Source organism: Providencia sp. PROV116 (assembly GCF_028482485.1).
Classification (GTDB): Bacteria; Pseudomonadota; Gammaproteobacteria; order Enterobacterales; family Enterobacteriaceae; genus Providencia; species Providencia rettgeri.
The window spans coordinates 230,686-288,356 of record NZ_JAMPQO010000005.1 but is presented as its reverse complement, the minus strand read 5'-3'; the positions used below and the strand labels follow the sequence as shown (position 1 = coordinate 288,356).

The window sequence follows — 57,671 nt, the reverse complement described above, 5'->3', positions numbered from 1 at the left end:
GACGTTATTTTTGAAGGAAATATTACGTCTAATGAACAAGTGCATATCTATGGGAAAGTCATTGGAAATATAACAGGAAAAGAAAATACGGTTAAAGTTATGTTAAACGGCCAAGTTACGGGAAATATCACCTGCAAAGAACTGGTGGTGAATGGTCGTATTGAAGGTGAATGCTTATCTGATACTATTTGTATTGAAAATAATGGAGAAATCCACGGTACTATCCATTACAGTAGCTTATCAATTAAAAAAGGGGGAATTTTGTCTGGCCAAGCACAAATTAAAAACCCACCCCATCAATCAGAAAAAGTTACCGTATTAAAAGATAAATTAAAACAAGACCCCTTATACTCAATGAAAGTGTAAATACCGTATCCTTGTAATCAAAAATAAAATAAGGTGAATAAATTCATCTTATTTCTAACCCCTTAATATAAGGGTTTATTCTTGTCTTAATATTCCATTCAATATTAAAAATATATGATAAGTCCTTTGGCTATCAGGGCAAATGACTGCTATGGTTTCTTTATAGCAGTCATTGCTACTAAAAGATTTTACAAATTAGAATACCGTGAATGGCATCATCACCATAAATTTAATATCTTTTTCATCTTGGAAGATATTTCCGTAACCACCGCCATAGCTCGGAATATCTGTATGGTTATCATACTTGGTAAAATGCAGTTTAAATAGCGTATCTTTTGCTCGACCTGATTGTACGGTATATAAAATATCAAAGTTCCATGCACTTTCTTTTAAGCGTACATCCTGAGCATATTGGCTATTAGTACTTGGTTTAGCATCCCATCCATAAATATATGAGGTTCCAACCTTCCATCCAGCTAAGTCCCAATTTTTTAAATCATACATAACACCGGCCATAACAGCTTTTTCATTATTAGCATTCCAATCCGAACGGCCATCCCACCAAATGTCCATACGACCATTTGATGTTGCCCAACCGGGGGTCATCCGCTGTAGGAAATAACCTTGGTTACCTTTGGCTTTTACATAGGTTCCTTCTAATTTAAAATCAAATTCATCGTAAGTGTAGCCTAGTGTCATCGCTTGCAACCAAGCTAAACCGTCATAAACATCGTTAACTCCACCGCCTGAAACCTTATCTTTTGCACCATAAAATTGATAAGACATACGTAAGTCACGGTCAACAACAGGAACTGCATAGGAAACCTTGGCAAAATATTGATCCATATAGCTTTTAGCTTGCCCATACGCCCCTTCTAGGACTAAATTGTTTTTAAAGTCATATTTAAAGCCAATTGAGTGTAAATAGCTGATCCCAGTTTCACCATCCGCTTCACGAAAATCATACATACTGCGATACCAAGGTGCTTTATAGCGGTCAGTCCACATATAGGACATGCTAAGTTCACCATTTTGCTCAAAATCAAACACTCCGCCTACCTCTAATCCGCGATATGTACCCGGCATATAGCTCCAGTGGGATGCGAGTAAAGTTTGACCAGTAGGTTGAATATAGCCACCTCTACCCCAGAAAGGGCCATATTTCAATTTTGCAGCAGCCTTATAAAAAGTCACACCACTGCGATCACCTGTCCATTTTTCATCCCAACGTGATTTTGCATCACTAAAACCGATTTCATTGGGTGCAGCTGGCCCACTATTTGATAACTCAATAGCGGTAAAACCCGCTAAATCTAGCCCGATGATGTCCTGAAAATAGCCGGATGAGAAATCGAGACTGGCATTAAATGTTGAGTGTTTAAGATTATCCGCATACTTTTTATATTTATCGCTATTTGGGTCTAAATCTTTACGTGAACGATCACGTTGCCAGTAGTAAAGGCCTCCTGTAAGTTTTGAATCTTCAATAAATTGCTCCGCATGCATGATTGGTTGGTAACCAATAGGAAGCATTGCTATTGCAATTTTTAAGACGAGCAATTTCCTGCCAGTATTGACATTTTTATTAACCATTCTTGTATTCCTCTAATATTTTTTAATTTTATTTTTCGGCCGAAATACGATTTAACTTTCCATTTAAATCTAAATATTCACAATGAGTTATATCTCTTGCGATGTATTTAGCCTATTTTTTGCAACGCGAATTATCAACACAGATACAGGCTTTGTTGCCAAAATATGATCAACGGCACATTAATTTTAATTAACTGTCATTATCACCGATGATGACCTTGCTAAAAATAAAAAGTAATTGATTGATAAATATAAAAAATATGTATGGGATACGTATAAGTAAGTGTTTAAGAAAAAATCAATAAATTAACCAATTGTTCCTTAATTTCGTCTACTCTGCAGGAATTCGCTAAGTTCTATCACCACATTGACCTAATTGCCTTAAAATAGATCAGATTACTGAGTCAAATAATAAGGATAAATGTTGTTATGCTGAAAAATAACATACATAGCTATAAAATTTCTCAATAAATAATCAAATAAAATGTACAGCATTATTAAGAAAAGCACCGCATTATCATTTGCTATTATGAACTCTCCTTTTCAATATAAAGAGTTCGTAAATGAAAATAGACTTAACAGGCAAACGCACATTAGTCAGTGCATCAACAGTTGGAATTGGTTATGCAATTGCTAAAGGCCTCGCTAATTGTGGCGCAGAAGTTTTGATTAATGGCCGTAACAATATACGTGTTAATGATGCCGTTTCTCGTTTGAAAAAAGAATTACCCAACACCAAAGTGTTTCCTGCTATCGCAGATGTCAGTGATTCTGAAAGCGTTGATAAACTACTTAGCGAAATTGGTGAAATTGATATTTTAGTTAATAACGCAGGTATCTATGGGCCAGAAAATTTCTATACAATGGATGATGCAAACTGGGATAATTACTGGCAAACAAATGTGATGTCCGCTGTACGTTTATCCAGAGCCCTTCTCCCCGCAATGGTGAAAAAAGGTTGGGGTCGAGTGGTCTTTATCTCGTCGGAATCGGCGCGTAATATCCCTGCGGATATGATCCACTATGGCGTGACTAAAACAGCAATGCTCTCCCTTTCTCGGGGACTCGCTAAGTATGTGGCGGGCACAGGTGTTACTGTAAACAGTGTCTTGCCAGGACCAACACTGTCTGACGGTTTTGCCAATATGATGGAGGATGAAGCCGCGAGAACTGGGAAGTCGATCGAAACCCTAGCAAAAGAGTTTGTAATGGCCCACCGTCCAAGCTCTGTAATCCAACGTGCAGCGACTGTCGAAGAAGTCGCGAATATGGTAGTTTATACTTGCTCTAAACAAGCCTCAGCGACTTCCGGTGCAGCCTTACGTGTTGATGGTGGCGTTATCGATGACATTGTGTAATTCGAGCATTCAATAATATTGCCTTATTGTCACAGCAAAACTAACGGGGTACAGGCTACTGCACCCCGCTGTATGAAATAAATACTCGTTTTGATAATTAATATTTTTCGAATAATGCCTGAATTTGCTGAGGATCTTTAGTCTGAGTTAAGGCTAATTGCAGCAATACGCGCGCTTTTTGCGGATTTAACCTTTCTGAAGCAACAAAACCATATAAGTTATCATCCACTTCGGCATTTCTTGTCGTATACCCTGTTGGTACACGGCTTGAGCGAACGACCACAACGTCTTCTTTCGCTGCTTTTGCTAAAGCGTCAAATACTGTTTTATACATATTACCGTTCCCCACACCTGCGCTTACAATTCCTTCAACCCCTTCTTCTTTCAAGGCTTTCACAGGTGCTGCTGATGCATTGGCATAATTATAAACGATACCTACCGCAGGGAGCTTTTCAAGTTTGCTGATGTCAAATGCCGCTTTATCACCACGTGGTTGTGGTGCTTGAAAATAGGTGACTTTGCCATCATGAATAAAGCCTTCTGCCCCACTATTAACGGCATCAAACGCTTGTACTTCAGTGGTGCTCATTTTCATCACATTACGGCCTTGCACGACTTTATCGTTCATTGCCATCAGAACACCGCGCTCTCCAGCAGACTTATCCGTCGCTAAAACGACTGCATTATACAGGTTCAAAGGACCGTCAGCGCCCAAAGCTGTTGAAGGGCGCATTGCACCAACCAAGACAATTGGCTTTTTACATTGCGTGGTTAAATCAAGGAAGAATGCCGTTTCTTCTAAAGTATCAGTACCGTGAGTGATTACAAAACCATCTGTTTTATCACAATCTTGGTTAATTTTTTTCGCCAGTGCCAGCCAAACTTGGTCATTCATATCTTGCGAACCAATATTCACCAATTGCTCACCGCTTAAATTAGCGATTTTTTTGGTTTCTGGCACCGCATTAATTAAAGCATCAATCCCTACTTTACCTGCTTGGTAACTGGAAGATGTGGCTGAATCACCACCACCTGCTATCGTTCCCCCTGTCGCCAATACCGTAATATTCGGTTGAGCGATAGCAGATATGGCAAACAGTGAAACCAATGTCGCCAAAAGCGCTTTATTTCTGTTTTTCATCCTATTTTCCTTTCATTAATAAACTTCGGTTATTATGTGGAATTGTGCTGAATTTTATGTGACCTATACAATTATTTTAGGATAAATAATGAATTTTAAGATGATTTATCTATGAATGAATAAAAAGCGTGAGGCTTGCAGCAAAAATCCGTATCATAGCCCGTTTGAAACACTCTATTCACAAGTGACTGACAATGAGCCAAACTTTTATTCCCGGCAAAGATGCCGCTCTTGAAGATTCCATTGATGCATTTCAAACCAAATTAAAGAAATTAGGGTTTGATATTGAAGAAGCCTCTTGGTTAAACCCTGTACCTAACGTTTGGTCTGTACATATCCGCGATAAAGCGTGCCCACTTTGCTTTACTAATGGTAAAGGGGCGAGCAAGAAAGCTGCATTAGCCTCAGCGCTTGGTGAGTATTTTGAGCGTTTATCAACAAATTACTTCTTTGCGGATTTCTACCTAGGTAAATCTATTGCTGAAGGGGATTTTGTCCACTACCCTAATGAAAAATGGTTCCCATTAACCGAAGATGATAGCTTACCTGAAGGGTTATTAGACAATCGTTTGATTAAGTTTTATGACCCCGACAACGCCTTAGCCGCCAGCCAATTAATTGACTTGCAATCCGGTAATGAAGAACGCGGTATTTGTGCACTGCCATTTACCCGTCAATCAGACAACCAAACCGTATATATTCCAATGAATATTGTTGGAAACCTCTATGTTTCTAACGGAATGTCTGCGGGCAATACAGCCAACGAAGCTCGTGTACAAGGCCTTTCCGAAGTCTTTGAACGCTTTGTAAAAAATAAAATCATTGCTGAAAGTATTAGCCTACCGGCTATCCCAGCAGACGTCATGGCACGCTACCCTGCGGTAGTTGAAGCGGTTGAAACCTTAGAAAAAGAAGGTTTTCCAATTTTCTGTTATGACGCATCACTCGGTGGCCAGTACCCTGTGATTTGTGTGGTGTTATTTAACCCACAAAATGGGACTTGTTTTGCCTCATTTGGTGCTCATCCCGACTTTGGTGTTGCCCTTGAGCGTACCGTCACGGAATTACTGCAAGGCCGTGGCTTAAAAGACCTCGATGTGTTTAATGCACCGACCTTTGATGACGAAGAAGTGGCTGAGCACACGAATCTTGAAACTCACTTTATTGATTCAAGCGGTTTAATTAGCTGGGATCTGTTTAAAGATGATGCCGATTATGCCTTTGCAGATTGGAGCTTTAAAGGTACAACTCAAGAAGAGTTTGCAACACTTATCAGTATTTTCAATACATTAGATGCTGAAGTCTATATTGCAGATTATAACCACTTGGGTGTCTACGCTTGCCGAATCTTAGTCCCTGGTATGTCTGATATTTACCCAGTAGAAGACTTACATATCGCCAATAACGCGATGGGCGCTTATTTACGTGACACCATTATCAACCTACCTGATAGCCAATGGGAAAAACAAGACTATCTTGCCCTTATCGAGCAATTAGATGACGACGGTTTAGATGATTTTACCCGTGTTCGTGAATTACTTGGCTTGGCTGTGGGTAAAGACAATGGGTGGAGTAACCTGCGCATTGGCGAACTAAAATCCATGTTGGCACTAGCGGGTGGTGATCTTGAGCAAGCACTTGCTTGGGTTGAATGGACACAAGACTTCAATAGCTCAGTATTTACTGCCGAGCGTGCAAATTATTATCGTTGCCTGCAAACCCTGCTGCTGTTATCTCAAGAAGAAGAACGTGACCCTGCGCAATACTACAACGCCTTTGTGCGTATGTATGGGCAAGAGGCAGTAGATGCTGCATCAGCCGCTATCGCTGGGGAATCATGCTTCTATGGCTTGTGGTCTATTGACGAAGAACTTAAAGCACTTCCTGCGCATCAAGCCTTGCTGACGGCTTATGAAAAGCTGCAAAAAGCAAAGCGTGATACTGCATAATGTGAATTAAAGCGTTGACGGGGAACTTGCCCCGTCAACATTTTTACATTTTATTGGTTTATATTAATTATAAATCCAATGAACGTTTCCATAATAAGAAATCAAACTGTTCTAGGCGATCCGCTTGGACCTGATAGTCACCGCTTGCCGTATCAATTACCCGTTCAAATAGCCCTTTACTTATTGTTGGTAATGGAACCCCATCAATAATTGGCCCGCAATCATAATCAATTATGTCCGATAGGCGCTCTGCAATGGCACTATTCGTCGATATTTTTAAAACAGGTACAATCGGGTTCCCTGTGGGAGTGCCAAGCCCTGTTGAGAAAATAACCACATTACACCCTGCAGCAACAAGTCCTGTGACTGCATCAACATCATTACCTGGCGTACAAACTAAGGATAACCCACTGTCAGGCATAGGCTCCGCATAGTCACACACCGCACTAATCGGTGATGTTCCGCCCTTTTTAGCCGCTCCGGTCGATTTAATCGCATCGGTTATTAACCCGTCCGCAATATTTCCGGGACTTGGGTTATCGGCAATGGTAGTATTAAAGAAATTCGCTGTTTTTTCATAACGTTCCATCAAATCTAAGAATTTTTTCTTATCCTCAAAAGAGACGCACCGTTTCACCATATCCCCTTCTGCACCACATAATTCCGGAAATTCAGCTAACCCTGATGCGCCCCCCAAAGTCACTAGCCAATCAGAAACTAGCCCCATCGCAGGGTTACCCGAGATCCCAGAAAAACCGTCAGAAGCGCCACATTTCACACCGAGTTTTAAATGAGACAACGGAACGTCCACACGAGATTGCGGTATGAGGGCCTTCATGCACTCATAGGTTTGCTTCAATGCTGTTTGCATCATTTCTTCTTCGCTACTCCACTCTTGCTGGCGAAAGTAAAGTGCAGGTTTAGCAAAATTAGGGTTACGAGCAACAAGTGACTCTTTAAACATTTTACGCTGTGCTTTTTCACAGCCCAAACTGAATACCGTAATACCGATGACATTAGGGTGATCCGCATAAGCAGCAAGCACATCACACATCGTTTTACTGTCAGAGGTCGCTCCACCACAACCACTCGTGACCGTAATACAACGTACACCTTCTATATGTGGGAATAATTTAGGTTTTGCAGTGCCCCCTTGCTCACCAGCTGTTAAATCCAACGCAAAATCTTTCAAACTATTATTGGTATAACCTAATGCTTCATTTAAGGCGTCCGTAAGTTTTGTTACATTGCGGTTTTCACAAAATACCAATGGAAAAATTAACCAGTAGTTTGCGGTTCCTACTCGCCCATCCTCACGTACATAGCCTTTAAATATGCGTCCTTGATATGTAGATACATCAGGTGGATTCCACTCGTACGGCGCATCTTGCTCTAAAGAAACTGGGGCTGCATAGTGCCGAATATTATTGACCGTGATAACTTCACCTTTTGCAATTGGCTTTGTTGCTTTTCCTACTGCTGTGCCATACATAGAAACAATGCCATCAACGGGTATCGCTTCCATGGCAAATTTATGCTTTGCTTTAACATCAGTCACGAGGGTCACATCTTCACTTCCCCAGTGGTAAATATCCCCTGCTTGCAGGTCCTTTAAGGCAACAATTAGGTTATCGCTCTCATCAATTTTGAGAATTTTTTGCATGTCACACCTTCCTAAAAATTGTCATTAGTTAGATGACAATGCGTTGAGATTCTTGTTATGCGTATTTTTTTTAAGTAATGCGATTAAGACGGCACAACCTACGGTGATCACCGCTAATGTCACGATACCTGCGGTATTGCTATTCATCATTTTATCGACTTCCACGCGAATGATTGGCGCGAGGAATGAACAAAATGCCCCCATGGTGGTACAGAAACCAATTCCTGCTGCTAATGCAGGGCCGCTTAATAACTGAGGAGGAAACGTCCAAAACACTGGTTGAACGGATAAAAAACCAACAGCGCTTAAACATAATGCTGCAATAGCAAAAACAGGGCTTGCAAATGCTGACAATGCCAAACCTAATGCTGCGGCTAACATACACAGCACTGAGATTTCGATGCGACGAGTTGGATGGCGGTCAGCAAAACGAGGAATGTAATACACCCCGAATGCAGAACAAGCCCAAGGTATGGCAGCAACTAAGGATTGTTTAAAGCCTAAACTTTCCCCCATTAAGGACGCAACTTGGGAAGGCAGAAAGAACATCAAACCGTATACTGAAATTTGTATCGTGCCGTAAATCAGTGCAAGGTGCCAAACTTTGATATTTTTTAGTGCAGATAATACCGATGTGGTTTCAGTTTTTGCATTTTCTTTGGCTAATTGTTCAGTTAGCGCTTTTTTCTCTTCTTCGGTTAAAAAACGGGCTTTTTCAGGGCTATCATCCAAATAAAAGAAAGCAAAAATACCAATCACAACGGCAGGAAGTCCTTCAATGACAAACATCCAGAACCAACCCGGCCGACCTAACCAACCATGCAATTCCAGTAACGCGCCTGATAATGGCGAACCCAATGTCAATGCCAAAGGTACACCTAGAACAAAGATCCCAATTACAGACCCACGTACATTATTGGGGAAATAAATTGAGGCTAATAATAGAATACCTGGATAAAAGCCAGCTTCCCCAAGTCCCTACAAGAAACGCAAAACAATAAATTGCGTTTCATTGGTGACAAAACCTGTCATTGCCGACAGAATGCCCCAGATTACCGTGGTAATACTCAGCCACTTTTGCGCACCAATTTTGTTTAAAATTAAGTTAGCGGGAATGCCAAATAGCGCATATGCAGCAAAGAAAATACCAGCACCAAAAGCAAACGCTGAATCAGATAAACCAATGTCGACTTGCATTGCATCTTTCGCAAAACCTACGTTGACTCGGTCAATAAATGCAACAAAATACAAAATAAACATCAGGGGTACTAAACGTTTCCACGATTTGGCTATCGCAGAATTTAAAACAGGATTGTTATAAGCTTTAGTTGTCGCCATGATATTTTTCCCTGTTGGTAAGATGTTCTATTGTGTTTGATTCAGGAAAGGTCAGAGCGGTGAATCAGCAAGGGTTAACAACTGCTGAAGTTGCTCAATCTGTATATTGTTCAACCCAATAAATGGTGCTGTACAATAATCTGAATTAACCACACCTTTTAGCTGCAATGCTTTCTTAAAGGTTGGGATGAATGGCGCATTGACGCCATATATAGCCATCAATTGGTCTACTCGTTGCTGGTGTTTTGCCACTAACGCTAAATCACCTTGGGTAAACGCCTGCATCCATGATGCAAAAAATTGCGGCACAATATTTGAAAGCCCACCAATGCACCCATTTCCCCCCGATAACAACACATGAGCAAAGTTATTATCGTAACCTGCGTATACCTCAAAATGAGGCAAGCGTGATTTCACCGTTTCAATCACCTGGGCGGTATGAGTCGTGTCAGGAATGGTATCTTTCAATCCGATGATATTGGGATATTTATCCGCTAAACGTAGGCAAACATCAGGGGAGACAGAATAACCAGTTCGTTCAGGAAAGTTATAAATGAAAATGTTAGCAGATGTTTTTGCTGCTATCGCACTGTAAAAACGAAAAATACCTTCATCATCTAGCGGGAAATAATATGGGCTAATAATCATCACCCCATCGATTCCTTTTTCATATGCATAGTTAGCCAATTCAATCGACTCTTCCACATCAAGGCGGCTTGCCCCTGCATAAACACGCATTTCCTCCTTGGGATAACGACCACATAGGTCGATGAGTTTTTTTGAGCTCTGCATATTGAGCGCAAAAAACTCCCCCGTGCTTCCCATAGTGACAAAACCGGAGACTTTGCCCTTCAATGAGTCATAAACACGTATATTTTGTTCTATATCCACTCGACCTTTGTCATCAAAGATGGTCACTACTGGAGTGATATAACGACTTTCCATACTGATAATCTCCTCATAAACTTTTTGTTCATATATACAAACTTCATTCATAAATAAAAACCAATAACAAGAAATCATGAATCATTGATTGAGTCAAATTCATCCAATTCATATAAAAATTTTATGTAATGATTTGATTAAAAAGGTATTTGAAGGGATTAAATGGCCATAAAGCTAACTAAAGAATACTTTTTTATTACTAAATTTTGAGCAAGGTCACGCCTTTTGGATGGCTTTACCCATTATTAAGAGTGACCAATTTGAGATTAAACGTATTCCTGAGATGATTTACATAGTGGTATTTTAAACCTAGAATAGCGACAAAATTAATCAGGGAGGTGGTTTAATGTCTACGGGGCACATGCCGACAATTCGGGTATTAGAAATACTGCAAGTTTTATCGGCTGAAAATACTGGGCTTTCTTTGACGCAACTTTCTGATAAAACACAAATATTAAAAGGGACGATTTATCCTATCTTAAAAACATTGGTTGAACATCGATATATTAATTACGATGATAATAGCCAGTTATATTATTTAGGTATCGCCTGCTCGCTTCTTTCCCGCTCATTTTTCGAAAAATCCTATTGGCTAAAAATGGTTCATCGGGAAATGGTACATATCGTTGATGAATGCAATGAAGTGTGCCAAATGGGGATTTTAGACGGTGCTAATGTGTTATACATTGATAAAGTTCAATCGGCGCAAAAGGTCCAATTAATCTCTAATATTGGAACTCGTTTGCCTGCGATTTACTCGGCACTGGGTAAGGCTATGATTTTTAACTACAGTGACCAGCAAATTTCCGAACTTTATCCTTCGGGTTTTACTCCGTTAACCCAATACAGCGTGCAAACTTTGGCTGAACTGCGCCTACAGCTTAACGCGGTTCGCGAAAATAGTTATGCCGTTGATAATAAAGAAATTGATGAAGAAACCATTTGTTATGCTGTCTCATTACGACAACGCAATAACATCATTGCGGCAATCAGTGTGTCTATCCCAACCTTCCGCATCGATGAACCCAAAGTGAACCAAGTCATCAAAACGCTCTTAACTAGTCGAGAACGTATTGAGCAAGAACTAAACACTCTTGACAATATTGAATTTTATACCTAGTTACAACGTTAAAAACGGATTGTTTTATTAAGATATATCACTTTAATTTATCGATTAATTTATATTAATCTTTTATTATTTGCATAATTGTTAGATAAATATTGCAAAAATATGGTTTGGCTAAGGAATATATATCGGAATCTCCCCTAATTAACTAGGGCATTATGCAAACATAAGTTAAATTATATGCCAAAGAGATCATATTCATCTTAAATAGTTAACATTTACGCGTATATTTTTACTTATTTTGCTGGCCAAAACTGACTTTATAAAAATTTTATATAAATTTTAAAAAATATTTAAACCTTATTTATCAAATGGATAAGTTGTAATTTAACATTAAATTAACCGTTTTCACCACTCTCTCTAGAGAGTTCATGATCCATATCAAATTTATCAATTCTCCCCTTTGTTACTATTATTGCGTGCTATAATTAATCAACTTTGTAAGAGAGTGTTGGTATGAAAGCTGACAACCCTTTTAATTTATTGCCACCAGCTGTAATGGCGCAAGTCGCAGATGATGCCTCTGTTTATAAGGCAAATAAACATCCTGCAATTACTTACTTGTCAGCATTCACTGCCGGTATTTTTATCTCTATCGCATTTGTATTCTATATCACGGCAACAACCGGGGCAGCTGAAGCGCCTTATGGTTTCACTAAACTTATTGGCGGGATTTGTTTCTCCTTAGGCCTGATGTTAGTGGTTGTATGTGGTGCAGACCTTTTCACCTCCACCGTACTCACTATCGTCTCAAAAGCCACAGGTAGAATCACTTGGGGGCAAATGTTTCTCAACTGGTTTAATGTCTATATTGGTAACTTAATTGGCGCGCTGTTCTTTGTTGCACTGATTTGGTTTGCAGGACAATACACCGCAGCCAATGGCCAATGGGGATTAAATGTATTACAAACCACCAGCCATAAATTGCACCATACCTTTATTGAAGCGGTTGCATTAGGAATTTTAGCAAACTTAATGGTTTGCCTTGCCGTTTGGATGAGTTACTCCGGCCGTAGTTTAACTGATAAACTGGTCGTTCTAGTGTTACCTGTCGCGATGTTTGTGGCGAGTGGTTTTGAGCATAGTATTGCAAACATGTTCATGATCCCATTAGGTATTATGATTAAAGAGTTTGCACCTGCTGAATATTGGTCTCAAATAAATATGTCTCCTGATCAATTTTCACACCTAACAGTCGGTAACTTTATTACAGATAACTTAATTCCAGTTACTATCGGAAATATTATTGGCGGCGCGATTTTAGTCGGCCTCATTTATTGGTTTATGCATTTACGTAGTGGCCAAAAACATTAATAGCCACTGACACACACGAAAAGATTTATTAAGATCCCTAAAAGATCCATTGTTAAAAGGTAAAAGTATCATGTCCGAGTTAAATGAAAAATTCGCTTTAGCATGGCAAGGTTTTAACCAAGGTGACTGGCAGAATAACGTCAACGTACGTGATTTCATCCAGAAAAACTACACTCCATATGAAGGTGATGAATCTTTCTTAGCAGGCTCTACTCCAGCAACTGACACGTTGTGGGATAAAGTCATGGAAGGGATCAAAATCGAAAACCGCACTCATGCGCCAGTTGATTTTGACACAGATGTCGCTTCAACCATCACTTCCCATGATGCAGGTTACATTACTAAAGAATTAGAAAAAATTGTTGGTTTACAAACTGATGCACCTCTGAAACGTGGTCTTATCCCGTTCGGTGGTATCAAAATGGTTGAAGGCTCATGCAAAGCTTACGACCGTACTTTAGACCCTGAAATCAAAAAAATCTTCACTGAATATCGTAAAACTCACAACCAAGGTGTTTTCGACGTTTACACGCCAGACATCTTAAAATGCCGTAAATCAGGTATCTTAACGGGTCTGCCTGATGCGTATGGTCGTGGTCGTATCATCGGTGACTACCGTCGTGTTGCACTGTACGGTATTGATTTCCTGATGAAAGACAAATTTAACCAATTCACCTCTTTGCAAGAAAGATTAGAAAAAGGTGAAGACTTACAAATGACTATCCAACTGCGCGAAGAAATTGCTGAACAGCACCGTGCATTGGGTCAAATGAAAGAAATGGCTGCAAAATACGGTTACGATATTTCTGCACCAGCAACAAACGCACAAGAAGCAGTACAGTGGACTTACTTCGGTTACTTAGCCGCTGTTAAATCACAAAACGGTGCTGCAATGTCATTTGGTCGTGTTTCTACCTTCTTAGACGTGTATATCCAACGTGACTTAGAAGCAGGTAAAATCACCGAACAACAAGCGCAAGAATTAATTGACCACTTAGTCATGAAACTGCGTATGGTACGTTTCTTACGTACTCCTGAATACGATGAGCTGTTCTCTGGTGACCCAATCTGGGCAACTGAATCATTAGCAGGTATGGGCCTTGATGGTCGTACTCTGGTAACAAAAAGCACATTCCGTTTCCTGAACACACTGTATACCATGGGCCCATCTCCTGAGCCAAACATGACTATCCTGTGGTCAGAAAAACTGCCAATGAATTTCAAAAAATTCGCAGCAAAAGTGTCTATCGATACCTCATCAGTTCAGTATGAAAATGATGACCTGATGCGTCCAGACTTCAATAACGATGACTACGCAATCGCATGTTGCGTCAGCCCAATGATTGTTGGTAAACAAATGCAGTTCTTCGGTGCTCGCGCAAACTTAGCGAAAACCATGCTGTATACCATCAACGGTGGTGTTGATGAAAAACTGAAAATGCAAGTAGGTCCTAAACATGCACCAATCATGGACGAAGTCTTAGATTTCGATACTGTGATGAACCAAATGGACCACTTCATGGATTGGTTAGCAACTCAGTACGTCACTGCACTGAACTGCATCCACTTCATGCATGATAAATACAGCTATGAAGCTTCACTGATGGCGTTACATGACCGTGATGTATATCGCACCATGGCTTGTGGTATCGCGGGTCTATCTGTTGCTGCTGACTCACTGTCTGCAATCAAATATGCGAAAGTTAAACCAATTCGTGACGAAGACGGTATCGCTATCGACTTCGAAATCGAAGGTGAATATCCACAATTTGGTAACAACGACTCTCGTGTAGATGATATCGCGTGTGACTTAGTTGAACGTTTCATGAAGAAAATTCAGAAACTGCCTACTTACCGTAACGCAGTGCCAACTCAGTCAATCCTGACCATCACATCTAACGTTGTGTATGGTAAGAAAACAGGTAACACACCAGATGGTCGTCGTGCAGGTGCACCATTCGGACCAGGTGCAAACCCAATGCACGGTCGTGACCAAAAAGGTGCGGTAGCCTCACTGACTTCTGTTGCTAAACTGCCATTTGCTTACGCGAAAGATGGTATTTCTTATACTTTCTCTATCGTACCAAATGCGTTAGGTAAAGATGATGACGTTCGTAAAACTAACTTAGCCGGCCTGATGGATGGTTACTTCCACCACGAAGCGTCTATCGAAGGCGGTCAGCACTTAAACGTTAACGTTATGAACCGTGAAATGCTGTTAGATGCAATGGAAAACCCAGAGAAATATCCACAACTGACTATCCGTGTATCAGGTTATGCTGTACGTTTCAACTCACTGACTAAAGAACAACAGCAAGACGTTATTACTCGTACTTTCACCAGTACAATGTAATAATTAGCTCATTAAAATAAAGTAAATTAAAGACCCCGCTTTACGGGGTCTTTTTATCTATACCAGCAACGATATTTTTCTCTAAAGTTTGCGGTATGACAGATATTTTGGAGTGCCTGCTATGTCTATCGATGATACTAAAACCAAAACAATAGCGATAACTAATATGACAGAAACCCCAACCACACTCGGCCGCATTCATTCATTTGAATCATGCGGAACGGTCGATGGTCCAGGGATCCGTTTTATTGTCTTTTTCCAAGGCTGCTTAATGCGCTGCCTGTATTGCCATAACCGCGATACTTGGGACACTCATGGTGGCAATATTGTCACTGTTGACGAATTAATGAAAGAAGCCGTGACCTATCGCCACTTTATGAATGCGACTGGCGGCGGCGTTACCGCCTCTGGCGGTGAAGCTATCTTACAAGCCGAATTTGTGCGTGACTGGTTCCGTGCATGTAAAAAAGAAAATATTCATACTTGCCTTGATACCAATGGCTTTGTGCGCCGCTACGACCCAGTGATTGATGAACTGATGGATGTCACTGACTTAGTGATGCTTGATTTAAAACAAATCGATGATGCAATTCATCAAAAATTAGTGGGTGTTTCTAATCACCGTACTTTGGAATTTGCCCGTTACCTTGCCAAACGCAACCAAAAAACCTGGGTACGCTATGTTGTCGTGCCGGGTTGGAGCGATGACGACCATTCAGTACATTTACTGGGCGAATTTACCAAAGATATGAACAATATCGAGAAAATCGAATTATTACCTTACCATGAGCTTGGTAAACACAAATGGGAAACTATGGGTGAAGAATACAAGCTAGATGGCGTTAGACCACCATCAAAAGAAGCGATGGAACGAGTCAAAAGTATTCTTGAAAGTTATGGTCACAAAGTGATGTACTAAAATTATAGAGGCTCTTTGCAGAGCCTCTTATTTATTTGAAAAGCGGTAAATGGCCAATTAACTGAGTAACTGCTTTTTTATTTCCCACCAAGCCTATCCCTGCCAATTGAATATCTTTATATTGCTGTTCAGATAATTTCTGCTGATATTCATCATAAGTACGGCAAGATTGAGCGAGCAAACTAAAAGGAATGATATAAATATCATCTTTCTGGTAAGCGGCCACTTCAATCTCTTTCATATATTGCTCTGCGGATTTTAATATCGGTAATGGTGCATAAATCACCCCTGGGTAATTCATATTATCCAAACTATTAAGATCATTCCCTACCATATTATTGACTTTATTTCCTAAACTCACACCAATTACACTCGCTGCATTCATCGCTAAACCATTCGATAAGTTTTGGTTTACCACGATGGCACAACGGTGTTCTGTTGGATTAAAAATCATCTCTCTTTTCCCTTTTACTGTTTATTATTGTTCTAAAACACCTCATTATTATTGCATTTAAAGAAAGAAATAAGCTTTCTAACTCAGTCATTACACGCTAAAATTTAGGCAATTTTATCCTATTTTATGCAATTTTAAGGTAAAGGCTTTCATTTATGGCAATAGATAAGACAGAAATAAAAATATTGAAATTACTACAAGATGACGCTCGAATAACGAATCAAGTTCTTGCTGAAAAAGTAGGCATGTCAGCCTCTCCCTGTTGGCGAAGAGTTAAAAAACTAGAAGAAGAACATGTTATTGAAGGATATCGCGCTATTCTCAATCGTAAAAAAATTGGCTTAGGTGTGATGGTATTTGTTCGCGTTATTATTGATAGCGATAGCGAGGCTGAAGCTCAAAAATTTGAACAAGAAGTGACTGAGCTCGAAAATGTTGTCGCTTGCTACAGTATTGGTGGTGATACCGACTTTTTATTGCAGGTTGTATCTCATGATTTAGACTCCTACGCCGACTTCGCGATGACGGTTATTCGCCGGTTACCGGGTATCAAAGAAATGCAAAGTATGTTTGTACTAAAAGAGATTAAGCCATTGGATGCTTACCCCATATCGCTCATTTAACCGCTGGGTAAATGGCATTTTGCTTACATATTAATAATAATGATTATTTAATTTACTATTCACTATTAAATTAGGGTTTGGTCTTACTGTATAGAATAAAAAAAACAGCCGTTTTCACTGTACTACTAAATACTCATACTCTATTCAATACATTAAGGTATAGATAATGGTCTTATTACAATAAAAAATATCTTATACAAGAAAATTTTAATCAAAAATACCTTACCAGAATAGTCTGCTTTATAATAAGTTAACTTATCTGCATACTACTGCCGATAAGTTACAATAATGGGTATAAGCCCAGAAAACTTATTAATAATAATATATTGCTAATTCACTACGACTAACAGGTTCCTTTCTTATCATGAATAATGAAAACTTCAGTGCAGATAACAACCCTGCACCTACAATTAACGCACAAACTCAAGCCGATACATTCGTTTTTCACGCAGAACCTCGCACAGTAGATGCAGGTGAAGGTGTTAACTGGATCAGCCAATCATGGTCTCTTGTTAAAGAAAAGCTGGGAATGTGGATCCTAATTAACATCGTTCTGTTTGCGGTGATCTTTATCATTTCAATGATCCCATTCTTGAACTTACTGATTACTTTTATTACGCCTATTTTTATTGGTGGTATTATTGCTATCAGTGAAAATCAACGTAAAACTGGCCAAGCAGAAATTGGGTTATTATTTGCTGGTTTCCAAAATAAATTCGGTACCCTATTTGCCGTTGGTGCCATCAACTTTGCGGCTAACTTAGTAGGCATGATCATCGCATTTATTATCGGTGGTTCTGCTATGTTTGGTTTATTGATGGAAAGCAACCAATATGGTTCACCATCTGACGCGGCTATCCTTGCATCTTCAGGTACATTCTTCTTTGCAATTATTATCATGGCCGTTGCTGCGTTAGTAGGTACTGCCTTGACATGGTTTGCTCCAGCATTGGTTATGAACCACGACTTCACTGTTGGCGCTGCAATTTCTGCAAGCTTACAAGCTGTTAAGAAAAATATCCTGCCAGGTCTCCTGTTCTTTATCGTTTTATCAATCTTAATGATAATTTCAGTAATTCCTTTAGGTTTAGGTTTATTAGTTTCTATGCCAATTATGTATGTTTGCTATTACAGCAGCTACCGCAGCCTGTTTTTCTCACAAGTAAAATAAACCAAAGTGTGATGGTTTAACGACTTTGCTAAATCATTAAATCTAAAAAAGGAAAGCAATTGCTTTCCTTTTTGCTATCCCATACAAATTCACATATATTCCTTTAAATAGTAATCTCCCTCTTTCCTTTCATAAATTGGAGCTGTTTTCCATGTATTTCGATATTACTGATTTAAAACTGTGTGTTAATGTCGCTAATGCAGGGAGCATCACCCATGGAGCGAAACTAACTTATCTTACACTGCAATCTGCAAGTGAACGGATACGTGGGTTAGAAAATGAATTAAACGTAGATATTTTTGTTCGCTCAGTGAAAGGGGTTTCATTATCAAATGCAGGTCATACATTTATTGAGCATGCGAAAACAATTTTGCAGCAAATTGAAGTAATGCAAGATGAACTGCAGCAATATAGTCGACACCTGCGTGGGCATATTAATATTCTTTGTAATACCTCTGCTCAAATGGAGTTTTTACCTGCCCGTGTTAGTGCTTATTTACGCCAGCACCCTGCGATGTCTGTGTCAGTGAAGGAAATGCCAAGTACTAATATCGTCACTGCAATCAGAAATAAAATTGCTGATATCGGTGTTATCGCAGATTCTACTGATCTCACCGGGCTGGATATCCGGCCAGTCAGCTCAGATGAATTAGTTGTTTTTGTCCATAAAGATAGCCTTTGGGCAAACCGAGAAAATGTTCCATTTTCTGACATTATTGATGCTGAATTTATTGGTTTAATGGAAGATAACCCATTACAAAAACATATTGATAATAACGCCAAACAACAAGGCAGGCGGCTAAACTACCGAGTACGTATGCCAACATTAGATTCTGTAATGCAAGGGGTTAATGATGGCATTGGCATAGCTATTATTCCCAAACAAGCGGCACAGCGTAGCCAATTCTCTGCGAGTAAAATAGTGCAATTGGCTGAGATTTGGGCATGTCGAAAATTAGTTATCTGTGCACGAAATTTCAACCAATTACCTGATTACACTAACGAGTTTGTTAATTTCTTAATTAACTGGTCATCTGAAAGCTAATTTTGTCGCCATGTAAATTCCTAATCCGATCAAACCAATAAAAAAGCAACGACGGAATAATTTCTCGCTAATAATCTTGCGAAAATATTGACCAAGGTACATTCCACTAATAGCAGGTATTAAGGCAAAGGCAGATAAACGCCAATTAATATCATATTGTTGCTGGTCAATGGATAACTTGATTGCTAATGCAACTGTTGATGCGGTAAAGGCTAGCCCTAGAGCCTGAATAAGCTCATTTTTATTTAATTTTAAGGTTTGCAAATAAGGGACTGCTGGGATAACAAATACACCTGTAGCAGCCGTAATCACACCGGTGATATACCCCACTGTTGGGGAAAGCCATATTTCATGTTTCTCGAATGATGGCATTTTTTTTGCGATTAACCCCCATATTCCATAGATAATAAGCACGATACCAAGTGCAGGTAGTGTCCAACCAGATGCTGAGGTTAAAGAAGGTAAAAAACTGAATACGGTGCCTAGTACCACCCCAATAATAAAACCACTGAGCCGTTTGATTAGTGCCATAAATTGTGGGCCAATCAATAATTGCCATATATTCGTGATTAACGAGGGAATAATTAACAAGCTAGCAGCGGCAGCAGGCTCCATGGACGTGCTTAATAACCCCATTGCGATTGTTGGTAACCCTAACCCAATCACCCCTTTTACAAGGCCTGCTAGTAAGAAAACACCAATAATTACACCCATCTATATCACCTCAATAAATTTACTTTACCGTAGAGTAATGCCCTACATTGAATAGCGCTATTTGGAAAATATTGAGGGGGGATCAGGTTTAGCCTGAGGATACATTTTCAAAATGCTTAAAATTTGCAAAAAAAACGCGACTACTACGAGTCGCGTTTTACTTTTGACGAAGTAACGGAAATTAACCGATGTACTCTAACCCTTTCATATATGGGCGTAATACTTTTGGAACTTCAATACGGCCATCTGCTAATTGGTAGTTTTCTAAAATCGCCACTAATGTACGACCAACCGCTAAACCAGAACCATTCAGAGTATGAACAAGTTGTGTTTTCTTATCACTCTTACCGCGGAAGCGAGCTTGCATACGACGCGCTTGGAAATCCCACATGTTTGAACAAGATGAAATTTCACGATAAGTATTTTGCGCTGGTAGCCATACTTCTAAGTCATAAGTTTTACGTGAACCAAAACCAATATCACCGGTGCATAAAATCACTTTACGATAAGGTAAGTTCAGTAATTGTAATACTTTTTCTGCATGGCCAGTCAGCTCTTCCAATGCATCCATAGATTTTTCTGGATGTACGATTTGCACTAACTCAACTTTGTCAAATTGATGCATACGGATCAAACCACGTGTATCACGGCCATAAGATCCCGCTTCAGAACGGAAACAAGGTGTGTGTGCTGTCATTTTCAGAGGAAGTGAGTCTTCATCTAAAATTTCATCACGAACCAAGTTAGTCACAGGTACTTCAGCTGTTGGGATCAAAGCATAAGTACTGCTGTCTGCTTCTTCTTCCAGTGGTTTAGTATGAAATAAGTCTTCACCAAACTTTGGTAATTGGCCAGTTCCGTACAGCGTGTCATGGTTGACTAAATACGGAACATACAATTCTTGGTAGCCATGTTGTTCAGTATGTAAATCAAGCATGAATTGTGCCAAGGCACGGTGCATGCGAGCAATTTGCCCTTTCATGACAACAAAACGTGCACCCGTCAGTTTTACCGCAGCTGGAAAGTCTAAGCCGCCAGATAGCTCACCAAGGCTAACATGGTCTTTAACTTCGAAGTCATACTGGCGAGGCTCACCCCAACGAGCCACTTCAATGTTGTCAGAATCATCTTTACCGTCAGGTACTTGGTCATCAGGGATATTCGGGATACTCAAGGCAATATCACGGATTTCTTGTTGCAGCTTTTCAAGCTCCGCTTTTGCAGAATCCAATTTTTCGCCTAATTGGTTAACTTCTAGACGTAATGGTTCGATATCTTCACCACGTGCTTTTGCCGCACCAATAGTTTTCGATCGCGAGTTACGGTCTGCTTGCAGGGTTTCAGTTTCAACTTGTAAAACTTTGCGGCGTTCTTCTAATTCACGCAGCTTTTCCACATCAAGGGTAAAACCCCTGCGAGCCAGTTTTTCAGCAACCGCGTCTAGCTCCGTACGCAGTAAATTGGGATCGAGCATGCTTATCCTGTGATTATTGTTAGTAATTAATGATACTTTTTGAGGTGCGTTCCAGCACAACAAATAAAGTAAAGTATTTCGCTATATAACCTTACCGCATTGCCCAGTTTAGCGATAGCGTTTTGTGGTGCTAATTTGATCCTGTTGGGCTAACCAGTCTAGTTTTTCAGCAAACTTGCTTTCTTGACCCCGTTTCGTAGGGTAGTAATAACGTGTTGTTTGCATAGGTTCAGGAAAATAGTTTTCCCCTGCCGCATAAGCGTTAGGTTCATCATGCGCATAACGATACTCCTTCCCAGCTCCCATTTCTTTTAATAGTTTAGTTGGTGCATTTCGAAGATGTTCTGGCACATCGTAATCCGGTTGCATTTGTGCATCTTTAATCGCAGCTTTATAGGCGGTATAAACCGCGTTACTTTTTGGTGCACAAGCTAAATAAACAATGGCTTGGGCAATTGCACGCTCACCTTCGGCAGGCCCCACTCGAGTAAAGCAATCCCAAGCTGAAATGGCTACTTGCATCGCACGAGGATCCGCATTACCCACATCTTCTGATGCAATTGCAAGTAACCGACGAGCAACATACAAAGGGTCACCACCCGCAGTGATGATCCTTGCAAACCAATATAGTGCGGCATCCGGTGCTGAGCCTCTGATAGACTTATGCAGCGCAGAAATTAAGTCGTAATAACGGTCGCCTTTGTTATCAAACCTTGCGGTTCGTTCACCACTGACTTCTTTTAATAAATCAGCGGTTAAAATACGCTGCCCTTGGCCATCCGCTTCGGCCATATCCGCCATCATTTCCAGCAGATTTAATGAACGCCTAGCATCCCCATTAACCAACTGAGCAACCATTTTGCGCGTGCTGTCAGGTAGAACAATATTTTGCCCACCAAGGCCACGAGATGAGTCTGCCAGCGCTTGCAGCAATACTTGTTCAATATCATTCTCTTCAAGAGATTTAAGCAAATACACCCTAGCACGTGATAACAACGCAGAGTTTAATTCAAATGATGGGTTTTCTGTTGTCGCACCAATAAATGTAATCGTGCCATCTTCTATGTGCGGTAAAAATGCATCTTGCTGGCTTTTATTAAAACGATGAACTTCATCCACAAATAAAATGGTTCTTCGCCCTGCACTACGATTTTGCCGAGCCTTTTCAATGGATTCTCGGATTTCCTTAATACCAGAGGTAACCGCTGAGATGCGTTCAATATCGGCTTGTGCATAATTGCCAATAATTTCAGCAAGGGTTGTTTTGCCTGTTCCTGGGGGCCCCCATAAAATCATGGAGTGCAGATGACCCGCTTTAATCGCACGCGGTAACGGTTTGCCCTCTGCCAATAAATGCTTTTGGCCAATATATTGTTCAAGGGTTTCAGGCCGCATTCTTGCTGCTAAAGGTTGAAATTCATTCTGCGAAAAATCAAGAGACAGGTTACCCACTATATCCTCTTTTTTACCTCTTAAAATACCTTATATATTAACCAGCAAATACTCATGTTGCTGGTTAATATTTTTTCTAATCAAGCTTATTTTGCGTTTGAGCGCTGGTCATCTAAAGTGACACCTTTTGGCACAGTAAACTTGAATTTACTTGCATCAACGCGACCATTTTTTTGCTCTTTTAATTGATAAGCACTGGTTTGGCCATCTTGTTCAACCGCTGAAAACTGCTCAATCGTCCCTTGGGGAGAAACTGTAATGGAAAAACGTTTTAAAGTTCCATTAGTTTGTTTTGGTTTTAAATCAAACGTATTTCCTTGTTGGATGATTGAGTACTGTTTCCAATCTTTCGGGTCGTTACGTGTAATTAGTAGAAATGGCGTATCCTGCGTAGCATCCGCTAAATTAGTTACGGTCACTTGTTCTACAAACGGATTATAAAACCACAAATTTTTTCCATCTGACACCAGTACACTTTCATCCGGTGATGTCATGTTCCAATTAAATAAATTTGGGCGCTCAAGCCATAAATCTCCAACACCTTCTTGAATCAAATCCCCTTCAGGACTTGTCACTTTTTGCGAGAAGCTAGCTTGGAAGCTATTGACCTTATTCAAACGTTCTTGAAGGTCTTGGCTTGCGTCTGCCAATACTTGGCCAATATGTAAACTCAGGGCTAACGCACCCAATAACATCATTTTTTTCATCGATGAAAGACCTTAAAATTATTACCTTAAGAGGCGTCCCGTCTTTATACACCCCTTAAATTAAACCAGCAATCAGCACACTAAATTATTAATGTCCCATTGACGGAGGAGCAAGAACTTCACGGTTACCATTGTGCCCTTGCTCACTGACAATGCCTTGGACCTCCATTTGCTCAACAATCCTTGCAGCACGGTTATAACCGATCCTGAATTGGCGTTGAACCCCAGAAATGGAAACTCGTTGTTTCTCAACAACAAACTCAACAGCTTGGTCAAACAGTGGATCGAGCTCTTCGCCACCACTATCATAACCACCGCCTTCGCTATCATCACTACAGGTTGTAATGCTATCAATATATTGTGGTTTACCGCGAGCTTTCCAATCATTCACAACGGCATGAACCTCTTGGTCACGGACAAAGGCGCCGTGCACCCGCACTGGAATTGAAGAGTTTGGCGGTAAATACAGCATATCCCCCATACCGAGTAAAGACTCCGCACCGCCTTGGTCAAGGATCGTGCGCGAGTCAATTTTACTGGATACCGTAAATGCAATCCGCGTTGGAATATTTGCTTTGATTAACCCTGTAATAATATCAACCGATGGTCGTTGGGTTGCCAATACCAAATGGATACCCGCTGCACGTGCCTTTTGCGCCAATCGTGCAATTAGCTCTTCCACTTTTTTACCTGCCGTCATCATTAAGTCAGCAAACTCATCAACCATGACAACAATGTAAGGTTCTTTTTTCAGCATTGGATGCTCTGTATCCATACTATCACCAGGTTTCCAATGCGGATCAGGAATTGGCCGGCCCATTTCTTCTGCCGCTTTGATGCGATCGTTATAACCCGCTAGGTTACGTACCCCTAATGCAGACATGAGTTTATAACGACGTTCCATTTCATTCACGCACCAGCGCAAGGCATTTGCCGCATCTTTCATGTCAGTAACCACTTCTGTCAATAGATGCGGGATACCTTCATAAATGGATAATTCGAGCATTTTCGGGTCAATCATGATAAAGCGAACATCTTCTGGTTTCGCTTTATACAAAATGCTGAGGATCATTGCATTGACCCCTACAGATTTACCAGAGCCGGTTGTCCCCGCAACGAGTAAATGTGGCATTTTTGCTAAATCAGCAACGACAGGATCGCCTTCAATATCTTTCCCTAAGACAATAGTGAGAGGAGATGGATTTTTGCGGAAGTCATCGCAATCTAATACCTCACTCAAGTAAACAGTTTGCCGTTTCTCATTAGGGAGCTCTAGGCCTACATAAGGTTTGCCCGGTATCACTTCTACAACACGTACGGCTACGGTTGACAACGAACGAGCAAGGTCACGTGACAATGTAGATATCCTTGCTGCTTTTACTCCCGGCGCTAGATCAAGCTCAAACCGAGTGATAACTGGACCTGGTGAGAACCCAACCACTTCCGCTTTAACACGATAGTCATTGAGCCTTGCTTCAATCAACCTCGCTGTTTGTTCAAGTTTGAACATGTCCACTGGCTCTTCTTGCGCTGGCGGGCTTGCCAGCAAATCAAGAGATGGCATTGGCGTTGTTGGTTTCGGTAATGGTTGGTCATTACGCACTAAGAACGGGTGGAATAAGCTATCTTGCCTGTGGCTGCTGTGGCTGCTGTGGCTGCTGTGGCTGCTGTGGCTGCTGTGGCTGCTGTGGCTGCTGTGGCTGCTGTGGCTGCTGTGGCTGTGCAAAAGTTTGTGTTACTGATGGTGGGTTGCCAAGCCCTTCAGCAATATTATCAATATTATTTTGTGGAGCCGCAGGTGGAACAGAAGACGCACTAAATGACGGCATAAATAATGGGTCAGCAGGCTCGTTATCAACCAAGTCATCAATAGGGGTAAAACTATCCAGCACAGAGAACTCTTTTCTTAAGTCAATCCTAGGCTCAAAGTCCTCTTGTACTTGCGAAGAATACTCTTGCGTGAACTGAGGTTGATAGCCATTATCCACGACGGGTGCAACTTCCTCAGGTTCTGGAATTGTATGCATATTATTGGACTGTTGTGAAGCCGACGCCCAACGGTGTTCAATTTCTGGCTGTGTAAATGAGCTGATTTTATTTTCCGTCATTGGCTCATTTTGCAATTGTTCTTCATCTGAATGTACGCTATTTAATGGCGCTTCATAATCCGTTTCATCAACTTCACCATAACGTTCACGTTGCTGCTCTAAAAACTGTGCTCGTAGTAATTCACCTTGTTGTGCTTCATCATCAGTTTCAAGTTGCTCAGACTCACTCGCAGACCACTGCTGATATATCTGCTCACGTTTAGAGGCCTCTTCTTCACGCCGTTGTAGTTCTGCATCACGTAACGACGGAATGCGAATGCCATATAATTCACGACGCGTCGGTAAACGAACAGGATTAGGTCGCGGAAGCTCTGGTTCCATATTTTGTTTAACTTGAGCATGACGCTCCAGTGCCGCGACTGAAATACCTGCAGCCGCTAATGCAGCCGGGTTAGAAACCCTTTCAGTGACAGATGACGGAATAATGTTTTGCGTTATATTTGAAGGATCAAGTGATGACACTGATGTCGCCTGTGGTTCAAACGCCGCTTGATTAACAGATGTTGCCTGATTATTCGAGTACCCAGGAGAAGCGATATTATCGTGTTTTTGTGGTTCTGATTGTTGATTATGATGAACACCAAACATCGGTTCTTCTGGTGCAACATACGCAGACGATTGAACTAACGGCTCATTAGCTGTTTCTGATATTGCATCAAAACCAGCACCGAGCTTAGGTTGGTAATCTTCTGGTACTTCAAAATGATATGTGCTCGGCTCATCCACTGCAGAGAAGGCCGTTACTGGAACTTGCTCAGACACGCTTTGATTCACCAATGGGATTGCGTTTTCTGTCGCTGTCATCGCTTCATTCGTCGTTTTTTCCGTTGTTGGAGCGATTTCAGTGACTAATTCAGCCACTGTGGGAGCAGAAAATAAAATATCATCCGCATCAATATTTTCTAGATCGTCATTGGCCCTGTGCTCAGCTTCTTGCGCACGCTGTAAAGCCCCTTCAGTCTCTTCAACGTCATAATCATAGTTATCTAAATCATCTCCCCTTGCTCGATTTGTCAGCAACGTAATTGGGAGAAGCACAGCCGCACCAATTTTTTCTGCGATTGTAAGCCATGACCACCCAGTAAACAGGGTAAAGCTTATTGCCCATAAAAATAGCAATGCTAACGTAGCGCCTAATGAATTGAACCACGGCATAATGGCACTGCTAAATACACTGCCAATCACTCCACCAGAGGCGAAGTTAGGTAAGTCGTCAAAATTGAGAGCCGCGAGTCCACAAGAGGATAAAATAAGTGCTAAACCACCGATTAATCTTAATGATAAAGAGAAAAAGTCAATATATCTGCGCTGACTTTCGTATTGAAAAATCGCCCAGCACCCTAGAAGTAATAAGGGGGGAATAGCAAATGCAAGAAGACCAAAAGCCGAGAAAAGGATGTCAGCGCTCCATGAACCAACACTTCCCCCTAAATTCTTCACTGGGGCATTCCAAGTTGTCTGTGACCAGCTTGGATCTGAAGGGCTGAAGCTCAATAAAGCCACCATTAAGAAGAGTGCGCTCAAGCATATTGCGAGCAAAATAACCTCTAATAGCCGCCTTCCGCTACTTAGTTTTTTAAATTTGATGTGTTTATCTTCTGTATATTCTTGGCTCATTATTGTTTCTTTGCTAACTGATGTTCTTGACTAACCTAGGTTTATTCTACCATTAAACGACTGACTCTGCCTGCTTTACAACATCTAAGGTAAATCAGGGCATTATGAAAACGCTAAGGTGCAGTATTCCATCTAATGTATGACGATTCAATTTCTATTTCTCATCAAAAGTCCTAAATATTTATAGCTTTAGAATCAATAAATTGAAAATAAAATTTATCAATTGCTAAGTAATTTTTGCAAGATAACACAGAAAGACTTGGATTGCGGTCAGACAATGCCTTTTAAAGACGAGACATTACGTTTTTATCTAGCAGCAAATGAGGTGAGAAAAACGGAACAACGCTGAGTAAACTCAGCGTTGAAACTGCAGTGCGGCAACAAAGCTGAAATGCTGTGCTGAAGCGAGGTTAAAAAGCTATGATTAGCGAGTTTTGATCACTAAGCGATTGCTTTGTTTAACTTCTTCCATAACTACATAGGTGCGAGTGTCGTTTACACCTGGTAAACGTAACAGAGTTTCACCTAACAGTTTACGATATGCGGACATATCTGGCACACGCGTTTTCAACAGGTAGTCAAAGTCACCAGAAACCAAGTGACATTCCTGAATTTCTTCCAATTTTTGAACTGCAGTATTGAATTGCTCAAACACATCAGCTGCACCGCGGTTGAGTGTAATTTCAACAAACACGAGTAAAGATGCATCTAAGTAGTGTGGGTTTAATAACGCCGTATAGCCAGAGATAAATCCTTGTCTCTCAAGACGACGCACACGCTCTAAACAAGGTGTTGGGGATAAACCAACTCGTTTAGATAATTCTACGTTAGAAATTCGCCCGTCTTTTTGTAGCTCGTTTAATATATTCCTGTCGATACGGTCAAGGTCTTTGCCTGGACGCTTTTTATTGTCAATCATCTCTTTATCTCTCTTTCTCTAATTGTTATTTTCTACATCTAAAAATAAGCACCTTAGCCACCACCTTTTTTATTTAGGAATTCGTGTTCAGGAGCAAATTTTGTTCGTAATGCTGAAGTTAGTGTGAATGTAATTATCACCCACAATTTTTACTTGTATTTTAAATTTGTAAGTAGTGTAAAGTTAATTTTCCAGTGAGAACAAAAATGCGCCATTTCCATTGATCCGCTAGATAATTAACTCTTACACTGATGTTTTCGCAAATGCGCAGCCGATTGTCAAAGCAAATGAATAAAAATCAGTACAAGATTTCGCTTTTTTTTCCAGTAAAACGTTTCGCAGCCTTAATTCAAGATAATTCCTAAAAATTGTGATGCGTGACACAAGCAACTTTTTGTCACACTTTTTTACATTTTGTCGGTTTTACCTATTAATGAAATAAGCCAAATGAAACTAAGTCGCACTTAAACCACTTTTGTTAGCCTCTTATTTCTCCTACAATCTGATAAATGCTTTTTAGATTAAAGAGGAATTCATGAGCACAACAACACATCGCAAGTTAATCATTCTTGGTTCTGGCCCAGCTGGCTATACTGCGGCTGTCTATGCTGCACGTGCAAACTTAAACCCAGCATTGATTACTGGGGTGGAAAAAGGCGGTCAATTGACCACCACAACTGAAGTTGAAAACTGGCCTGGTGACCCAGAAGGATTAACCGGTCCAGGGCTTATGGAACGCATGCATGAGCACGCGTCAAAATTTGATACTGAAATCATTTCTGACCATATCCAAAAAGTGGACTTAAAACAACGTCCTTTCCGTTTAATTGGCGATGAAAATGAATATACCTGTGACGCTTTAATTATTGCGACAGGCGCTTCCGCACGTTATATCGGTCTGCCTTCAGAAGAAGCGTTCAAAGGCCGTGGAGTTTCAGCTTGTGCAACCTGTGATGGTTTCTTCTATCGTAATCAAAAAGTGGCTGTCGTTGGCGGTGGAAACACCGCGGTAGAAGAAGCGCTGTACCTTTCTAATATTGCATCAGAAGTCCATTTAATTCATCGCCGTGATAGCTTCCGCGCAGAAAAAATCCTTATTAACCGTTTAATGGATAAAGTTGAAAACGGTAATATTATCCTGCATACCGACCGTACATTAAATGAAGTCTTAGGTGATGACATGGGGGTTACAGGTGTGCGCTTAGAATGTACTAAAACACACGCAACTGAAGATATCCCTGTTATGGGCGCATTTATTGCCATCGGCCACAGTCCAAATACGGGCATTTTTGAAGGTCAACTCGATTTAGACAACGGTTATATTAAAGTGCAATCAGGCACCCAAGGCAATGCGACCCAAACCTCTGTTGAAGGTGTGTTCGCTGCCGGTGATGTCATGGACCACATCTACCGTCAAGCCATTACCTCTGCTGGCACAGGCTGTATGGCCGCCTTAGATGCAGAGCGATATCTTGATGGCTTAGCATCTAAATAATCAATAAATTATTGTGATTTAAAAAGGCTTCAATGTTTATTCAATTGAAGCCTTTTTTGTTACTGATATTACCCATCTTAACTATTGGTTTTACATATATTTTTAAGAGCAAGTTTATATTGTACTTCTCGAATACTCCCTATACTGTTTTTACATAACATTTACGAATATAGGTGTAGGTATGGGGCAACAATTAGAACGTGATGCCATTCGCGGTTATTCTTATTTTATTATTGTCATACTTGCCGTGATGCAAGGTATCGTCATCACTGCCACCACTGATTACGCCATCCGTATAGAAAGCCAATTAAGCGCGAGTACTCTATATCTGCCGATTTTGCTCGCTATTTTTGTTCCTTCAGCAATAAGTTACCTAATTACCAATGCAAAATCCGGTATTTTTTATCTCAACATCGTCGTTATTATTGGGTTAATTTTCTGGCTCAATTACTGGCATGCCCAAGACTTTAAAAATCCTGCAGATACAGACCCATTCTTCGCCTTTATCACCCTAACCGTCCTGTTCTTTTTTATGCTTCCTTGGATGCAACTGTGGCAAGTAACAAGAACATGGAAAATCGATTACGGTTGCTTAATGGGGCTATATATTAAAAATACCTTTTTAGGTGTTCTAGCTGCTGCTATCGGTGGGTTGCTAACTCTAATCATAAAAATAGCCAGTTTCCTATTTGATATTGTTAACCTTAATTTTTTGAGTGAAGCTCTTGATAACGACGTTATCTACTGGGTGAGCTTTGCACTTGGCTTCAACGTGAGTTTAGTTTTTTTACGGGCAGCACTAAATGTACAGCTCAGTAATTTTGCTAGCTTTATTGCTCGTTTTTTCTTACCCCTCTTAAATATTGTTGCCGTTATTTTCTTAGGTGGTTTTGTTGTTTCCTACTTTTCAGGTTTAAGCTCCACGAATTTAGGCTCCGCGGTGATGCTATGGTTTTTAATTTTAAACCTCATTTTCATCAATTTTGTGTATGGTGATGGTACGAGCCAATATCAATACCGTACAGGTCTAAATGGTTTTGTCTTAATTAGCATTATTCTACTCAATTCATTTTCAATACTTTCTCTCTATGGCATTCTGGTACGAGTAAACCAGTATAGTTGGAGCGTTGAACGCCTGTATGCATTTACTATTGCCTTATTTCTATTTGTATTGGTTTTTGCTTACAGTATTGCCATTATTTATAAAAGATCAGCTTGGATGTCCTATTTAGGGTTTATCAATAAAGCGGGAATTTTGTCTCTAATTGCCATTATATTGGTCATTAACAGCCCTATTGCTGATTTTAAACGCATCACACTAAACAGTATTCTTGCTGGCGTTGAAAATGGCAAAATTAAAGTCAATAGTTCGCTTGCTTATGACTTAAAACAATTAGGTGAAAAGGGGCAACAGGCTTTTGAGCAACTCAACAACAACCCTGAATATCAAAAACTATTCCAAACTAGTCCTTATGAAGAAGAACAGCGTAAGCCGCTGAAATTAGTATTAATTCAAGCTAAAAATAGCCCCACAATACCGGACAACTGGTTCGATCTCGGAGAAAACCTTAGCAGTGCGTGGTATTGCACTTCACAATACGACCCATACCCATGTGTAGGCTTTATGGCCGATGTAAACCAAAACAACCAAAATGATGTGGTTATGTGCTATTCCTACCCAAGTAGTTCGAGTATTGATTGCAATATATGGCAACAAACGGAACAGAGCTGGGAGTTAATGGATACGCAAACTCGCACATTTAATACCATGCAAGAAAAAGCTCAGGCTTGGGATAATTTATTAAAAGGAAATTTTAAATTAAAACCCAAAGAATGGTTAATGATAGACCCCACTTCTTAATACTAATTAAAAATGCAGGTGACTTAACATTTCTTTGTTAAGCCACCTTTTCATTACGTAAAAATACAGTAACATCTCAAGATTATTACATCCCAAACCTTACTGAAATATTAAATTTACCTTTATAAAACAATTTAATAACAAAACACAACTCACCGTAAATAACCCACTTTTATTATGTAACATATCGTGGTGAAGCTGTTATGATGTACCCTAGTACCCGAATTTATGGGTAAGATCAAAAACGCAGATTTTCTTATAACCACCAATTGCGTTACCAGATCAAAAAATTATCGTTCTCATGCGGTATAAAATAGTCCAACTGTAATATAGCGCATGGTAAAAGCAACGTTAGGTTGGTATTTCCTAACTATACTCAATGACATTAAAACTACACCTGCTAACTAAATCATTATGGATAAATCAAGACAGACTGAATTGGTACGTTGGTTAAAACAACACAGTGCCCCTGCCAAGCGCTGGTTGCGGATCTCTATGTTACTAGGTATTTTGAGCGGATTACTGATTATTGCTCAAGCCTGGTTCTTAGCTGTTATCTTACAAGCATTGATTATGGATAACGTTCCTCGAGAACAGCTATTAACTCCCTTTATTCTTCTGATTTGCGTTTTCATCTTACGTGCAATTGTCACCTATATACGAGAACGTGTTGGCTTTCGTTGTGGCCAAGTGGTGCGCCAAGAAATACGCACCATGGTACTCGATAAACTTCAAGAACTCGGCCCTGTATGGGTTAAAGGTAAGCCTGCGGGTAGCTGGGCCACGATTATTCTTGAACAAATTGAAGACATGCAAGACTACTATTCACGCTATCTTCCACAAATGTATTTAGCGGGGATCATCCCCATTATGATCCTGATTGCTATTTTCCCATTTAACTGGGCTGCTGCACTTATTTTATTCGTCACTGCCCCGCTAATTCCTATTTTTATGGCATTAGTCGGGTTAGGTGCTGCGGATGCTAACCGCCGTAATTTTATTGCATTAGGCCGTTTAAGCGGTAGTTTTCTCGATAGATTACGAGGCCTTGATACCTTGCGGTTATTTTTTCGTGAAAAAGCAGAAATTAAGCAAATTCGCGAATCAACAGAGGATTTTCGTTCTAGAACGATGGAAGTACTAAGAATGGCATTTCTATCTTCTGGTGTACTTGAGTTTTTTGCATCGATTTCTATTGCTGTTGTTGCCGTCTATTTTGGTTTTTCTTACCTAGGTGAAATGAACTTTGGTAGCTACGGTCTACCTGTCACACTATTTGCCGGTTTTCTTGCCCTGATACTGTCTCCAGAGTTTTTCCAACCACTACGAGATCTTGGCACATACTACCACGCCAAAGCACAAGCTGTTGGTGCCGCTGAAACACTCGAAACATTGTTAAACAGTGATAGAGAACAAAACACTCAACAAGGAACCCAAACACTGAGCGATGATGCTATCTATATTCAGGCTAAACAATTAGAAATTTTATCCCATGATGGCGTGCGCCTTGCTGGGCCATTAGATTTCAATATTGAACCACAACAGCGTATTGCGATTGTTGGTCAAAGTGGCGCAGGGAAAAGCTCATTACTCAATTTATTGTTAGGCTTTTTACCTTATCGTGGCTCCATCACCGTAAATGGTGTTGAACTTCGTGAATTATGTCCTGATAAATGGCGTGAATTACTTGGTTGGGTTGGGCAAAACCCTCACCTTCCAGAGCAAACACTGGTTGAAAACATCTGTTTAGGCAAGCCAAATGCTACAGAGGCAGAAATTCAACAGGCTATTGATAATGCATATGTTTCCGAATTCTTAGCCCATTTGCCTGACGGTCTAAATACCAAATTAGGTGACTATGCCGCCCGCCTTTCGGTCGGGCAGGCTCAGCGTGTTGCCGTTGCACGAACCCTGTTGAAACCTTCTCGTATGCTACTTCTAGATGAGCCCGCTGCGAGCTTAGACTCCCACAGTGAGCAACGTGTTATGCAAACACTTAACCAGCTATCAAGTCAGCAAACAACCCTTTTAGTCACCCATTTGCTGGAAGAAACCCTTGATTATGACCAAATTTGGGTAATGGCTAATGGTCAAATCATTCAGCAAGGTAATTACACACAACTAAGTCAATCAGAAGGCGCTTTTGCCCAGTTACTTGCCCATCGCAGTGAGGAGCTTTGATAATGAAAATTTTATTACCTTTCTTAGCCCTTTACCGCCGCCATTGGTTTTTAATTACATTAGGTATCATCTTAGCGATTGTGACCTTACTGGCGAGTATTGGTTTACTTACCCTTTCCGGTTGGTTTTTAGCCGGAACCGCAATTGCTGGTTTTCCGGGTCTTTACTATTTTAATTACATGTTACCTGCTGCGGGTGTCCGTGGCGCCGCTATTTTTCGTACCGCTGGCCGTTATGGAGAACGCCTAGTTAGCCACGATGCCACCTTTAAGGTACTTGCTCATTTACGGGTTTTTGCTTTTAGTAAAGTATTACCCCTTTCACCGGGAGGTATCAGCCGTTTCCGTCAAGGGGAGTTACTCAATCGCCTCGTCGCTGACGTAGAAACTCTAGATCACCTCTATTTACGTGTTTTATCGCCGATCATTACTGCATTTTTTGTTACCTTTGTCCTTATTTTTGGTTTAAGTTACCTCGACCCTCGTCTTGCGTGGACTCTTGGTGGCATCATGCTGTTTTTACTGTTTACCATGCCATTTATATTTTATCGTGCTGGCAAACCCATCGGCCGTGAACTAACCGAATTACGTGGAAGTTATCGCACTATTTTAACCTCTGCACTGCAAGGGCAAGCTGAGCTAACATTGTTTGGCGCCACTGACCGTTTTCGTCAAAACTTGCTTAATATTGAAAACAAATGGCAAATACGCCAACAACAGCAAGCGGCACTTACTGGGCTATCTCAAGCCATTATTTTATTTGCCTCTGGTGTGACTGCTACACTACTTCTTTGGATGGCTGCCGACCATGTGGGAGGGGATACCAAACCAGGTGCACTCATTGCTTTGTTTGTTTTCTGTGCGCTGGCTGCTTTCGAAGCACTAGGCCCAGTTGCGGTAGCCTTCCAACATATGGGGCAAGTGATTGCGTCTGCTACTCGCGTTTCTCAATTAATGACCGCGAAACCGGAGGTAACTTTCCCAAGTGAAAGCCCTTCAATCGCAACATTGGAAAGCCTGACTGTCGACAATATTTCATTTACCTATCCAGAGCAGCCATTTGCCGTTCTTCACAATGTATCTTTAACGTTAAATAAAGGCCAACACCTTGCTTTATTAGGTAAAACTGGCTGCGGTAAATCAACGCTCCTTCAATTATTAACTCGTGCTTGGGATGTTGATAGCGGAACCATCTACTTAAATGGCACGCCTATTAACGAATTTAGCGAAAAATCGTTACGCAATATGATGTCTGTTGTGCCACAACGGGTTCATGTCTTTAGTGATACATTACGCAATAATCTATTACTCGCCAATGAACAAGCGACTGATATCGAATTAAATGAAGTATTGCAACAAGTTGGCTTGGGCAATTTATTAGAAAACGAATTAAAGCTTAATGCATGGATGGGAGAAGGCGGTCGACAGCTTTCAGGTGGGGAACAGCGCCGCTTAGGCATTGCCCGTGCTTTGTTACATAATACCCCATTAATTCTAATGGATGAGCCAACGGAAGGGCTTGATGCGCATACAGAACAACAGATTTTAGCACTACTCAAAGAAAAATGTGCTGATAAAACATTAATTGTCATTACTCACCGCATGCAGGGCTTAGAGGAAATGGATAACATTTGTGTGATGGATAATGGTAAAATCATCGAACAAGGTACTCATCAAGCGCTGTTAGGCATGCAAGGCCAGTATTATCAGTTCCGCCAGCGCCACTGGGCACAGCAACCGCTCTGAGGCGTATATGTATCAATTAGATGACGACTCCTATTTATTCCCTCCCGTGTCTGAAGCCATGCGGGAGCCCAATGGTTTATTAGCGATTGGCGGAGATCTTTCATCAAAAAGGCTGCAAGCCGCTTATTATGATGGTATCTTTCCTTGGTTTAATCCTGGAGAGATGCCTTTATGGTGGTCTCCGGACCCTAGAGCAGTACTCATGGTTGGTGAGCTTCATATTAGCCGGTCAATGAAAAAAGTATTAAAAAAGCAGACTTATCGCATTACCGTTAACCATGCATTCAAGCAAGTTATTGAAGCTTGTTCTGTACGCCAAGAAGGCACATGGATTTTACCCGAAGTTCAAGCTGGGTATTTGGCATTACACCAAGCAGGAATGGCTCATTCCATTGAAGCTTGGTATGGCGATAAACTCGTTGGAGGCCTGTATGGTGTGAACATGGGGCACCTATTTTGTGGGGAATCTATGTTCAGTAGAATGAATGATGCATCCAAATTTGCTTTTATTACGTTCTATTTTCATTTTTTGCGCTATAATGGGCAACTTTTTGATTGTCAGGTACTTAACCACCATACCGCCTCAATGGGCGCAAAAGAGATATCCCGTAGGGATTTTTTACATATTCTTTATCGGTGGCGTGACAAAGCGATTGACCCCGCCTGCTGGATACCGCAATCGATTGAAATACCGCCAATTTTCGATTAATGAATTTTGGTTTTACATTAATTTTATTCCTTCACTTAAAAATAAAGATCGCGTTAAAATGCGACACTTCTTTACTTAGTGCGGGTTTTTGGGCATTATCTTGCCCGTTAAAAATCACGGTTATTAAACTTAGAGGATTAGATGGCCAAAGAAGACAATATTGAAATGCAGGGCACAGTTTTAGATACCCTGCCAAACACAATGTTCCGTGTTGAACTGGAAAACGGTCACGTGGTGACTGCTCATATTTCTGGAAAAATGCGTAAAAACTATATCCGCATCCTGACAGGCGACAAGGTAACTGTAGAGTTAACACCTTATGACCTGAGCAAAGGCCGAATCATTTTCCGTAGCCGTTGATATTCGCTTCAGGCAAGGCCTGACAACCACAGGTGCATTGATACACCTGTGGTCTATTCGTCAGAATACCGCATCCTCCGGAGAGGCCTTGTGCACGCTACTGAAGCTGTATGTCAGTGTGTTACTTTTTTCATCAAGCCCGATACTTACAGAGCCACCATTCGTTAGTGAACCAAATAGCAACTCGTTTGCTAATGGTTTTTTCAGGTTATCCTGAATGGTGCGAGCCATAGGTCGGGCACCCATCGCTTTATCATAACCTTTTTCACATAACCAACGGCGAGCCGCCGCGCTAACTTCAATTGATACGCCTTTCTCATCAAGTTGAACTTGTAATTCCACAATAAACTTATCAACAACTTGCGTAATAATTTCCGGAGTTAATGAGTTAAACCAAATGATACCATCAAGGCGATTGCGAAACTCTGGTGAGAATGCCTTTTTGATTTCTGACATCGCATCAGTACTATTATCTTGCTCAGCAAAACCAATAGAACGACGCTGAGTTTCTTGTACCCCTGCGTTGGTTGTCATTACCACAACAACATTTCGAAAATCTGCTTTACGGCCGTTGTTATCCGTTAAAGTACCGTGGTCCATTACCTGTAAGAGGATATTAAATACATCAGGATGGGCTTTTTCGATTTCATCTAACAGCACCACTGAGTGAGGATGTTTAATAACTGCATCAGTCAGTAAACCGCCTTGATCAAAGCCGACATAGCCAGGAGGAGCCCCAATTAAACGACTAACAGTATGACGCTCCATATACTCGGACATATCAAAACGTAATAATTTAATATCCAGCGCTTTGGCTAACTGAACAGTAACCTCCGTTTTACCCACCCCCGTCGGACCTGCAAACAAGAAAGAACCCACCGGCTTATTTTCTAACCCTAAACCTGCCCGATTCATTTTAATTGCCTCAGACAACGAATCTATCGCTTTGTCTTGCCCAAACACTAACATTTTCAAACGAGAGTCGAGTGTCTTGAGTTTGTCTTTATCACTTGAAGAAACGGTTTTTTCAGGAATGCGGGCGATACGCGCCACAACAGTTTCAATTTCGGGTACACCAATGGTTTTTTTACGCTTACTTGGTGCAACCAATCGCGTTCGCGCACCAGCTTCATCGATCACATCAATGGCTTTATCAGGCAAATGTCTATCAGTGATATATTTAATGGATAAGTCTACCGCGGCTTGAATCGCTTTTGCGGTATACCGAACATCATGATGCGCTTCATATTTAGGCTTTAACCCATTGATGATGCGAATTGTTTCTTCTGGAGTTGGTTCTACAATATCAATTTTCTGGAAACGACGTGCCAATGCTCTGTCTTTCTCAAAAATACTGCCAAATTCTTGATATGTTGTAGAACCAATAACACGAATTCGGCCACTGGATAGCAACGGTTTAATTAAATTTGCAGCGTCAACTTGCCCACCAGAGGCCGCCCCTGCACCTATGATAGTGTGTATTTCATCAATAAATAAAATACTCTTCGGATCTTTTTCCAGCATTTTTAATAATGCTTTGAAGCGTTTCTCAAAGTCACCACGGTATTTAGTTCCCGCCAGTAATGAGCCAATATCTAATGAATAAATTGTGCAGCCTTTCATTACGTCAGGAACATCATCTTGCTCAATACGCCATGCTAGCCCTTCGGCAATCGCGGTTTTACCGACACCTGACTCGCCAACTAATAGTGGGTTATTTTTACGACGGCGGCACAGTACTTGAATGGTACGCTCTAATTCAGCCTGACGTCCAACTAGAGGGTCGATATTCCCTTTCTTGGCCTGCTGGTTCAAGTTGGTCGTAAAGTTGTCCATATGGTCTTCTGGGACCGGCTGCTCTTCATTTTGCATGGTATTAGAAGGGATATCTTGTTCTGATGACGCCTCTTCGCCTTTTATCGTGCCATGGGATATATAATTAACCACATCTAAACGGCTAACATCATGTTTACGTAATAAGTACGCAGCTTGGGATTCTTGCTCACTAAAAATTGCGACTAATACGTTTGCGCCGCTAACTTCGTTACGGCCAGATGATTGCACATGAAAAACGGCGCGCTGTAATACACGCTGAAAACTCAACGTAGGCTGGGTGTCTCTGCTATCATTTTCGGGTAACAAAGGTGTCGTTTGCGCGATGAAGTGTTCAAGTTCTTGACGTAATGCAACAAGATCAACCTTACAAGCATCTAAAGCTTCGCGAGCAGAGATATTACTCAGTAGCGCTAGCAATAGGTGCTCTACAGTCATAAACTCATGGCGGCTGTCTTTCGCTTTCGTAAAAGCTACGTTTAAACTAAGCTCCAGTTCTTGATTGAGCATAAGCACCTCCCAAAATTGATATTAAGCCAAATTAGACTTTCTCTATAGTGCAAAGCAAAGGGTACTCATGTTCACGAGCAAAAGTATTGACTTGTGACGCTTTTGTTTCAGCAACCTCTGCAGTAAAAATTCCACAAACTCCCTTTCCTTGAATATGGACATCTAACATTATCTGTGTAGCGCGTTCTTCATCAAAAGAAAAGTATTTTTGTAACACTTCGACAACAAAATCCATCGGAGTGTAATCGTCATTATTTAATAGCACCTTATACATCGAAGGTGGCTGTAAGGTTTGTTCTATTTCATCTTTAAAAATGACATCAGTTTTAAATGTGCCCAGAAAATCACTCATTACTTTCTTGCTCAGTGTTTAACTTCAATTTAAGCATAGTCTTTATTATCAACGATTTCTATCAATCATATTGATAACACCACAAAACTATACCATTTCGTAACCATGCTGTTTTTGTCTATATTGCTTCAAGTCACAGTGTACCATGGGAATCACCTTTGCTTCCATGGTTAGCAATCTGTGAGCCACATCAAATATTATAGAAAATGAACGCTATTGATTAGCGAATTCTTAACACTTTCCACTAATTCCTGTACCTCACCTCTTGACCTTAGAAGGCAATTTATTACAGTATATTTTACGAACAAATAACATCGTACTTATACTTATTTTGTGTGTTTTTTATACATTACTTTAAACGCAAATATTGGTAAATCTGAAGGATGAAATATGGAGACGGGTATCGTTAAGTGGTTCAATAACGCAAAAGGCTTTGGTTTTATTTGCCCGGCTGATGGCGGAGAAGATATTTTTGCTCATTATTCCTGTATCCAAATGGACGGTTACAGGACACTAAAAGCTGGCCAAAAAGTTCAATTTAGCGTGACTATTGGCCCAAAAGGTAATCATGCAGACCTCATTGTTCCTATTAACACTGAGAATGTCCCAGACAACATTACCGAATTAAATCAATAGCTCAGCAATAGAGCACAGTTAATTATTTTAGTAACACTGACAACACTAATAATTAACTGTGACTATTTATCAATTAATCACTTCTTTACTACACCATTGCCCGCAGTTTGCAGGTGCGACATATCACCATATAGTGACGTTAATAAATCATACTGTTCAACATCATAAAACGCACATTGCTTTCCTGTGAATGCTTTGGCCACTTCTATCATAAATTTCACTGTCGCTGCAATGTCAACCTCATGGCTAGCCCCTGTAGAGCAACCAGGCACCACTGTTTCTGAACAAATAGCGACACCAACCACTGGCGCAGATGTAGATACTGCAGGTTGTAATATACTGTTGATATGATGCAGGCCATTACCATATGGCGTGATATCTTGAATTGACAACGGGAATGTCACCGCTTTTTGGCCACTGCTCCACTCCATCAAACGGATTAAATCCTCTGATACAGGTAAAATATAGCCATTTTTTACCGTTGGAGACAGCGCATACCCTTTATGATTGAGTAAACGATTTCCCTTTGTGGTGTCTACAGACAAAATAGCATCCGCTTCAGGGATCGCTTCATGTTGATTCATCGTGGCATCTTCAAGGGGGGAGTCCATGAAATCAACAGGTATATGCGGACGTGTTGGCGCATTGGGGCAAATATGTGTCGTGATCACGACATCGCCGAGTAGCCGATCGCCCTTTTCATGCATTTGTGCCAGTTTAAGCGCTGCTGCAAGTGCGGCAATCGCACCGTCTGCATCAGAGACAACACCAATGCGAGAAGGCCTAGCACCAATTCCGCCTAACCGCCCGATGATCCCCAGCGTTGGCGCATCTTTATGGTGTGATTTACCTTGTGTTCCTGGAATAAGAATACGAACAAAATCGCTTTGCCCTTTGTTATCCTTAACCGTTTTAGACATGACTTCAATGTGTGGGAAATCTTGGAACAATGCAACAATGTCTTCACCTTTAACACTAGCGCAATCGATTAGCTCATATACGCAAAGAGTTTGTTTTAGGCTCATTGTACTTCCTTTAATTTTTTTTATGGGAGTGAAGAGCTACTTTGAGGTTAACTCGCATAAAATAGCGAGCTAACCTCATTTCGCTCTAGATGGAGCCTCACGTAATTGAGGTTCCATTTTTCCTGATGAAGGCGTATTCACGCACTTAAAATACTAACAATATAAATATTTATAATTTACTGATTACTTCTACTACCTACTTCTTACTACTGATTGCTTTTATGACACGAAATAAGTTCATGACTTATTTATGCTTTTTTGCAACCAATATGGGTCACCCACCATACAACCAAGATAAGCGGCTTTATGGCAAAGACTCTTGGATAACAGCGCCATAACCTCATCATTCATTTGCGTCGCAGGCAAACTTAAACACAAGGCATATAACGTATTTTGCGCTGGGTCGAACACCGTGCTAGATATGGAAGCGACTCCAGCAACGGATTCATCCATCGAAAATTCCCAGCCGCGCTCAGCCACTAAATCCAAACGCTCAACTAATTTACCGCGCTCTTCTTTGGGTTCACGGTCAATAATTTTTGACCGCTCATTTAGCGGTAACCTTGCTAATAATGCACGCCCCGTTGACGTTCCCAGTATAGGTAAACGTGTCCCCGGTTGAGTAATCACTTGCAACATGCTATTGCCAAAGCGTGCATGAACGACACGAACCATATCATCGTCAAGTGCTGACACATAACTGGTAAAACCGCTATCTTTCGCAAGTTCATCAAGCGCTTCAAGCATCATATCGATTAACGGATTCATTCCCCTAGCTCGATGCGCTAATTCCATAATCAGCAAACCTGGCCGATATATCGGTGCATTGTTTTTCTTTTCTAGCAACCCAAGCTCTGCCATTTGCTTTAAAAGGCGGGAAGCCGAGCTTTTAGGCATACCTAATTCATTAACCAACGTTGTCACAGTCAGCTCATTTCCTGAACGCAGGAACAGTTGGTAAACGTCAACAACGCTAGATAAAATACTCATGACCCTAAACCTTGGGTTAATACACTGTAGCTTTGTGGCTTTCTATCTCTCAGATAAGGCACTTTTAAGCGGGTATGGGCTTGGTTTAAAAAATCAACCTCACCGATTAACAGCACCTCACCTTCACAGCCGGCTTCACAAAGTACTTGGCCGCGAGGACCTAAAACCTTACTACCACCAAATAAATGGAGATCTTCTTCATGGCCCCAACGGTTCACAGCAAGTAAGTGAGTTCCATTTTCTAATGCACGACAGGCGCTGTTAATATCCCAGACATCTCGGTCTTGAACACACCAAGCTGAAGGAGCTAATAGCAATTCCGCACCTTGTAATGTTAAAATTCGTGCGACTTCGGGAAAACCCATGTCATAACAAATCATGATACCGATTTTACCAATCGGTGTTTCAAATACAGGGAAACTATCACCTCGTCCAAACCATTGTTTTTCTAGACCAAAGGCATGAACTTTACGAAAAATACCACTAATACCCTCACACCCCGGGTTCCAAACACCGACAGAGTTATAGATATCGCCTAAATATTCACCACGCTCAACAAAGCCGCTCACAATAGTGATATTTAGACGAGTAGCAAGCTCGCTAAATAGCGTATAAGTTTCACTTCCGATGGAATCACTTAAATCCCACAACTTAGTGGTCAGTAAGTCACCACGGTAACCCGTTGTCGCCAGTTCAGGGAAACAAATTAGTTTTGCCCCTGAATCCGCAGCTTGTTGGCACAACTGTGCCATACGTTGTAAGTTATTGGTTTTATTACCAAGTTCTGAATCAAACTGAGCCAGAGCAACTTTAACTTTTGTACCTGACATTGTTTAATCCTTAATCTAAATGAGAGACTTTGCGAAAGTGTACCGTTTCAACACCTTTCGCTTTCGCCTGCCAGCGCATGCCTATCCAATAGGCTACTGCACCAGTAATCAAAGAGTTAAGCGCAGGGATACCATAGTCAGCGTGCAATGGGCCTAATTCTGAGGTTCCCCATCCAACAGCTACGGCAATCACCCACACAACTAAGGTAACAGGGTTATATGCTTCACAGCTTGGTGGCAATATGCCTTGCTCTCGAGTGATATCTAATTCTTTGCGGTCACGCTTCAATAAATAATAGTCAACAACCATAATCCCTGCGACAGGCGGGATGGCTATTCCTAAGTAAATTAAGAAACCAATAAAGTTATCTAAGATCCCTAACATTGAAGCAATTGTGCCGAAGATACCAATCACCCACGTTAAATAGCGGCGGTCAAAGCGCTTATTGAAGATGGCATTTAGCAGTGTTGAAAAACCTAAAGATGACGAATACAGATTGATGTCATTCATTTTTATTGTCGAGAAGATAACAATCGATGCACCTAATAGGCCAGTCAGTGCCATCATTAAATCAAATACTTGGCTTGTACGTAATGATAATGCCATTAGTACCGCTATCATATTGACCAGTAGCTCACCAAAAAATGTGCCGATGAGAGTCATCCAAAACACATCTTTAGGCCCTTTCATAAAGCGGCTGATATCGGGTGTTGTTACTGCTGCAATAATAAAACCACCAGCAACCATTGTGATGGCCGCAGGCATAGTCATTAATGGCCCGGCGGGTTCAGTATCATTGATAAGTGTACCAATATCTTGACCTGATAATAAATTATATGTCGCCCAGCCTAACGCGAATAAAAATAGCGGCGTTGAGATATTGGCAGTAATAGATAAAAATCGATACCCATATACTGTTATAACCGTCACCGCAATACCTGTAATAAGTGACCAAGTCCCTGGTGTTAGCACATTAGTCGCTTTATACATTCCATCCGCAAAGAAACCATTTTGGACGCCAAACCAGCCCATTAAGGAGATAGCAATCGCGCCACCAATGAGAGCTGAGCCTAACTTACCAAAACCCGCCCACCGAGACAGTAGGCTGATCGACATTCCTTCACGGCACGCAGCCGCTCCAAGCCCCCAGCTGACAACCTGTAAAATTACAGAGCCAAGCATTGTTGCCCAAAACGCCTGCCAAAAAGTTAACCCATACCCAAGAGCTGCACCTAACATCACTTGTGAAACACAAGCTAGCGCACCAATTCGTAGAATTAACACTTCATAGAACGGTCTACGAGCACTTTGGGGTACTCGAGCCAAAGAATAATCTTCACCTGCTTTATTCGCCATATCGCACCTGCTGTGTGGTTGTCTTTGCTTAGTTTTTACTGGCTTTATTATAAGTTCCATTATATGGAACTAGGTTTCATTTATTCTACAAGGCAAATGATATCCATGATCGATACCAATTCGCAAGCAGAATTTATCTTTTCAGATAGTTTTTTATTATGAAATATTTTGAGAAACGAGGGAATATATAGATTGAAAAAAATATTATCAGGAAATGAAGGAGTTAAAAATAACGCATTTAATTAGCAGAATTTATTTGAGGAACTCGGTTCCAATAAATGAGACTATTCTTGAGCAGATATCTCTTTCACGTTAGCATTTAATGCCTTCTATATATCTTCTGCACCAAACCCTGTGATGCAGAAGATACACAGTAATTATTTAGGTTATAAATGATTAGGTTATAAATGATTAAGCTATAAACTATTCCCTCGCTAATGCGTCAATTGGGTTTAAGCGAGCCGCATTTCGCGCAGGTAAAAAGCCAAAAATAATACCAATGGCTGTTGAACAAACAAAGGCACTGATTAACGCCACAGGATCAAAAGAAAAAGTCCAGCCCGGTAGCGCCATTTGAGCCAATAAACTAATTCCATACGATAAGCTGATTCCCATCAGGCCGCCCATTAAACATACCAGTACGGCTTCGATGAGAAATTGCTGCATCACATCGCTGGTTCTAGCCCCTACCGCCATACGAATACCAATTTCTCGTGTCCTTTCTGTCACAGAAACCAGCATAATATTCATCACACCAATACCCCCGACTACTAATGAAATGACAGCCACTAGTGTGAGGAATAACTGCATAGTTTGGGTTGTTTTCTCAGCCGTTTTAATAAAGGTATCTAGGTTATAGGTAAAAATATCTTTCTTACCATGACGCAATGTCAATAAGCGGATTAGTTGCTGCTCCGCTGTTTTAGCATCATAGCCCTCTTTAACCCGCACAGTGATACTGTCGTAGTATGGCCGGTTAAGCACTTTACTATTTACCGTGGTGTCTGGTAACCAAATGGATAATGACTTATTCGAACCAAAAGCCGATTTTTTTTCTTCAAGTACACCGATGACCGTTGCCGGCATATTACCAATAAGTAAAGTTTCGCCAATAACATGCTCTTGCTTAGGAAAAAAGCGGCGCTTGGTGTTAGCATCAATGACCACCACTTGGGCTCGTCTGTCCGCCATATCTTGAGTAAACCCCATTCCTTCTGAGAACTTCGAAGCATAAACATTAAAATAATCACGCCCAACACCTGAAAGTTGAGCTGATGCATCTAAATTGCCTTTTCTTAGCCGAGTTGAGCTATTTAATTCCCCAGAGACAGCATGGACATAAGGCTGCTTAGCAATCGCGTCAATATCCGACGATTTTAATGATTGCCGATTTTCCGCATCATCACTGCCGAAATCTTTCCCGGGATAGATAGAAATGGTATTGGTTCCGATCGATTTAATATCATTGAGTACCATGCCTTGCGCCGCATCGCCAATCACCATAATTGAAACCACAGAGGCAATACCAATAATAATCCCAAGCATCGTTAGCAGCGTGCGCATTTTATTGACAACCATGGCACGCCAAGCCATCAACAATGCCTCACTAAATCGGCCATACATTTGATTTAATGTGAGTTTTCTTGCAGGGGCTTTTGGTAATGAATTCGTACGTATCGAGGCTTTACTCCCCGAATCTTTCAAAATTTCGCCATCTTTAATTTCTACGATACGTTCCGCTTGCTGAGCAATTTCGGGATCATGAGTGACAATAATCACGGTATGCCCTTGAGCACAAAGGTCTTTTAAAATACTCATGACCTCTTCCCCCGAATGGCTATCCAGCGCCCCTGTTGGCTCATCCGCGAGAATTATCTGCCCGCCATTCATTAGGGCACGAGCAATACTCACGCGCTGTTGTTGCCCACCAGACAACTGGCTTGGACGATATTCAATTCGCTCCCCAAGCCCTAGACGCTGTAATAGTTGAGCAGCTCGTTCACGACGTTGGTTTTTACCCGCCCCTGCATATACCGCAGGTACCTCAACATTTTGCTCCGCACTTAAATGGCTTAATAAATGGTAACGTTGAAAAATAAAACCGAAATGTTCTCGACGCAATTCTGCTAATTGGTCGTTATCTAATGTTGCAACGCTTTGGCCATCAATACAGTAATTCCCTTCTGTTGGTTTATCTAAGCACCCAATAATATTCATGAGTGTGGATTTACCTGAACCAGAAGCACCTATAATTGCTACCATCTCACCTGCATTAATTTGCAGTGAGACATTTTTTAAGACCGTAACTTGGTTTTCACCTTCCCCATAGCGGCGAGTGATCCCTTGAAGATCAATTAACGCAGCCATAATTAGTATTCCGCCTCACTGTGCCCAATGACGACTTTGTCACCTTCATTTAGGCCTTTGGTAATTTCTACATACACATCGTTTCGACCACCAATTTCAACTTGTTTTTTCTCGACTTTATTGTCTTGCAGAATATCCACTTCATAGGTTTGTGGTGAAATTTCATTACCTAATGCAGATAGTGGTAGCAACAGCACATTTTTACGTGAGTCTAATTCAATCGTGACCTGAGCGGTCATTTGTAATTTCAACAAATGTTGCGGGTTAGGCACCTCAAAACGCGCATAATAGAAAATAGCATCATTAATTTTTTCAGGAGTTGGCAAAATATCCTTTAATTGCCCAGCAAACTTTTTATCTGGAGCCCCTAAAACAGTAAAAGAAGCATCTTGACCCGGTTCCAAATAAATTACGTCGGCTTCAGAAACTTCAGCTTTCACTAGCATCGTGTCCAAATCCGCAAGTGTTAAAATTGTTGGTGCTTCTTGGGCAGCGATAACCGTCTGCCCCTGTAGTGTTTTAATAAAGGTGACAATACCATCCATTGGGGCCGTAATTTGCGTATATTTTAGATTTGTTTTTGCCGAATCTAGGGTGGCTTGGTTACGCTTAATTTGAGCTTGATAAGTGGCGACTTGCGCTTTTTTTACTTCCACATCGGTTTTAGCTTTATCAAGTTCTTGTTGAGAAACTGCTTGCTGTTTTGCTAGGCTTAAATGACGCTGATAAGTCACCTGAGCAAGACGCAGCTCGGCTTGAGCTAGTGATAAATTGGCTTCGAGTTCACGTGTTGTTGCTTCTGACTCAATAACATCATTTTGGGCTTTTTTCGGGTCAATCACTGCTAATAAATCGCCTTTTTTAACATAATCGCCCTCTTTGACATACAGGGTTTGCAGTTGCCCACTCACCTGAGCTCCCACATCGACTTTACGTACGGCATCAAGTTTCCCCGTTGCCAGTACTTGTTTATCTAAATCACCTCGCGTGACATCTACGGTTTGAAAAACCTCAGCTTCCTCACGATTAAAAAGAAACCCAGCGGTGATTAGGGCAACAATAATGATTGCCAAATAAATCGGCCACTTTTTCTTAGGCTTTGCCTTCATGTTTACTTGCTTCCTATGAACAAAAAGAGGGCCTTGCCCTCTAAGATTGCTGACAACATTTAAAAAGGCGGTTCCAATTAGTTGCCAGCTAAAAACTAATGATCAGATTATATATCACTTAAGTTATCAATTAATTCAACATGTGATAAACCAGATAGAACCATTTCTCAATAATCAATCAACAACCAGTAAAATTTATCGATATCACCATTAATTTGCTTTCCCCCTTGCTAACCATGCCACGCGAGAAAACATACTTTTCAATTGCAGCGGGATACTATCTGGCCCTAATTCTGCGGCTCTATTTACAGTAGCTAGCGCTAAATCTGGTTTCGATGTACGAGAAATCGCCTTAATAATTACTCGCCTAGTTGAAACCTTTGCATTATCTGGAATATCAGCAATTTCATGATAAAGGCTTCTAAACCCTTCACGATATAGGAAATGTTCCATATCTGGTGCGGGTAGCATCGTTAGCCGATCCCTATCTGATGAATTAATTTTGTTGGCATAATGTGTCGCGGTTGCTGCATACTTACGCCCAGCCTCATCACCATCGGTTAAAACATGCCATTCAATGCCCATTTTATTGGCAAACTTCAGCAATGGTTTCAAACCACTTTGTGCAAATGCAATAACTTTTATTCCTTCAGTTTCAAAGTAATAGTTACACTGGCGCGAAAATTCATTCATCAACCAAATTTCCGTTTCCCCTTCCACTAATAACCAACAGCGAGCAAACAGCGCTGATGGGCGATTAAAGCGAATATGGAAAGAAATTTTACGTAATTCTTCAGCACTTAAATCATTTTCACTCAATCGATAAGCTGAAACTTTATTGGTATTGCGCACCAAACGGCACAAATCTTCCAGAGGTGCTAATGAAAGTAATTCCCCTGAGTTAGTCGTGGTAATCCGCTGTAAAGAAAATAGGCTAAATAACCCCCATGCGATGGAGAGCATAATCGGGTGTAAGCGCGTTTCTGGATCTTCAACGATTATCAATGGCCGAGCATGTTTATCTAACTGAATATTACCTTTTGATTGTAATAACGAAGAAAACATTCCTAAGATAATTAATCGAATATTGCGTTGATTTGGTTTTGCAATTAAACGGCTAATATTATCAAGCGCTTTCCACCCGCGCTTGCGCGGTTCTATATTAACAATTGAGCTATCCATCTTTATAAGATGTGCGCTCTGCCCTGAAAAATAATGGCTGAGCAGCTGCTGCATTGCATCAATACCATCACCAAGGTCTTCATCACTTAAACATTCCGGATTATTGACCAATGCATGGGTTAATTCTTTAATGCGAACGTTGAACAAATCACGTAAATCTTTTTGGCCTGTAACAATAGTTTCAGTGTTAAGTGTATGCAAAAAGCGGGCATCTCGCAGGCGAATAACCGGATACAACCTAATAATTTCTTTAATGTATTTACCTACATTATCCAAAGAAAGCTTATTACCACCTGAATTCAAAAAATTTTTATCTACAACTATCGTGTCATCATCTCTCAGCTCTGCGCTAACACGATAGAAAATATGTTTCAGGCCATCTCCGTTATCGACCCAAACAGAGTTAAGATTATGAAAACGATATGATTGATGACGTCCTTTTCGACGCTCACAAAATTTTAGAACGATCTGTAATGAGCGGTAACGCGATTCATCGTTCCCTGCTGGGTGATGAAAATCATGAAGGCTGAATTGGTAATCTGTATGCTCAGGGGAAAGAAGAAGGTCAAGTGCGTCCAGTAAACTCGATTTTCCCCAGGAATTCTCACCGACTAAAACCGTACTATTATTCAGTTCTAAAGAAAGCCGGTTAATCCCTCTAAATCCGTATATTTCCACACGTTCCAGGTACATATTACTCTCCTTGGAAGATTTTTAATTCACCCTCAATATTATTAGTTTTCATTACATACCGGGTGATTCCATCAATTGAACAGACTAAAAGACACTATTTAGAGCTTACCGATTAAGCGCCTTTATTACTATAAATATGTAAGCAAAATAAAAATACTTATAACAAAACAGCGAACTGTGTTGAGCATCTAATTACAGTGTTATAAAATAGTAAAACTTTCATTTTTAGTGTTTTTGACCTATTTTTCTTTCTTTAGCCAATAAAAAAATTTTATAACAATAAATTCTTTAAGCACAGGGCGCTAAATCAGGTTTATGCTTCGATAACCTAAATAAAAAAAATAAGCATAACCCTTTGTTTACATTAACCTAGTCGATGGGATAACCTCTAAGGAAACGGCCATGTATTCAGGACTCTTAATTATTCTTCTACCGTTAACACTCGGTTATCTTATTCCTATTAAAAATAAACGCATTCTCCATCGAGTTCATCAATCCCTGAATTCAATGGTATATGTTATTTTATTTTTAATGGGAATTACCCTCGCACTGCTTGAAAACTTAAGCGTTCACTTATTTTCTATTTTAATTTATGCAGTTACCTTTTTTGGTTGTATATTTTCATTGAATGTAATCTCACTGTTATTACTCGATAAATTTGATCCATGGAGAATTCCGCAACATAAACAAGAAAAACCACCTTCACGAATCAAAATGGTTCTCGAATCCTTACAGTTATGCGGCGTGCTACTGCTCGGATTTGCCGTTGGCTTGACGCATTTTGACTTTCTACACTATGCCGATAAAGGTAGCCAAGTGGCGTTAATGCTATTGCTATTACTTGTCGGTATCCAGCTACGCAATAGTGGCATGAGTATCAAGCAAATTTTAATCAACCGCCGTGGTACCACCATCGCGTTTGTCATGGCAATCAGTGCGTTAGCCGGTGGCGCATTAGCTGCGTTTTTACTCGATCTTCCGGTGAAAATGGGGCTAGCGCTGGCTTCTGGCTTTGGCTGGTACTCATTAACAGGCATCGTACTTACCGATGCATATGGCCCAGTCATGGGAAGTGCGGCTTTTTTCAATGATTTAGCAAGGGAACTTGCTGCCATCATGCTCATTCCTATTATTATCAACCGTTACCGCTCAACGGCTCTTGGCATTTGCGGTTCAACATCAATGGATTTTACATTACCTGTTTTACAACGCAGCGGTGGAGTTTCAATTGTCCCTGCCGCCATAGTTCACGGCTTCGTACTTAGTCTAATTACGCCAATTCTTATGGCCTTCTTTACATAGGTAAAATTTCAGTCACAATAGCCGTTAATTTGCGTGAAACAGGAAATTAACATGACAGATAAACAACGTGTTTTAGTGTTGGGCGCTAGTGGCTATATTGGTCAGAATTTGATCCCTAAACTCATTGAGCAAGGATATGACGTAACAGCAGGTGCTCGCCGTGTTGATTGGATGCTATCTCAAGGCTGGCAAGATACCCAATGCATTTATGTGGATCTTCACGACCCCGAAACATTAAAAGGTGTCATGGAAGGCATCGATATTGTTTATTTCCTCGTTCATAGCATGGCTGACCAAGCCAATTTAGTCGAACGTGAGCGCGCAGCCGCTCGCAATGTGCAACAAGCCCTTGAAGGCTCAAGCGTTAAACATGTTATCTATCTCAGCGCATTACAACACGGGCATACCTATTCACCACACCTAATAGCACGGCGTTTAACCGGTGATATTTTACGTGAAAGCCAAATCCCTGTTACTGAAATTCGTTCATCAATTATCGTTGGCTCTGGTTCTGCCGCATTCGAAATTATGCGCGATATGGTCTACAACTTAGCGATTTTAACGCCACCACGTTGGGTTCGCTCTAAATCGTCACCTATCGCTCTGTCGAATATTTTGTATTATTTAACGCAACTGGCAAAAATACCAACAACCGAGAACCGAATTTTCGATGCGGGTGGCCCTGAGTTTATTAGTTACCAAGAACTATTTAAACGCTTTATTAAAGTCAGTGGTAAACGGCGTTTACTTATTCCCATTCCGATCCCCATCAGTATGATCTCTGTGCATTTCATCAGTTTGATCACCTCTGTGCCACCGTCAATTGCTAAGGAGCTAATCCAAGGCTTGCAGCACGACCTCCCGGCAGATGATAAAGCGTTACGAGAACTGATCCCACAAACCTTAATTTCTTTTGATGATGCTGTTAGAACCACTTTAGCTGAAGAAGCCGATGCCGTTGATAACGCAGATTGGGGTTATGACCCAGAAGTCAGAAAACGTTGGCGTCCTGGTTATGGCTATTACCCAAAACAAGCGGGAGCAACCCTTGGAACAACGGCCAGTTCAGAATCGCTCTGGTATACAGTGCAACAGATTGGCGGAAAAAACGGCTACTTCTATGCCAATGGTCTGTGGAAAACCCGCGCCATCATGGATGATATGATGTTGAATAAAGTGAAATACGGCCGCCCCGATCGTGAACAGCTCCAACTCGGAGATGAGATTGACGGCTGGCGCGTGATTAATCTTGAGCCTAATAAACAACTTAGCTTGTTATTTGGTATGAAAGCACCAGGACTTGGCCGCCTAACTTTTACTATTCATGATAGCGGAAACCGCCGTTCAATCGATGTTCGAGCATGGTGGCACCCCGCTGGCTTTTGCGGTTTACTCTATTGGTTTGCCATGATGCCTGCACATTTGTTTATTTTTAAAGGCATGGCAAAACGCATCAGTGAGCTAGCTTATGAGCGGGATAAACAACTCGCTAAACAACAGCAAGCAGAGCAACTGACCGTTAAATCAGAATAAATTTAGCGTAAAAACCAAATTTTTATGCAGAAATTATTGCATAAATATGCTCATAGGATTAATATCGCAGGTAGTGAAATAAGATATTATTGGTACACATGAGCATTCAATTAAAAAACATCAACTGTTTCTATGGTTCCCATCAGGCACTCTTTGATATCAATCTAGAGTGTTCTGCTGGTGAGACTATGGTATTACTCGGGCCAAGCGGAGCAGGTAAAAGCTCGTTGTTGCGTGTCCTCAATTTATTAGAAATGCCACGTTCAGGCCTCTTAAATATTGTGGGTCAGCAATTTGACTTTTCTTCAGCTCCAGATGCGAAAGCGATTCGTGAGCTGCGTCAAAATGTGGGAATGGTATTTCAACAATATAACCTATGGCCTCATTTGAGCGTTATGGACAACTTAATTGAAGCGCCTTGCCGCGTGTTAAAATTGTCCAAGCAGGAAGCGCAAGCAAAAGCCTCTAAGTTATTAGAGCGCTTACGGTTGTCTCAATTTGCTGATCGCTACCCCTTACATTTATCGGGTGGGCAGCAACAGCGTGTTGCGATTGCAAGAGCACTAATGATGGAACCAAAAGTTTTATTATTTGATGAACCAACCGCTGCACTTGACCCAGAAATTACCGCTCAAGTTGTTGATATTATTCGCGAACTATCTGCGACTGGAATTACACAAGTCATCGTTACTCACGAAGTGGAAATTGCTCGAAAAACCGCTAGCCGTGTAGTGTATATGGAAAATGGCCATATAGTAGAACAAGGGGATGCAAGCCATTTCACTGCACCTCAAACAGAAGCATTTGCAAATTATCTGTCACATTAATAGATATAGGATTAAGCAATGAAAAAAATTATATTAGCTGCACTACTGGGCGCTGTAACCCTATCTGCAACTGCTGCGGAAAAAGAAACCATCCGTTTTGCAACAGAAGCGACTTACGCGCCTTTTGAAATGTTCGATAAGAATAACCAAATCGTTGGCTTTGACGTTGATTTAGCCAATGCCATGTGTGAAAAAATGAATGCAACTTGTACATTTACTCACCAATCTTTCGACAGCTTAATTCCTAGCTTAAAATTCCGTCGCTTTGAAGCATTAATGGCAGGTATCGATATTACCCCTGAGCGCCAACAGCAAGTGGATTTCACTGAGACTTACTACCCTAACTCAGCAGAATTTATTGCTGTAAAAGAAAAAATCAGCTCAGTAGAACAATTAAAAGATAAAAAAATTGGTGTTCAAAACGGAACCACTCACCAAAAATATATCATGGAACAACATAAAGGTATGACAACCGTTCCTTATGATAACTACCAATCTGCTATTTTAGACCTGCAAAATGGCCGTATCGATGCCGTCTTCGGTGATACTGCAGTTGCTGACGAATGGTTAAAAGCTAAAGGTAACGAAAACTTAGCCGCTGTAGGTGAAAAAGTGACTGATCCACAATATTTCGGTATTGGTTTAGGCATTGCAGTGCGTAAAGGAAATAAAGAGCTGTTGGATAAAATGAATAAAGCCTTAGCTGAAGTTAAAGCAGACGGCACTTATGATGCTATCCACAAAAAATGGTTTCAACAGTAATTGATATAATTAATGAGCAACTTTCTATTTTTAACAAGTGCCGCCGGTATCACCGTCGGCCTTGCTGTTTCTGCACTGGTTTTGGGGCTGATCCTCGCCATGTTATTTACTGCGTGGGAGTCCGTCCGTTTTAAACCTATTGCCTTTTTAGGGACTTGTTGGGTTACTTTGATCCGCGGTCTGCCTGAATTATTGGTCGTGTTGTTTGTTTATTTCGGTACATTACAACTGATCAATTTGTTTGGTGATGGGTTCGATATAAACCTCGGTTTTTGGCAAACCACTATTCAAATTGATCCTAGCATTTTCTTTGCTGATAGCGGTGAATTTGATTACACCCCATTTGTCTGCGGTGTTATTGCCCTCGCCTTGTTGTACGCATCTTATGCATCACAAACATTAAGAGGGGCTTTAAAAGCAGTACCTTATGGTCAGTGGGAAGCTGGTTTTGCATTAGGTTTAAACAAACGCACTATTTTCTTTCGGTTCATTATGCCGCAAATGTGGCGCCATGCGCTTCCTGGCTTAGGTAACCAATGGCTTGTATTATTAAAAGATACTGCGTTAGTTTCACTCATCAGCGTTAATGATTTAATGCTACAAACAAAAACAATCGTCAATAGAACTCACGAACCATTCACATGGTACGCCATTGTGGGTTTGATTTACCTTGCCATTACGTTAGTCAGCCAAGTTATTTTAAAACGTATTGAATTGCGTACGACTCGCTTTGAGCGAGGTGAATCAAAATGATGGATTTAATTTTAGATATTCTTCCCGGGCTACCAACCAGCTTATCACTGACATTTAGTGCTCTTATTGTAGCTTTTATCTTAGCGATATTATTTACTTTAATTCTTTCACTTAAAACCCCCGTGGTTTCTCAAGCCGTTAAAGTCTATATCACGCTTTTCACTGGTACTCCTTTATTGGTGCAGTTCTTCTTAATTTATAATGGTCCAAGCCAATTTAAATCACTGCAGAATTACCCAATGCTATGGGAGTTTATCTCAACCCCTTGGGTATGCGCCATGATAGCATTGGCACTAAATAGTGCAGCATATTCTACTTTGTTATTCCACGGTGCAGTTAAAGCTATTCCGTCAGGCCAATGGCAATCGTGCCAAGCCCTCGGGATGAGCAAAATACAAACCATGCGTATTATTTTGCCTTATGCCTTTAAACGTTCGTTATCGTCCTATTCCAATGAAGTTGTCCTGATTTTCAAAAGTACTTCGCTTGCCAGTACGATTACAATGTTAGATGTCATGGGCTACAGCCAACTGATCTTTGGTCAAAGCTGGAATGTGATGGCGTTTGTTGCTGCGGGAATTATTTATTTAGTGGTCAATGCAATTTTGACCATTCTAATGCGTTTAATTGAACGCAAAGCGTTGGAATTTGAGCACAGAGGTTAGTCTTTCTTTCTCGCCGACAAGTAAAAAAAGCTTGGTATTATGCCAAGCTTTTTTTATTCGCTCAATCGGATTTTTAAAGAGTACTTTATTTGCAAATGTAATAATTAAACTAATTAAATAGATATGATTAATGAGTTTATTATGAAAAAAATTCAATTTGATATTCCTTTTGAGCAAGAAAAACTACTTACATACTTTAATAAAAAAGAAAATAATTCCCTAAGAAAAAAACTCACTCAAGTCAGAAACACCTCTAACGCTAGCAATGGGATTTGCCATGGTTTATCAAACCTATACCTTCTTAATGAAAACAAGAATGAAGGAGATAAACTAATTGAATCGATGGGAGCTGCTTTAAAATCTATAAAATCCCAAAGAGATCGTTTAAGAAATAAAAAACAAAATGATGTTGAAATAAGTTTATTAAATAAACAAATAGTCAATGGCCTGAATATTCAGATTAGTTATGAACGCGCATATTATTTCAATAAAATCGCACACAAAATAGACTCATTACTCATTGATAAAAAAAAGAATAAATCATCATTCATCAATAAAAATACAGATATTAAAATTGATAAAAATTTAATATCATTAGAAAACAAGGAAAAGGGTCGTAATATAAGAAATCTATACGATATAACCCATCTACTAAAGAAAAACATATCTCATATCAATAAAAATGTAAGTTACTTAGATAATAAATACGAAATTATAGATTTGATTACCTTTTACTATAATTTAGTTAAAAAAAATAAAGAGGATTCAATAGAAATTTACTATTGCCATGAAATATTGAATGAGACAATAAAAAATAAAATAATATCTGACTTGCCATTAAATGATGAGGAAATTAAAATTTTTCTAGCTAATGCTTTTGGGTTTATATCTAAACTAGAAATGTATAAAAATACAGCTAAAAATATAAATTTTGGATTAATCAATGATATAAGCCTACCTATTTGTGACTATACAAACTTACAAATAAATAAAAACCAATCAACTATTGAAAATCTAAAAGCTGAAATAGAGAATAAATTAAAATCTAACAATGATTATTATTCATTGATTTCTTATGATGGTCATTGCATGGCAATTTCAATTAAATACGATAAAAACAATCATATATATAAGTTTTTTGACCCTAACAGAGGTATAAAAAAATATGATAACGAAAATGATTTTTTAGAGAACCTAAAATATTTGCTCACCTACCATAGTGATAAACTGGCACCTAATCATATAGATGAATTTAAGTTTAGAGTATTATCTATGGATTCATTCCTGCTAAAAAATTAAATTAATTACCCAAATGATATAACGAATATTGTATTGTCGGTTCTGTACAGTAAAGTCCATCACATGGCTTTTACTGTACAATACGCTTTAACAATGTCAGCACTTCAAAGTGTGCAGTATGAGGAAATAAGTCGAATAACTGGATTTTACAGACTTGATAGCCAGCCAACAGTTGTAAATCTTGCGCCATGGTTTGTGCGTTGCAGCTAGAGTATAGAATATATTCAGGCTGCATATGCGTAAGGTAATCGCATAACTCTTTACCAATTCCTCGGCGTGGCGGATTGACTAAAATAAGCTGAGGGATATCCTGATTCGCCGTGGCAAAACGCGTTGAATCAAGGGCTTTAAACTCAACATGCTTTAATCCAAGTTCATCCGCGGATTGCTGTGCGCTGGCAATCGCTGGCGCACTAATTTCTATCCCTGTTAAGCGAGTGTCTTTTTCAGCACAGTGCAACCCAAAGCCGCCCACGCCACAAAACAGATCCCACAAGCTATCGATATCTAACGCTTTAACCCATTCCCTTGCAGTTTGGTATAATTTGGCAGCCACTATAGGATTCGTTTGGAAAAAACCTTGCGGGCGAATAAATAAAGGGACTTGATTAAACTCTTCACGGAGTGTGTGCTGCTCCGTTAAGAAAATCTCATCCTCACCTTCAAGTATTGCCATATGCACGGGTTGAATATTGGCGGTGATCACCTCAAGCTGTGGCAACTGTCCTTGTAGCCATGGCAGTGCCTTTTTTAACTGCTCAATTTTTTTCTCTGAGCGCAACACAAACCGCAGCATAAATTTCCCAGTATAATGACTTTGAGTCAATAATAGGTATTTTAACTCACCACGTTTGCGTTCAATGTTATAAGGCGTCAGCCCTGCCCTTGCAATAAAAGGAATAATTGCACTAAACACATCAGAAAAGGCATCTGGATACAACGGGCA

46 protein-coding genes and 1 pseudogene (2 of these 47 only partly in view) are annotated in these 57,671 nt (G+C 40.5%); 24 read left to right on the top strand and 23 right to left on the bottom strand.

Annotation, left to right across the window (positions count from 1 at the left end; translation table 11 throughout):
- On the top strand, nucleotides 1-366 hold the 3' portion of the coding sequence (locus tag PSE72_RS05535) for a bactofilin family protein (protein ID WP_232800989.1). It extends 150 nt beyond the left edge of the window; only the last 366 of its 516 coding nucleotides appear in the window; its start codon lies beyond the left edge, outside the window; it ends in the stop codon at nucleotides 364-366.
- A gap of 195 nt (nucleotides 367-561) precedes the next feature.
- Here the strand turns inward: PSE72_RS05535 and chiP are convergent, their stop codons facing one another.
- On the bottom strand, nucleotides 562-1,959 hold the full coding sequence (gene chiP, locus PSE72_RS05530) for a chitoporin ChiP (RefSeq protein ID WP_004909523.1): 1,398 nt from the start codon (nucleotides 1,957-1,959) through the stop codon (nucleotides 562-564).
- Between the two features lie 563 nt (nucleotides 1,960-2,522).
- Between chiP and PSE72_RS05525 the strand changes: the two genes are divergently transcribed.
- A complete protein-coding gene (locus PSE72_RS05525) occupies nucleotides 2,523-3,317 on the top strand; it encodes an SDR family NAD(P)-dependent oxidoreductase (protein WP_217007772.1) in 795 nt (264 codons plus the stop codon).
- Nucleotides 3,318-3,414: 97 nt separating this feature from the next.
- On the opposite strand, the gene ansB is transcribed toward PSE72_RS05525, so the two are convergent.
- A complete protein-coding gene (gene ansB, locus PSE72_RS05520) occupies nucleotides 3,415-4,458 on the bottom strand; it encodes an L-asparaginase 2 (RefSeq protein WP_115167649.1) in 1,044 nt (347 codons plus the stop codon).
- A gap of 194 nt (nucleotides 4,459-4,652) precedes the next feature.
- Between ansB and ycaO the strand changes: the two genes are divergently transcribed.
- Nucleotides 4,653-6,407, top strand: coding sequence for a 30S ribosomal protein S12 methylthiotransferase accessory factor YcaO (gene ycaO, locus PSE72_RS05515; protein ID WP_115167650.1), 1,755 nt, complete (start codon nucleotides 4,653-4,655; stop codon nucleotides 6,405-6,407).
- A 67-nt stretch (nucleotides 6,408-6,474) separates the two neighbouring features.
- On the opposite strand, the gene PSE72_RS05510 is transcribed toward ycaO, so the two are convergent.
- The 3 genes and pseudogenes from PSE72_RS05510 to PSE72_RS05500 all read right to left on the bottom strand — a co-directional run bounded on the left by PSE72_RS05510 (nucleotide 6,475) and on the right by PSE72_RS05500 (nucleotide 10,353).
- Nucleotides 6,475-8,070, bottom strand: coding sequence for a UxaA family hydrolase (locus tag PSE72_RS05510; RefSeq protein ID WP_217007773.1), 1,596 nt, complete (start codon nucleotides 8,068-8,070; stop codon nucleotides 6,475-6,477).
- Nucleotides 8,071-8,094: 24 nt separating this feature from the next.
- Nucleotides 8,095-9,408: pseudogene (locus PSE72_RS05505) on the bottom strand (MFS transporter).
- A 51-nt stretch (nucleotides 9,409-9,459) separates the two neighbouring features.
- Nucleotides 9,460-10,353, bottom strand: coding sequence for a dihydrodipicolinate synthase family protein (locus PSE72_RS05500; protein ID WP_217007774.1), 894 nt, complete (start codon nucleotides 10,351-10,353; stop codon nucleotides 9,460-9,462).
- A 346-nt stretch (nucleotides 10,354-10,699) separates the two neighbouring features.
- Between PSE72_RS05500 and PSE72_RS05495 the strand changes: the two genes are divergently transcribed.
- The 4 genes from PSE72_RS05495 (at nucleotide 10,700) to pflA (ending at nucleotide 16,065) form a co-directional block, all read left to right on the top strand.
- Nucleotides 10,700-11,473 (top strand): IclR family transcriptional regulator, encoded by a 774-nt coding sequence (locus PSE72_RS05495; protein ID WP_004909501.1) that lies wholly within the window; start codon nucleotides 10,700-10,702, stop codon nucleotides 11,471-11,473.
- A 462-nt stretch (nucleotides 11,474-11,935) separates the two neighbouring features.
- Nucleotides 11,936-12,793, top strand: coding sequence for a formate transporter FocA (gene focA / locus PSE72_RS05490; protein WP_109911032.1), 858 nt, complete (start codon nucleotides 11,936-11,938; stop codon nucleotides 12,791-12,793).
- A gap of 70 nt (nucleotides 12,794-12,863) precedes the next feature.
- A complete protein-coding gene (gene pflB, locus PSE72_RS05485) occupies nucleotides 12,864-15,146 on the top strand; it encodes a formate C-acetyltransferase (RefSeq protein WP_004909495.1) in 2,283 nt (760 codons plus the stop codon).
- A 166-nt stretch (nucleotides 15,147-15,312) separates the two neighbouring features.
- A complete protein-coding gene (pflA, locus tag PSE72_RS05480; protein ID WP_115168312.1) occupies nucleotides 15,313-16,065 on the top strand; it encodes a pyruvate formate lyase 1-activating protein in 753 nt (250 codons plus the stop codon).
- Between the two features lie 31 nt (nucleotides 16,066-16,096).
- Here pflA and PSE72_RS05475 read toward each other — a convergent pair whose 3' ends face one another.
- Nucleotides 16,097-16,519, bottom strand: a complete 423-nt coding sequence (locus PSE72_RS05475) for a DUF2000 domain-containing protein (protein WP_004909488.1) — start codon at nucleotides 16,517-16,519, stop codon at nucleotides 16,097-16,099.
- A gap of 155 nt (nucleotides 16,520-16,674) precedes the next feature.
- Here PSE72_RS05475 and PSE72_RS05470 point away from each other — a divergent pair, with 155 nt between their 5' ends.
- The 3 genes from PSE72_RS05470 to PSE72_RS05460 all read left to right on the top strand — a co-directional run bounded on the left by PSE72_RS05470 (nucleotide 16,675) and on the right by PSE72_RS05460 (nucleotide 19,358).
- Entirely contained in the window at nucleotides 16,675-17,142 is a 468-nt protein-coding gene (locus PSE72_RS05470) for an Lrp/AsnC family transcriptional regulator (RefSeq protein WP_004909485.1), read from the top strand.
- 364 nt (nucleotides 17,143-17,506) lie between these two features.
- The gene (locus tag PSE72_RS05465; RefSeq protein WP_004909482.1) at nucleotides 17,507-18,313 is read left to right on the top strand and encodes a BPSS1780 family membrane protein; all 807 of its coding nucleotides are present in this window, start codon (nucleotides 17,507-17,509) and stop codon (nucleotides 18,311-18,313) included.
- A gap of 151 nt (nucleotides 18,314-18,464) precedes the next feature.
- Nucleotides 18,465-19,358, top strand: a complete 894-nt coding sequence (locus PSE72_RS05460) for a LysR substrate-binding domain-containing protein (RefSeq protein WP_115167652.1) — start codon at nucleotides 18,465-18,467, stop codon at nucleotides 19,356-19,358.
- Here PSE72_RS05460 and PSE72_RS05455 read toward each other — a convergent pair.
- From PSE72_RS05455 to lrp, 7 genes are all read right to left on the bottom strand, one after another.
- The gene (locus PSE72_RS05455; RefSeq protein WP_115167653.1) at nucleotides 19,344-20,072 is read right to left on the bottom strand and encodes a sulfite exporter TauE/SafE family protein; all 729 of its coding nucleotides are present in this window, start codon (nucleotides 20,070-20,072) and stop codon (nucleotides 19,344-19,346) included. The two genes, PSE72_RS05460 and PSE72_RS05455, sit on opposite strands and share 15 nt — an antisense overlap.
- Nucleotides 20,073-20,253: 181 nt before the next feature.
- The gene (serS, locus tag PSE72_RS05450) at nucleotides 20,254-21,546 is read right to left on the bottom strand and encodes a serine--tRNA ligase (protein ID WP_115167654.1); all 1,293 of its coding nucleotides are present in this window, start codon (nucleotides 21,544-21,546) and stop codon (nucleotides 20,254-20,256) included.
- 108 nt (nucleotides 21,547-21,654) lie between these two features.
- Nucleotides 21,655-22,998, bottom strand: a complete 1,344-nt coding sequence (locus PSE72_RS05445) for a replication-associated recombination protein A (protein WP_004909469.1) — start codon at nucleotides 22,996-22,998, stop codon at nucleotides 21,655-21,657.
- Nucleotides 22,999-23,084: 86 nt separating this feature from the next.
- Nucleotides 23,085-23,705 carry an outer membrane lipoprotein chaperone LolA gene (gene lolA, locus PSE72_RS05440; RefSeq protein ID WP_115167655.1) on the bottom strand — a complete coding sequence of 207 codons (621 nt, stop codon included), beginning with the start codon at nucleotides 23,703-23,705 and terminating at the stop codon, nucleotides 23,085-23,087.
- A gap of 88 nt (nucleotides 23,706-23,793) precedes the next feature.
- Complete coding sequence (locus tag PSE72_RS19945; protein WP_442958884.1) at nucleotides 23,794-25,308, bottom strand: DNA translocase FtsK; 1,515 nt, start codon at nucleotides 25,306-25,308, stop codon at nucleotides 23,794-23,796.
- Nucleotides 25,309-25,327: 19 nt separating this feature from the next.
- Nucleotides 25,328-27,430 carry a DNA translocase FtsK 4TM domain-containing protein gene (locus PSE72_RS19940; protein ID WP_442958883.1) on the bottom strand — a complete coding sequence of 701 codons (2,103 nt, stop codon included), beginning with the start codon at nucleotides 27,428-27,430 and terminating at the stop codon, nucleotides 25,328-25,330.
- Nucleotides 27,431-27,854: 424 nt separating this feature from the next.
- Nucleotides 27,855-28,349, bottom strand: a complete 495-nt coding sequence (lrp, locus tag PSE72_RS05430) for a leucine-responsive transcriptional regulator Lrp (protein WP_004256338.1) — start codon at nucleotides 28,347-28,349, stop codon at nucleotides 27,855-27,857.
- A gap of 535 nt (nucleotides 28,350-28,884) precedes the next feature.
- On the opposite strand from lrp, the gene trxB reads away from it, so the two are divergent.
- The 6 genes from trxB to infA all read left to right on the top strand — a co-directional run bounded on the left by trxB (nucleotide 28,885) and on the right by infA (nucleotide 36,700).
- A complete protein-coding gene (trxB, locus tag PSE72_RS05425; protein WP_109911028.1) occupies nucleotides 28,885-29,844 on the top strand; it encodes a thioredoxin-disulfide reductase in 960 nt (319 codons plus the stop codon).
- A gap of 181 nt (nucleotides 29,845-30,025) precedes the next feature.
- Nucleotides 30,026-31,705 carry a DUF7057 domain-containing protein gene (locus PSE72_RS05420; RefSeq protein WP_272690919.1) on the top strand — a complete coding sequence of 560 codons (1,680 nt, stop codon included), beginning with the start codon at nucleotides 30,026-30,028 and terminating at the stop codon, nucleotides 31,703-31,705.
- A 414-nt stretch (nucleotides 31,706-32,119) separates the two neighbouring features.
- On the top strand, nucleotides 32,120-33,886 hold the full coding sequence (cydD, locus tag PSE72_RS05415) for a heme ABC transporter permease/ATP-binding protein CydD (protein ID WP_115167657.1): 1,767 nt from the start codon (nucleotides 32,120-32,122) through the stop codon (nucleotides 33,884-33,886).
- Between the two features lie 2 nt (nucleotides 33,887-33,888).
- Nucleotides 33,889-35,631 carry a heme ABC transporter ATP-binding protein/permease CydC gene (gene cydC, locus PSE72_RS05410; protein WP_004909441.1) on the top strand — a complete coding sequence of 581 codons (1,743 nt, stop codon included), beginning with the start codon at nucleotides 33,889-33,891 and terminating at the stop codon, nucleotides 35,629-35,631.
- A 7-nt stretch (nucleotides 35,632-35,638) separates the two neighbouring features.
- Entirely contained in the window at nucleotides 35,639-36,340 is a 702-nt protein-coding gene (aat, locus tag PSE72_RS05405; RefSeq protein WP_004256353.1) for a leucyl/phenylalanyl-tRNA--protein transferase, read from the top strand.
- A gap of 141 nt (nucleotides 36,341-36,481) precedes the next feature.
- A complete protein-coding gene (infA, locus tag PSE72_RS05400; protein WP_004244560.1) occupies nucleotides 36,482-36,700 on the top strand; it encodes a translation initiation factor IF-1 in 219 nt (72 codons plus the stop codon).
- 60 nt (nucleotides 36,701-36,760) lie between these two features.
- Here infA and clpA read toward each other — a convergent pair whose 3' ends face one another.
- Both clpA and clpS read right to left on the bottom strand, forming a co-directional pair.
- Nucleotides 36,761-39,043: an ATP-dependent Clp protease ATP-binding subunit ClpA gene (clpA, locus tag PSE72_RS05395; RefSeq protein ID WP_198641822.1), complete on the bottom strand. Its 2,283-nt coding sequence runs from the start codon at nucleotides 39,041-39,043 to the stop codon at nucleotides 36,761-36,763.
- Nucleotides 39,044-39,074: 31 nt separating this feature from the next.
- A complete protein-coding gene (clpS, locus tag PSE72_RS05390; RefSeq protein ID WP_004909410.1) occupies nucleotides 39,075-39,395 on the bottom strand; it encodes an ATP-dependent Clp protease adapter ClpS in 321 nt (106 codons plus the stop codon).
- A 390-nt stretch (nucleotides 39,396-39,785) separates the two neighbouring features.
- On the opposite strand from clpS, the gene cspD reads away from it, so the two are divergent.
- Nucleotides 39,786-40,031 (top strand): cold shock domain-containing protein CspD, encoded by a 246-nt coding sequence (gene cspD / locus PSE72_RS05385; RefSeq protein ID WP_115167658.1) that lies wholly within the window; start codon nucleotides 39,786-39,788, stop codon nucleotides 40,029-40,031.
- 77 nt (nucleotides 40,032-40,108) lie between these two features.
- On the opposite strand, the gene PSE72_RS05380 is transcribed toward cspD, so the two are convergent.
- The 7 genes from PSE72_RS05380 to PSE72_RS05350 form a co-directional block, all read right to left on the bottom strand.
- On the bottom strand, nucleotides 40,109-41,056 hold the full coding sequence (locus tag PSE72_RS05380) for a DUF1177 domain-containing protein (protein ID WP_198641821.1): 948 nt from the start codon (nucleotides 41,054-41,056) through the stop codon (nucleotides 40,109-40,111).
- Nucleotides 41,057-41,293: 237 nt separating this feature from the next.
- Nucleotides 41,294-42,046 (bottom strand): IclR family transcriptional regulator, encoded by a 753-nt coding sequence (locus tag PSE72_RS05375; protein ID WP_109911022.1) that lies wholly within the window; start codon nucleotides 42,044-42,046, stop codon nucleotides 41,294-41,296.
- Entirely contained in the window at nucleotides 42,043-42,876 is an 834-nt protein-coding gene (locus PSE72_RS05370) for a nitrilase-related carbon-nitrogen hydrolase (RefSeq protein WP_115167659.1), read from the bottom strand. The genes PSE72_RS05375 and PSE72_RS05370 overlap by 4 nt, the downstream gene beginning before the upstream one ends.
- 10 nt (nucleotides 42,877-42,886) lie before the next feature.
- Entirely contained in the window at nucleotides 42,887-44,233 is a 1,347-nt protein-coding gene (locus tag PSE72_RS05365) for a purine-cytosine permease family protein (protein ID WP_004909397.1), read from the bottom strand.
- Nucleotides 44,234-44,656: 423 nt separating this feature from the next.
- Nucleotides 44,657-46,600, bottom strand: coding sequence for a macrolide ABC transporter ATP-binding protein/permease MacB (macB, locus tag PSE72_RS05360; RefSeq protein WP_217007776.1), 1,944 nt, complete (start codon nucleotides 46,598-46,600; stop codon nucleotides 44,657-44,659).
- 2 nt (nucleotides 46,601-46,602) lie between these two features.
- Nucleotides 46,603-47,709, bottom strand: a complete 1,107-nt coding sequence (gene macA / locus PSE72_RS05355; protein WP_115167660.1) for a macrolide transporter subunit MacA — start codon at nucleotides 47,707-47,709, stop codon at nucleotides 46,603-46,605.
- A 210-nt stretch (nucleotides 47,710-47,919) separates the two neighbouring features.
- Nucleotides 47,920-49,584, bottom strand: coding sequence for an ATP-dependent nuclease (locus PSE72_RS05350; RefSeq protein WP_004909392.1), 1,665 nt, complete (start codon nucleotides 49,582-49,584; stop codon nucleotides 47,920-47,922).
- A 402-nt stretch (nucleotides 49,585-49,986) separates the two neighbouring features.
- Between PSE72_RS05350 and PSE72_RS05345 the strand changes: the two genes are divergently transcribed.
- The 7 genes from PSE72_RS05345 (at nucleotide 49,987) to PSE72_RS05315 (ending at nucleotide 56,725) form a co-directional block, all read left to right on the top strand.
- Entirely contained in the window at nucleotides 49,987-50,886 is a 900-nt protein-coding gene (locus PSE72_RS05345; protein WP_115167661.1) for a lysine exporter LysO family protein, read from the top strand.
- Between the two features lie 51 nt (nucleotides 50,887-50,937).
- Nucleotides 50,938-52,419, top strand: a complete 1,482-nt coding sequence (locus tag PSE72_RS05340; protein ID WP_115167662.1) for a DUF2867 domain-containing protein — start codon at nucleotides 50,938-50,940, stop codon at nucleotides 52,417-52,419.
- A 98-nt stretch (nucleotides 52,420-52,517) separates the two neighbouring features.
- Nucleotides 52,518-53,246, top strand: coding sequence for an arginine ABC transporter ATP-binding protein ArtP (artP, locus tag PSE72_RS05335; RefSeq protein WP_115167663.1), 729 nt, complete (start codon nucleotides 52,518-52,520; stop codon nucleotides 53,244-53,246).
- A gap of 18 nt (nucleotides 53,247-53,264) precedes the next feature.
- Nucleotides 53,265-54,008 (top strand): arginine ABC transporter substrate-binding protein, encoded by a 744-nt coding sequence (gene artJ, locus PSE72_RS05330; RefSeq protein WP_115167664.1) that lies wholly within the window; start codon nucleotides 53,265-53,267, stop codon nucleotides 54,006-54,008.
- Nucleotides 54,009-54,020: 12 nt separating this feature from the next.
- The gene (gene artQ / locus PSE72_RS05325) at nucleotides 54,021-54,761 is read left to right on the top strand and encodes an arginine ABC transporter permease ArtQ (protein ID WP_004909379.1); all 741 of its coding nucleotides are present in this window, start codon (nucleotides 54,021-54,023) and stop codon (nucleotides 54,759-54,761) included.
- Nucleotides 54,758-55,426: an arginine ABC transporter permease ArtM gene (artM, locus tag PSE72_RS05320; protein ID WP_115167665.1), complete on the top strand. Its 669-nt coding sequence runs from the start codon at nucleotides 54,758-54,760 to the stop codon at nucleotides 55,424-55,426. Before artQ ends, artM begins: the two co-directional genes overlap by 4 nt.
- Before the next feature lie 141 nt (nucleotides 55,427-55,567).
- Nucleotides 55,568-56,725: a hypothetical protein gene (locus PSE72_RS05315; RefSeq protein ID WP_115167666.1), complete on the top strand. Its 1,158-nt coding sequence runs from the start codon at nucleotides 55,568-55,570 to the stop codon at nucleotides 56,723-56,725.
- 70 nt (nucleotides 56,726-56,795) lie between these two features.
- Here PSE72_RS05315 and rlmC read toward each other — a convergent pair whose 3' ends face one another.
- Nucleotides 56,796-57,671 carry the 3' portion of a 23S rRNA (uracil(747)-C(5))-methyltransferase RlmC gene (gene rlmC, locus PSE72_RS05310; RefSeq protein WP_115167667.1) on the bottom strand. Its footprint extends 258 nt past the window's final position, so 876 of the gene's 1,134 nt are visible here — the last part of the coding sequence; its start codon lies beyond the right edge, outside the window; its stop codon occupies nucleotides 56,796-56,798.

What these genes read in the sequence shown, in the direction of transcription:
- chiP (WP_004909523.1), bottom strand. Translation starts at nt 1,959, where the DNA reads ATGGTTAATAAAAATGTCAATACTGGCAGGAAATTGCTCGTCTTAAAA.
- PSE72_RS05525 (WP_217007772.1), top strand. Translation starts at nt 2,523, where the DNA reads ATGAAAATAGACTTAACAGGCAAACGCACATTAGTCAGTGCATCAACA.
- ansB (WP_115167649.1), bottom strand. Translation starts at nt 4,458, where the DNA reads ATGAAAAACAGAAATAAAGCGCTTTTGGCGACATTGGTTTCACTGTTT.
- ycaO (WP_115167650.1), top strand. Translation starts at nt 4,653, where the DNA reads ATGAGCCAAACTTTTATTCCCGGCAAAGATGCCGCTCTTGAAGATTCC.
- PSE72_RS05510 (WP_217007773.1), bottom strand. Translation starts at nt 8,070, where the DNA reads ATGCAAAAAATTCTCAAAATTGATGAGAGCGATAACCTAATTGTTGCC.
- PSE72_RS05500 (WP_217007774.1), bottom strand. Translation starts at nt 10,353, where the DNA reads ATGGAAAGTCGTTATATCACTCCAGTAGTGACCATCTTTGATGACAAA.
- PSE72_RS05495 (WP_004909501.1), top strand. Translation starts at nt 10,700, where the DNA reads ATGTCTACGGGGCACATGCCGACAATTCGGGTATTAGAAATACTGCAA.
- focA (WP_109911032.1), top strand. Translation starts at nt 11,936, where the DNA reads ATGAAAGCTGACAACCCTTTTAATTTATTGCCACCAGCTGTAATGGCG.
- pflB (WP_004909495.1), top strand. Translation starts at nt 12,864, where the DNA reads ATGTCCGAGTTAAATGAAAAATTCGCTTTAGCATGGCAAGGTTTTAAC.
- pflA (WP_115168312.1), top strand. Translation starts at nt 15,313, where the DNA reads ATGACAGAAACCCCAACCACACTCGGCCGCATTCATTCATTTGAATCA.
- PSE72_RS05475 (WP_004909488.1), bottom strand. Translation starts at nt 16,519, where the DNA reads ATGATTTTTAATCCAACAGAACACCGTTGTGCCATCGTGGTAAACCAA.
- PSE72_RS05470 (WP_004909485.1), top strand. Translation starts at nt 16,675, where the DNA reads ATGGCAATAGATAAGACAGAAATAAAAATATTGAAATTACTACAAGAT.
- PSE72_RS05465 (WP_004909482.1), top strand. Translation starts at nt 17,507, where the DNA reads ATGAATAATGAAAACTTCAGTGCAGATAACAACCCTGCACCTACAATT.
- PSE72_RS05460 (WP_115167652.1), top strand. Translation starts at nt 18,465, where the DNA reads ATGTATTTCGATATTACTGATTTAAAACTGTGTGTTAATGTCGCTAAT.
- PSE72_RS05455 (WP_115167653.1), bottom strand. Translation starts at nt 20,072, where the DNA reads ATGGGTGTAATTATTGGTGTTTTCTTACTAGCAGGCCTTGTAAAAGGG.
- serS (WP_115167654.1), bottom strand. Translation starts at nt 21,546, where the DNA reads ATGCTCGATCCCAATTTACTGCGTACGGAGCTAGACGCGGTTGCTGAA.
- lolA (WP_115167655.1), bottom strand. Translation starts at nt 23,705, where the DNA reads ATGAAAAAAATGATGTTATTGGGTGCGTTAGCCCTGAGTTTACATATT.
- PSE72_RS19940 (WP_442958883.1), bottom strand. Translation starts at nt 27,430, where the DNA reads ATGAGCCAAGAATATACAGAAGATAAACACATCAAATTTAAAAAACTA.
- lrp (WP_004256338.1), bottom strand. Translation starts at nt 28,349, where the DNA reads ATGATTGACAATAAAAAGCGTCCAGGCAAAGACCTTGACCGTATCGAC.
- trxB (WP_109911028.1), top strand. Translation starts at nt 28,885, where the DNA reads ATGAGCACAACAACACATCGCAAGTTAATCATTCTTGGTTCTGGCCCA.
- PSE72_RS05420 (WP_272690919.1), top strand. Translation starts at nt 30,026, where the DNA reads ATGGGGCAACAATTAGAACGTGATGCCATTCGCGGTTATTCTTATTTT.
- cydD (WP_115167657.1), top strand. Translation starts at nt 32,120, where the DNA reads ATGGATAAATCAAGACAGACTGAATTGGTACGTTGGTTAAAACAACAC.
- cydC (WP_004909441.1), top strand. Translation starts at nt 33,889, where the DNA reads ATGAAAATTTTATTACCTTTCTTAGCCCTTTACCGCCGCCATTGGTTT.
- aat (WP_004256353.1), top strand. Translation starts at nt 35,639, where the DNA reads ATGTATCAATTAGATGACGACTCCTATTTATTCCCTCCCGTGTCTGAA.
- infA (WP_004244560.1), top strand. Translation starts at nt 36,482, where the DNA reads ATGGCCAAAGAAGACAATATTGAAATGCAGGGCACAGTTTTAGATACC.
- clpA (WP_198641822.1), bottom strand. Translation starts at nt 39,043, where the DNA reads ATGCTCAATCAAGAACTGGAGCTTAGTTTAAACGTAGCTTTTACGAAA.
- clpS (WP_004909410.1), bottom strand. Translation starts at nt 39,395, where the DNA reads ATGAGTGATTTTCTGGGCACATTTAAAACTGATGTCATTTTTAAAGAT.
- cspD (WP_115167658.1), top strand. Translation starts at nt 39,786, where the DNA reads ATGGAGACGGGTATCGTTAAGTGGTTCAATAACGCAAAAGGCTTTGGT.
- PSE72_RS05380 (WP_198641821.1), bottom strand. Translation starts at nt 41,056, where the DNA reads ATGAGCCTAAAACAAACTCTTTGCGTATATGAGCTAATCGATTGCGCT.
- PSE72_RS05375 (WP_109911022.1), bottom strand. Translation starts at nt 42,046, where the DNA reads ATGAGTATTTTATCTAGCGTTGTTGACGTTTACCAACTGTTCCTGCGT.
- PSE72_RS05370 (WP_115167659.1), bottom strand. Translation starts at nt 42,876, where the DNA reads ATGTCAGGTACAAAAGTTAAAGTTGCTCTGGCTCAGTTTGATTCAGAA.
- PSE72_RS05365 (WP_004909397.1), bottom strand. Translation starts at nt 44,233, where the DNA reads ATGGCGAATAAAGCAGGTGAAGATTATTCTTTGGCTCGAGTACCCCAA.
- macB (WP_217007776.1), bottom strand. Translation starts at nt 46,600, where the DNA reads ATGGCTGCGTTAATTGATCTTCAAGGGATCACTCGCCGCTATGGGGAA.
- macA (WP_115167660.1), bottom strand. Translation starts at nt 47,709, where the DNA reads ATGAAGGCAAAGCCTAAGAAAAAGTGGCCGATTTATTTGGCAATCATT.
- PSE72_RS05350 (WP_004909392.1), bottom strand. Translation starts at nt 49,584, where the DNA reads ATGTACCTGGAACGTGTGGAAATATACGGATTTAGAGGGATTAACCGG.
- PSE72_RS05345 (WP_115167661.1), top strand. Translation starts at nt 49,987, where the DNA reads ATGTATTCAGGACTCTTAATTATTCTTCTACCGTTAACACTCGGTTAT.
- PSE72_RS05340 (WP_115167662.1), top strand. Translation starts at nt 50,938, where the DNA reads ATGACAGATAAACAACGTGTTTTAGTGTTGGGCGCTAGTGGCTATATT.
- artP (WP_115167663.1), top strand. Translation starts at nt 52,518, where the DNA reads ATGAGCATTCAATTAAAAAACATCAACTGTTTCTATGGTTCCCATCAG.
- artJ (WP_115167664.1), top strand. Translation starts at nt 53,265, where the DNA reads ATGAAAAAAATTATATTAGCTGCACTACTGGGCGCTGTAACCCTATCT.
- artQ (WP_004909379.1), top strand. Translation starts at nt 54,021, where the DNA reads ATGAGCAACTTTCTATTTTTAACAAGTGCCGCCGGTATCACCGTCGGC.
- artM (WP_115167665.1), top strand. Translation starts at nt 54,758, where the DNA reads ATGATGGATTTAATTTTAGATATTCTTCCCGGGCTACCAACCAGCTTA.
- PSE72_RS05315 (WP_115167666.1), top strand. Translation starts at nt 55,568, where the DNA reads ATGAAAAAAATTCAATTTGATATTCCTTTTGAGCAAGAAAAACTACTT.